Origin of the sequence: Methylosinus sp. LW3 (genome assembly GCF_000527115.1) — a bacterium.
GTDB lineage: Bacteria > Pseudomonadota > Alphaproteobacteria > Rhizobiales > Beijerinckiaceae > Methylosinus.
The window spans coordinates 3,768,894-3,823,099 of sequence record NZ_AZUO01000001.1; the positions used below are offsets into that span (position 1 = coordinate 3,768,894).

Here is a 54,206-nt window from a genome sequence, read left to right on the forward strand (position 1 = left end):
TTCGCCGACAGCCGCGGCCCATTTGCCGCCTGCTGATCGCCCTTCAATCGAACTGTAACGAGTTTGCGTAACGCGTAAGGAGCTTCTCATGATCACCGTGTCGCAATGCGCGGCCCAGGCGGGCCTGGCCTCCAACGAGCTGGTTCTCGGCGCCATCCCCTCTTGCGAGCATGACGCGCTGCTCGAGAGCTATCTCCTCAACGGCCATCGTGGGCTCGAGGCAGTGCGCGAGATGATTGTCGCCGATCTGCGCGGCTTTCTCGATCTCGGCGTGACGGGCCGCGCCGCCGATCTGCTGATCGTGCTGCGCCTGCTGCTCACCGCCCATCCACAGGCGGGCCGCGCCCAACGTCCGCATCACGCCGAGAGCGAGGCGGCTTTCGAGACCGCGCTGCTCGGCCATTATTTCGACGCCCGCCGCGGTGGGGCCAAGGGCGCGCCTCTGCGCGAGCCGGGCGTGGTGCTGTCCTTCTTTCGCGAGGGGCGCCGGACCGAGCGGCGCGCCGCGCGCGGCGAGCCGCCGGAGTCCCATTGTGGCGGCGATCCGATCATCGCGCGCTTCGGCGCGCGGGCGTCCTATCTGCGCGGCGAACGTTAGAGTTTTTTCGCGCCGAGCGGGAGCCGGCTCGCGCAGCGCAGAGCAATAGCGTCCAGAGTCCTTCCCATTCGAACGAGCCGGAAGGACTCTGGAACGGCGCCGAAGCGGAACGCCTCATTCGCCGGAGGTCACGTGGGCGTCACGCGGGCTATTGCCAATCGACGCGCAGCATAGGATCATCCCGGCCCGACGCGCCTGTCGAGGCGCAAAACGCTCGGGTGGTCGGACCCGCTTCTCTATGCAATCGGTAGACTATTTCGATTTCGGCTTTTCTGACGAGCACGCCCTGGAGCCTCGGCTCGGCGGAGCGCTCGAATGAGCGCCCTCGCCCATACTCCGGTCGTTCATGTCATCGACGATGACGCCGCCGTCCGCGACTCGCTGAGGCTCCTCCTGAAGATGGAGGCTTTCGACGTTCGCGCCCATGCCTCGGCGCGCGAGTTTTTCGCCAGCCTCGGCCCCGGCGACGGCGGCTGCGTCGTCACCGATGTGCGCATGCCGGGCGAGAGCGGCCTGGAGCTGCTCGCCGAGATCAAAGCGCGCGGGCTCGATTTGCCGGTGATCGTCATCACCGCCCATGCCGATGTGTCGCTCGCGGTTCAAGCGATGAAATCCGGCGCCGTCGATCTTCTCGAAAAGCCCTTCGGCGAGGAGACGCTGCTCCGCTCTGTCCGCCAGGCGCTCGGTCTTCGCGGCGCGGGCGATGGCCATAGCTCGGAGGCGGCGATAGCGCGCGACCGTCTGGCCAGCCTCACGGCGCGAGAGCGCGAGGTGCTGGTCGGCGTGCTCGAAGGACGCCCCAACAAGATCATCGCCCATGAGCTCGGCATCAGCGTCCGCACAGTGGAGGCGCATCGCGCCCGGCTGATGGTGAAGATGCAGGTCAAGAGCCTGTCCGAGCTGGTGCGCATATCCGTGCTCGTCCCGCGCGCCGCATCCTTCTGAGCCATTGCGCCGCTCGCCCGCCGATATGGAAGAGGCGCGGCGCATCCTGCGCACGCGCTTCGGGCATGAGGATTTTCTGCCGGGACAGGCGGCCGTGGTCGCGGCTCTGCTCGAGGGGCGCGACGCGCTCGCGGTGATGCCCACCGGGGCCGGCAAATCCCTGCTCTACCAATTGCCCGCCGCCATGGGCGTCGCGCCGGTGGTGGTCGTCTCGCCGCTCATTTCGCTGATGCGCGATCAATTGCGCGGCCTCGCGCGCTCGGGCGTCGCCGCCGTCGCGCTCCATTCGGGCCAGAGCGAAGAGGAGCATGGCGCGGCGCTCGCCGCCATAGCGGACCGGCGCGCGAAGCTCGTCTATCTCGCGCCGGAACGCCTCGCCGGAGACGGAACCATCGCGCTATTGCGCGCCGCCGGCGTGGCGCTGCTCGCCGTGGACGAGGCGCATTGCGTCTCCCATTGGGGGCATGAGTTTCGCCCGGATTACGCCCGGCTGGGGGAGATCGCCGCGCGGCTCGGCGCGCCGGTGCTGGCGGTGACGGCGACGGCCGGCCCGCGCACGCGCGCCGACATCATCGCCAGCCTGTTCACGCGCGCGCCGGAGGTTTTCGTCTCCTCCTTCGCGCGGCCCAATCTGCGCCTTTCTTTCCGTCCCCGCGGCGATGCGGCGGGGCGGCTGACGCGCTTCCTGCGCCGGCGGGAGGGAGAGAGCGGCGTCGTCTATGTGAATTCGCGCCGTAAGGCCGACGCTATGGCGGCCACGCTGCGCGGGCTCGGCTTCGACGCGCTCGCCTATCACGCCGGCCTCGATGCGGCGACGCGCGCGGCCCATCAGGACGCTTTCTTCGAACGCGCCGGCGTGGCGATGATCGCGACCATCGCCTTCGGCATGGGCGTCGACAAAAAGGACGTGCGCTTCGTCGTCCACGCCGATCCGCCCGATTCGATCGAGGCCTATTATCAGGAGATCGGCCGCGCCGGCCGCGACGGACTGCCGGCCGATGCGCTCGCCCTCTTCGATCCGCGCGAGCTCGCCGGCCGCTTCGGCTTCGCGCCGCCGGCGGACGATCCGGTCGCGCTCGGCGAGACGGAGCGGCGACGCGCCATGGCGCGCCTCTGCCTCACCCCCGCCTGCCGCTTCCAGACGCTGCTCGCCGCTTTCGGCGAGGAGAGCGGCCGCTGCGGGCGCTGCGACAATTGCCGCGGCGGCCTGATGGCGCTGCCGCGCCGCGCGGGCCTCGTCGCGCTCGGCTGGCGCGTGGCCGTTCTCGCCCGCTTCGCCGGCGCCGGCGCCGAGAGGCTCGACGAGCCGGAGGAGACGCCGACACCAGCGGCGGCGGCGAGCGTTTCATTGGAGCCGAGCGTTTCATTGGAGCCGAAGGAGGAGCCGCTCAGCGTCGCCGAAGAGCGGCTCTATCGGCGTTTGCTGCTTTTGCGGCTGGATATTGCGAAACGCCGCCGTCTCCCTCCGCGCGCGGTGGCGAGCGACGCCGCGCTGCGGCGCCTCGCCGTCACAAGGGCGCTCGATGGCGAGAGCGTCATCGCCGCCGAAGCGTTTTTGCGCGCGGTCGCGGAAGCCTGAAACGGCTCGCCTAACCTTCCCCCTCGGCTTCCGCCTCCGGCGCCGGCCGCGCGCGCCTTTTCTTCAGCTCGCGCAACCGCGTCGAGGCGCGCGCGGCGCGTTGGCGCGCCGCCTCGCCGGTCGGCTGCAGCAGCTTGCGATATTCGTCGCGCTTCTCATGGATGGAAGCGATCACATAGCCCATGGGCACGCCGACATCGACGAGCACCGTCTCGGCGAGCTGCAGGCTCGACTCGATCGTCTCTGGTATCGCGTCGCTGGCGCCGAGCTCGTAGAGATGCGTGGCGTGCCAGGCGTCGCGGGCGCGCGCGACAATGGTCATATCGGCGCGCTGCTGATGCGCGAGGCGCACGATCTCCTGCGCCGCTTGCGGATTCTCCACCGTCACCACCAGCGCGCGCGCCTGGGCGACGCCGAGGCGCATCAAAAACTCGCGCCGCATGCAATTGCCCCAATAAATATCGACGCCCTTGTCACGCGTCTGCGCGACGAGCTTCACGTCATTGTCGACGGCGACGAAGGGAATCTCGTGACGGCTCAGCATGTCGCCGATGAGCGCGCCGACGCGCCCATAGCCGACGATGACGACGCGGCCGGCGGCGATCTCGCCTTCCGGCGCGAGATGGCCGAACTCGGCCTCGTCGTCCTGCAACCGGCGGCCTGGGTTGACCCATTCGCCCAGCCGCGCCAGCGCCGGCAGCGCGAACAGGCCGAGCGTCACCGCCAGCATGGCGTCGGCGCCGAGATTTTTCGGCAGCACGCCGGAGGCGATGGCGGCGCCGACGAGAATGAAGGCGAACTCGCCGCCGGGCGCGAGCAGCAGCGCCACTTCCGCCGCTATGCGCGGACGCAGGCGAAAGGTGCGGCCGAGCAGGAAGACGATGAGGGTCTTGGTCACGATGAGGCCGATGGCGATGACCAGCACCTGACGCAGATCCTCGATCACGCGGTCGAAATCGAGCCCGGCGCCCACCGACACGAAGAAGAGGCCGAGCAGCAGGCCCTTGAACGGCTCGATCGTCACCTCGATCTCGCGGCGAAATTCGGTCTCGGCGAGCAGCAGGCCGGCGATGAAGGCGCCGAGCCCCATGGAAAATCCCGCCGCCGCGCTGGCGACCCCGGCGCCGATAATGACCAGCAGGCTCGCCGCGGTGAACAGCTCGATCGATTGCGCCGCCGCCACCAGATGGAACAGCGGCCGCAGCAGCAGCCGGCCGGCGATGATCAGCGCGCCCATGGCGGCGAGCGCCGGCAGAAAGGCGAGCAGCGCTTTCAGCCCTTCGCTCTCCACTTGCGGATCGGAGAGGAAGGAGATGAGGAAGAGCAGCGGCGCCACCATCAGATCCTGCAGCAGCAGCACCGAGAAGGCGGCGCGGCCGGCGGCGCGATTGAGGCGCCGGCGCTCGGCGAGCAGCGGAATGACGATCGCCGTGGAGGACATTGCGAGCGCCGCGCCGAGCAGCGCCGCCGGCGCGGGGCCGAGCCCGGCCCAGAACACGCCCGCCGCCGTCAGCGCCCCGCCGCAGAGCAGAACCTGCGAGAGGCCGAGCCCGAAGACGAGCGTGCGCATGCGCGCGAGGCGCTCCCAGGAGAGCTCGAGGCCGATCATGAACAAGAGGAAGACGAGGCCGAATTCGGCGATCTTGGCGACGCCCTCGAGATCGCTCAGCGCGATCGCCGAGAGAAGCGCATGGCGTTCGGCGAGCTTGCCGAGGCCGAAAGGGCCGAGCGCCGCGCCGGCGAGCAGAAAGCCGAGAATGGGGCTGATGCGCAGCCGATGAAACAAAGGCGCGACGACTCCCGCCGTGCCCAGAAACAGCAGCGCCTCACGATACTCGCCCCACTGAAACGCCGCAGCCCCCGACATCGCCGTCCTTTCCCGTCACCGATTCGGGCTTCAGCATAAGGGAGCGGGCAGCCGGTCACGAAGCCGTTTCTGGGGTTCCGCCTTCTCCTGCCGGCGGAGAAGGCGACGCGCCCGTCTCACATTCCCTTGCGCGGATCGTAGGGCTTGGCCGTGCGGCATTTTTGAGCGAAGGCCTCGAGCTCGGCGTCGGCGCCTTCGGGCAACAGCACGCGCAGCGTCACATAGAGATCGCCAGCCGGCTTGCCCTCCGCGGCGGGCAGTCCCTTGCCGCGCAGGCGCAGCACGCGGCCGCCGTTGGAGCCGGCGGGGATGGTCAGCTCCACCTTGCCGGAGAGCGTCGGCGCCGCGACCTTGGCGCCCAGAACCGCCTCGTAGAAGGCGATCGGCAGATCGAGCTTCAGATCGCGGCCGGAGATGGCGAACAGCGGGTCCGGCGCGACATGGATGGTGACGATGGCGTCGCCGGGCTCGCCGCCGGGTGGGGCGGCGTGGCCCTGGCCGCGCAGGCGGATCTGCTTGCCGTCCTCTATGCCGATCGGAATATTCACATCGAGCGTGCGGCCGGTGGGCAGAAAGACGCGCGTGCTGCCGCCCGTCACCGCCTCGGCCAGCGAGATGGTCACTTGCAGCGCCACATCCTCGCCGCGGCGCGGCGCGCGGGCTCCGCGGCGTCCGCCCGCCCCGGCGCCGAAGAGATCGGCGAAAAGATCAGAAGGGTCGAAGCCGGCGCGGCCGCCGCCGCCCGGAGCGTCGCCGCCGAAATGGAACTCGAAATGCTCGGCACCGCCAGGGCCGCGCTGTCCGCGATAGCCGCCGCCCGGTCCCGCGCCGAATCCCTCGAAGCCGGTGAAGCGCGGCTTGCCCTCGGCGTCGATCTCGCCGCGGTCGAATTGCGCCTTTTTCTTCTCGTCGCCGAGAATCTCATAGGCGGAATTGGCCTCGGCGAATTTCTCCTTGGCCTTGGGGTCGTTCTTGTTCTGATCCGGGTGGTATTTTTTCGCGAGATTGCGAAACGCCTTCTTGATCTCGGCGGCGCTCGCCGTCTTGGCGACGCCCAGGACATCATATGGATCGCGCATTTTCTTCAAAAGCCCATAGTGGCGCCCGCCTCATGCGGCGCGGACGCTCATGTCTGACATGTCTATTTGGGAGAAGAGGCGGCCGCGCGCAAGGATGCGGCGAAGGTCGGAGGACGAGACCGCTGATTTTTCAGGCCGGATTTCTCAGGCCTTGCGCCAGGGCCGCACATCGATCAGCGCCCAATCGGCGGATTTGTCGCGGCAGGCCGTGCCCTGCAATTGCTCGTGGCTCTCTTTCGTCCCGACTTCCGCCAGAAAGGCGCGGCAGACCTTGCCCTCCGAAGGATAGGGCTGGCCGACCGGCGTGAAGGAGCCGCGCGCATGGCTTTCGGGATTGTCCCAATTGACCGTCGCGCCGGCGCCCTGAGGATCGAGCGCGACGCCGAGGGCCGCATTGGCGCGCCGCCAGTCCTCCTGGTCGAGCGAGTGGGAGAGCGTCGGCGTGGTCTTATGCGGAATGGAGCCGGTCACATCGTCGCTGACATTTTTCCAGGCCGGGGCCGGCTCGCCGCCGGGAATGGCGAAAGAGCAGCCGCCGAGCGCCGCCGCCGCGAGGGCGGCCGCGAGCAGACGTGCGGCGGCGAGACCGATTTGAGAAGCGGCCACGGCGGCGTTATGTGTGTCTCGCAGGTCGTGCAATGCGCTGCCTTACCACCAGGACCACCGCCATCGCTTCGGCGGCAGCTGAGGATTTTCCCGTGAAGGGGTTAAAACAGAGTGACTTCTGCGAGGCCTCCGAACCTTACGCATTATTCGGCGAGTGGTTCGAGGAGGCGAGGACGAGCGAGCCCGACGTTCCCGAAGCGATGGCGCTCTCCACCGTGGACGAAACCGGCTTGCCGGATTCCCGCATGGTTTTGATGAAGGATTGGGGCGAATCCGGCTTCACCTTCTATACCAACGCCGAGAGCGCCAAGGGCCGCGAGCTCGCGGCCACGATGAAGGCGGCGGCGCTTTTCCACTGGAAATCGCTGCGCCGCCAGGTGCGGCTGCGCGGTCCGGTGGAGCCCGTATCGGACGCCGAGGCCGACGCTTATTTCGCCAGCCGCCCGCGCGACAGCCGCATCGGCGCCTGGGCGAGCCGCCAGTCGCAACCGCTGGAGAGCCGATTCGCGCTCGAGAAAGCGGTCGCTTATCAGGCCGCGCGCTTCGGGCTCGGCGAGGTGCCGCGGCCGCCGCATTGGCGCGGCTATCGGATCCTTCCGGTCGCGATCGAGTTCTGGGCGGATCGGCCCTTCCGCCTGCATGATCGCGTGCAATTTTCCCGCGAGGGCGCGGGCTGGACCAAGGCGCGGCTCTATCCTTGACGCGTTCGCGAGGCGTCGGCGCCTTCTCCCCACATGCGGGGAGAAGGCGCCGATGAGGGGCTCGGGGCGTTTCCCGTCTGTGGCCAACGCCCCGAGCCCCTCACCCCGACCCTCTCCCCGCGCGCGGGGAGAGGGAGATACGTCGAAGCTCGAAAGAAAGCGGCGAAGCGATGCCATTCTCGTCAAACAGAACAATCGCGACGAAGAGCGAGCCTGAAGGCTCGCGGTCCTGGCCGCGCTCTGGACCGCGAGCCATCGGGCTCGCCGGCGCCCTCGCGCTTTCTTGCGCCTTGTTCGCGCAGCCGGCGCGCGCGCAGGATTTTCTGCAGAATCTGTTCGGCTGGGGCCAGCAGCATTCGGCGCCGCGCGTGATCGAGCGGGCGCCGCAGCAGGGCAAGGCCAAGCCGAAGAAGAAGAACGCCGCGAAAACGCCGCCGGGAGGCAAGCAGCAGGCGCAGCCCAACGGCGCCGCGCAGCAGCCCGCCGCCGAAGGGCCGCCGCCGCCCTATGAGCCGCAATTGCTCCGACTCTCCGAGATACTCGGCGCGCTCTCCTATCTGCGCGATCTCTGCGGCTCCGAGGATGGCGAGGATTGGCGCGCCAAAATGAGCTCGCTGCTGGAGGCGGAGGCCAAGACGGGCCAGCGCCGGCTGAAGCTGACGGGCGCATTCAACCGCGGCTTTCGCGGCTATGAGACCACCTATCGCTCCTGCACGCCCAATGCGCGCCTGGCCATCTCGCGCTATCTCGACGAAGGCGGCCGCATCGCGCACGACATCGCGTATCGTTACGGGAATTCCTGACGTCGCAAACGCGGATGTGCGTTAACCCTCCGGCAAGGACCCGTCTCGCGCGGCGCGCCGCCGTTGATTAGAGTGATCGCATGACGGGCTTTCCTTCCTCCACATTGGACGACGCCGCCGGCTCCGAGCAGCGGCGAGTCGCGCTCGCTTATCTCGCCGAGGCTTTCGCGGAAGCCGCGCTCGCTGGAATCGAAGGGGATTCCTTCGCCCATGTCGCGCTCTCGGCGGCGCTGCACGAGCTCGTCGCCACTTATGGCGAGGAGGAGGTCGCGGCTTTCGTGGAGCGTCTGCCGCGGCGCTTGCGCGACGGCGAATTCTCGAGCGGCCTGCGCCATTGAGCGCGCTTTTCCGCTTACGCGCGTGAAAAAGCCGATAAAACCAGCGGTCGAGACGATCTCCGAGCCGCTGCGCGATCTCGCCGCTCTGCCTGCGCCGGTGCGCGCGCTGCGCGAGAAGATCCTCGCCGCTTGCGAGACGGGCGACATAGAAGCGCTGCGCATTCCGATCGACTGGAACGAGGTGCGCCCCTTGTTCGAGCGCGGCGCGCGGCGACCGGCGGGCGCCGATCCGATCGAGACCTTGAAATCGCTCTCATTCGATCGCGCGGGACGCGAGATGCTCTCGCTCGCGCGCGCCGTTTTGTCGCAGCCCTTCCTGCGCATCACGCGCGGGCCGTTCGAGAGCTATGAATGGCCGGCTTTCGCGCGACGTCCCGCGCCGCCGGCGAGCGAGGAAGAGACGCGCGCGCTCTGGGCCTGCATGCGCTTCGCCGATCTCGCCGCATCCAATGCCGACGGCCGCCCGAAAGTGATGCGGATCGGCGTCGGCGCGGATGGCGTCTGGCACTATTTCTGGAACGCGGAGTAAGCTCGCCGTAATGATCTCGGGACGCTCGGCGCCCGAGACGAACGCGTCTCAGGCGAGACGCGCGGCGGAGCGAAGCTGATCGCGCGCGCGGCGACGATCCTGCACAGGCTGATAGGCGATCTGCGAATGATAGCCGCAATAAGGGCTGCCGCCGCCGCCCGGCGAGCGCGCGCCGCAGAAGCGAAACTCGGCCGATGTCGGATCGCCGATCGGCCAACGGCACATCGACTCTCTGAGCTCCATCAGCGTGACGCGTTCGGACATTGGAATGACGACTTCCTCTTGCGGGCGGGCGTCCGGCATCACCAGCGCGCGCGGCGCGAATGCCAACGCGACATTGCCGACGACAGCGGGCGCATGTCCGTGATGCACGCGCGGCGCAGCGGCCTGCGGGCGTTGTGGTTTCGCGACGCGCGGACGCGCCGCTATGGGCGTCTTGGCGCGCTGTGCGAGTCCGAGACGATGAATCTTACCAATAACGGCGTTGCGCGTGATGCCTGCGCCGATCTCGGCAGCCACCTGACTGGCGCTGAGGCCGTCGTTCCAGAGCTTGCGTAGCATCTCGACGCGCTCGTCGGTCCAGGACATTAAGGTCCTCCTCGATTAAGCCGGCTTCAGCCGAGAGAATCGGCGAACGCTCGCGCAACCGGCGACGCCGGAGTCGACAAGACGCGCACACACTCGAATGAAGGCGCCACACGAGATGTCGTGGGCGATGACGCGAACGCTACCCTACCAGTTGAATCACGCGCAAGAGTCCCTGGCAAGCGAAACAGCGTTCCCCACAAGGTAATGCCGCTCATTCCCCGCAGGTGTTGCGCGAAAGACTCACTATGGGCGTCGAAACGCATGGGATTTCACGCATGGCGGCGCATCTGGCGGCGCATTTCGCCGCGCGCGAACGTCTCTATATGCGTCATCGGCGCGCGGCGGCTTTGTCGCGCGGTCGATCGCGACGGCGCCGGCGCCGTCGTTTCGCCGCAGTCCCGGCGCCGCGTCGCCATGGAGAATGAGGCGGGGAATGGGATTTGACCGACGCAAGGGGAGGACCTAGAATGTTTCCACGAGAAAGATGCCGCCCCAGAAGGGCGGCACTTTGATTTTCAGACCCTCGCTGCATGGCGGCCGCTGCATGGCGGCGCGACCCGACGGGCGCCAGCGAGCTAAGGTCTCTCCGAAGGAGTCGCCAAGTGGTTTCGGCGCTGTTTCCGACCTATGCGCGGGCCGATCTCGCCTTCGAGCGGGGCGAGGGCGCCTGGCTCACCGCCAGCGATGGCGAGCGCTATCTCGACTTCGGCGCCGGCGTCGCGGTCAATTCGCTCGGCCATGGCCATCCGCATCTCGTCGGCGCGCTGACGGCCGCCGCGGCGAAGCCCTGGCACGTCTCCAATCTCTTTCAGATTCCAGAGGCCGAGCGCCTCGCCCGCCGGCTCGTGCAGGCGACATTCGCGGATCTGGTCTTCTTCACCAATTCGGGCGCCGAGGCGGTCGAATGCGCGATCAAGACCGCGCGCAAGTTCCATGCAGTGGAAGGTCGGCCGGAGCGCTATCGGCTCATCACTTTCGAGGGCGCCTTCCACGGCCGCACGCTGGCGACCATCGCCGCCGGCGGCAATCCCAAATATCTCGACGGCTTCGGCCCGCCGACCGACGGCTTCGACCAGGCTCCCTATGGCGATCTCGAGGCCGTGCGCGCGCTCGTCGGCCCGCAGACGGCCGGCGTGCTGCTGGAGCCTATTCAAGGCGAAGGCGGCGTGCGTGCGGCCCCGCCGCGCTTCCTGGCCGGCCTGCGCGAGCTCTGCGACGCGCATGGGCTGCTGCTCATCGTCGACGAGGTGCAGACGGGCATTGGCCGCACCGGGCGTTTCCTCGCGGTCGAGCATTCCGGCGTGACGCCGGACATCGCCGCTCTGGCCAAAGGCATAGGCGGCGGCTTTCCGCTCGGCGCCTGTCTCGCCACGGCGGAGGCCGGCAAGGGCATGACCGTCGGCGCGCATGGCTCCACCTATGGCGGCAATCCGCTCGCCACCGCTGTGGGCAACGCCGTGCTCGATGTGGTGCTGGAGCCCGGCTTCGTGGAGCGCGTCGCCGGCCTCGGCGTGCTGTTCCGCCAAAAGCTCGCCGAGCTCGAGGATCGTCATTCGTCGATCATCGAGAGCGTGCGCGGCGAGGGCCTGATGTTCGGCCTGAAGACGCGCGTGCCCAATGGCGACTTCGCCGCCGCGGCGCGCGAGGCCAAGCTGCTGACCATTCCCGCGAGCGACAATGTGGTGCGGCTGCTGCCGCCGCTCATCGTCGGCGAGAATGAGCTGGCCGAAGCCGCGCGACGGCTCGACGCCGCCTGTGTGAAGCTGGAGAGCGCCGGAGCCGCGCGATGACCGCCCATACGCCGCCGACGGGCGTCCGTCATTTCCTCGATATTTCCGAGCTTCCGCCGACGGAGCTGCGACGCATTCTCGATATCGCCACGGCGATAAAGGCCGCGCGCGTGCGCGGCGCGCGCTCGAGCTACCAGCCTCTGGCCGGCAAGACGCTGGCGATGATCTTCGACAAGCCGTCGACCCGCACGCGCGTCTCCTTCGATCTCGGCATGCGCGAGCTCGGCGGCGAGACGATCATGCTGACGGGCCATGAGATGCAGCTCGGCCGCGGCGAGACGATTGCGGACACAGCCCGCGTGCTGTCGCGCTTCGTCGACGCCATCGTCATCCGCATTCTCTCGCATGACGATCTCACCGAGCTCGCTCGCTACGCCAGCGTGCCTGTGGTGAACGGACTCACCAAGCTCTCGCATCCCTGCCAGGTGATGGCGGACGTGCTCACCTTCGAGGAGCATCGCGGCCCGATAAAGGGCCGCACCGTGGCCTGGACCGGCGACGCCAATAATGTGCTGGCGAGCTGGGTCCATGCGGCGAAGCCCTTCGACTTCACGATCAATGTCGCGACGCCGCCGGAGCTCGCGCCCGGCGACGAGCTGGTCGAATGGGCGCGCGCCAATGGCGTGCGGCTCAATCTCACCGCCGATCCTTTCGCGGCCGTCGCCGGCGCCGACGCCGTCATCTCCGACTGCTGGGTGTCCATGGGCGACGAGCAGGAGGAGGCGCGCCGCCATGCGCTGCTCTCGCCCTTCCAGGTGAACGCCAAGCTGATGGCCGCGGCCAATAAGGACGCGATCTTCATGCATTGCCTGCCGGCGCATCGCGGCGAGGAAGTGACCGACGAGGTGATCGACGGCCCGCAATCGGTGGTGTTCGACGAGGCGGAGAACCGCCTTCACGCGCAAAAGGGCGTGCTCGCCTGGGTTTTCGGAGCGAACGGGCCATGACGCGACAGGCGCGCAAATGACGCGACGGGCGGATGAGGCCATCGCCCGGCCGGCGTCGCCCTTCGCCGAGGACGACAGCCTGCTCCCCTTCGCGGTCGAGCCGCTCGATCTGCGCGGACGTTTGACGCGGCTCGGGCCGGCGGCGCATTCCATCCTCACCCATTACGATTATCCGCCGGCCGTCGCGCGCCTGCTCGGCGAGGCGGCCGCGCTGACGACGCTGCTCGGCTCGCTGATCGAGTCGCATGGGCGCTTTCAATTGCAGACGCGCAGCGACGGGCCGGTCGATATGATCGTCGTCGATTTCGACGCGCCCGGAAAGCTGCGCGGCTTCGCGCGCTATGACGAGAGCCGCATCGTCGCCGGCATGGCTCCGGGCGATCTGCTCGGCCGCGGCCATCTGGCGCTGACGATGGAGCACGACCGCGACGCCGCGCGCTATCAGGGCGTGGTGCCGCTGGAGGGCGACGGCTTCGCCGAGGCGGCGCATCGCTATTTCCGCCAGTCCGAGCAGATTCCGAGCTATGTGCGCCTCGCCGTGGCCGAGAGCGTGACGCCCGCCGGGCGCAGCTGGCGCGTCGGCGGCCTGCTGCTGCAATATCTGCCGGGGACGCCCCTGCGCCCGCGCGATCTCGATCCCGGCGACGCGCCCGCCAGCTCCGCTCTTTCGAACGATAGCGAAGAGGACGCCTGGGTCGAAGGCCTGTCGCTGGCGGCGACGACACAGGATCACGAGCTGGTCGATCCGGGGCTCTCGGGCGAGCGGCTGCTCTATTCGCTGTTCCACGAGCGCGGCGTCACCGTCTATCCGACGCGCAGAATCGTCGAATCCTGCCGCTGCTCGACGGAGCGCATCGCCAATCTCCTGCGCAGCTTCGCGCCGCAGGACCGCAGCGACATGATCGGCGACAATGGCCGCATCGGCGTGACCTGCGAATTCTGCCGCACGCTGCGCGAGTTCGACCCGGCGGATTTCGAGTAGCGCGGGCGCTGCTTCCATCGATGGGGCGTGGGTGTTAAATCTAGCGAACATTGCAAACTTACTCGGCGATGGCTTAATTTTCAGCGTCGAGCGTCTTCCATCGAGCCGCCTATGAACGTTCAGCGTCCGCGCGGGCATCTGCTAAAATATGCCCCTAATACTTTTCGCAACCCAAAGTGCTATCTCAACCCTTTAGGTGGCTGCTGCGAAAAGATGACCAATGAACATCTTATGTCTCGTAATATAACGAACAAAGACCCACACAAGCGATACGACCCTACCGGAGTAGAAATACACAACCCGTTCCCGCTTGCATTCACATCGAAAGTTCTATGCAAGAATCACAACTCTTTGCTCAGCGAATTCGACGACGCTGGAACGAATCTATACAAGTCGATTGCTCTTATAAATACTGGAGAAATTCAAGCTCGTGTCGACATCAATGGAAATGACCTTGAGCGATTCATGATGCAGCGCCTCTGCGCTCATTCCTATGCAGGTGTGCTGAGCCGTAACGGGCGAAAAGTGACGAGAGTTCCTGACATCGCAATCATGCGGCGGTTCTTTACAACAGCTTCGATGCCCGCTCCGCTGGGCCTATATCTAACCTACCCACCGAAACACGTCCAAAGGCCTGGTATGCCCTCCGAGCTAGCCCCTTTACTCCACTCACAACACGACCGCCCCATCGGATGCCGTATCTCCTTCGGCCCGGTGGCGCTGCTGTTCGCGTGCGAAGCAGTCGACCTTTCAACTATTATATATGGGAACTATCGAACAGAGGGGTTGAGGTTCCATCGCGGGGGTAAGCGGATTGCAGAGATCCGCTTTCATTGGGAAAACGGGGCGCAGTCCCCCCCGCTTGATTTCGATTACGACCCAATCCTGTATGGAGAGGCTAGCTAAGCGAGACAAATCCGATAAGCACATTGCTGCCTCCATCGTTGATTGCGTTACCATTAGCCGCACAAGCCTCCCCCCTGAAGGGGAGGGTGAGGGCTGCAGTTTCATTCATTGAATTTTCGATAGCCGGCGGAGAGACGTCATGACGAAGACAATGGAGAAAATCCCGAACGTCCCGCACGACGCCGCGCTCACCGCCGGAACGCGGCTCCTCTCCGTCGATCGCCTGCGCGGGCTCGTCATCATCGTCATGGCGCTGGACCATGTACGCGATTTCTTCGACGCCGATGCGCTGCGCTTCGATCCGACCGATCTCGAACGCACCTATCCCGCTTTGTTCCTCACGCGCTTCGTCACCCATTTCTGCGCGCCGACCTTCACCTTTCTCGCAGGCGTCTCGGCCTATCTGCACGGGCTCTCGCTCGAGGATCGCGGCGCGCTCTCTCGCTTCCTGTGGACGCGCGGGCTGTGGCTGATCCTGCTCGACATTTTCATCATCAGCCCGGTGTGGACGGTGGGCTCGGGCGCGATCGAGCTGGGGACGCTCTGGGCGATCGGCTGCGGCATGATCGCGCTTTCGGCGCTCATCCATCTGCCGACGCGCGTCGTGCTGGCGATCGGCGCGGCGATCTTGCTTTCGCACAATCTCTTCGACGGCGTTCACGCGGCGCAATTGGGCGGCTTCGCGCCCTTGTGGAATGTGCTGCACGAGAAAGGGCCGCTGCCCTTCGGCCTGCGCGGCCAGGTCTATTATCCCGTGCTGCCCTGGATCGGCGTCATCGCGCTCGGCTATGGGCTCGCGCCGATCTTCCTATGGCCGCATGAACGTCGGATGCGGGCGCTCGTCACGCTCGGCCTCGCCTTTCTCGCGGGATTTGTCGTGTTGCGCTTCGCTGGCGTCTATGGCGACGTGCGGCTCTGGCTGACTTATCCGGAAGGCGTCAGAACGGCGCTGTCCTTCCTCAACGTCACCAAATATCCGCCCTCGCTGCATTACGCGCTGGTCACGCTCGGCGTCGGGCTTCTGCTGCTGCCGGCGCTGGAGCGGGCGGGCGGCGCCGTGGGGCGCGTGCTGGCCACATTCGGCCGGGTTCCGCTCTTCGCCTATGTGCTGCATCTCTACGCCATTCTGGCGGCGGCCGTGCTCGTCGCCATAGCGAAGGGCGTCGATATCAAAGGCCTCGAGAGCGGCGGGCCGCCGCCAGAGAATTACGGGCTCGGCCTCGCCGGCGCCTATGTCATTTGGATTTTGGTCATGGCGGCGATCTATCCCGCCTGCGTCTGGTTCGCGGGCGTCAAGCGCCGCCGCCGCGACTGGTGGCTGAGCTATTTGTAAAGGAACGGCGGCGTTATCCGCCGCCGTCCGTCATGCATCTCAATTGGCGTTGAGCCAGCGCAGCCCGCGGCACGCGGAGTCATGGCCATAGAGGCCTTTGACCAGACATTTCGCCGCATCGGGGTCGGTTTTCAGCGCCCACAGCGAGCGCGCCGTCACCGCCGTATCGGCGAAGTCGCTGAACAATCCATCGACGCCGAGCTTGTAGAAGGTCAGATATTCATTGACCGGAACGCCTTTGTAATCGCTGGCGAGACGGCGCTGCTCATTGCGGAACGTATAGGGATGCACGAGCAGGCCGGCCGCATGGGCGTCGGCGACGACGGAGGTCGGCGCCAGCAGCTTGCGATCCGCCTCATCGACAGAGCCGTCGCCATTGGCGTCGGCGCAGGCGTTGTTGACGATCTTTATGCAGGCGGAACTGATGAGATAGGTCTTCCACGGCCCGACGCCATCGGCATAGGTGCGGACCTCGGCGAGGCCGGCGGGCTTCAAGAGATCGGCGAATTTGCCCTGGCGGCCGGCGACGGTCCAATCATAAGGACGATCATAGGGCGGCGTGAAATCCAGCGAGCCGTCGGGATTGACGTCATTGGCGTCGATGAGCTGGATGAGCCGCACCGTCGTCTTCTTGCGCAGATATTTCAGATTGGCCTGCTCGAAGCTCTGGATGAAGACCGGAGCGCTATGATGGTTCCAGCCATGGCGCGTCAGCACGGCGAGCAGGCGATCCTCGAGCGGGAGGTTGATCATTTGATGATAGGTCGGATGCTTGGTCTCGGGATAGACGCCGATGACGCGGCCCTCTTCGCGGCCCTTGCGCTTGGCGAGCTCGATGATCTCGTCGAAGCTCGGAATGTGGAAGCGGCCGTTGAAGTCCGGGTCGCGCTCGGCGAAGGCCTGCACGGCGCCGATCTGCTTGATCTCGCTCCAGGTGAAGTCGCTGACGAAATAGCCTTCCTGCTCGACGCCGTCGACGACGGCCTTGCGCTTGCGGTTGGCGAATTGCGGCAGGCTCTTCACATTTGTGGTGGCGATGATGTTCGGCTCGTGACGGGCGATCAGCACGCCGTCCTTGGTGGAGACGAGATCGGGCTCGATGAAATCGGCGCCGAGCTCGATCGCGAGAGCGTAGGATTCGAGCGTATGCTCGGGGACATAGCCGCCGGCGCCGCGATGGCCGATGACGATGGGACGTTGGGGACCTTCTTCGGAGGCGACGGCGGACAGCGGCGCGAGAAGAGCGGCGCAAATCAGCGCGCGTGATGCGCGGGACAGAAGCTCGATCATGAAATAACCTCGAAACGATGTGCTTTTGACATCGCTCCGATAGATGGTCAGTCTCTCGAGCGCATGACGGCGGCGCGACATTCGCGCTGCCGCCGCCCTTGTTCCGCGCAGAAACGAGAGGTTTCGCAGTGAGCGCATTTTTGTTTCCGCCGCCGGAACCGGCCGCGCTCGCCATTGCCGGCGAGACCCGGCGCTTTCCCGTGCGGCGCATCTTCTGCGTCGGGCAGAATTACGCCGCCCATGCGCGCGAGATGGGCAAGGACCCGAGCCGCGAGCAGCCCTGCTTCTTCTCCAAGCCCGCCGACGCCGTGGTCGCCAGCGGCGCGACCATCCCCTACCCGCCCCGCACCACGGACCTGCACCACGAGATCGAGCTGGTGGCGGCGATCGGAAGCGGCGGAGCGGATATCGCCCGCGCCGACGCGCTCGCGCATGTGTTCGGCTATGGCGCCGGGATCGACCTCACCCGCCGCGACCTGCAGAGCGAGGCGCGCAAGGCCGGGCGGCCTTGGGACCTCTCCAAGGGCTTCGACAATTCCGCGCCGCTGGGGGCGCTGGCGCCGGCGACGCGCGTCGGCCATCCGGGCAAGGGACGCATCAGCCTCGCCGTCAATGGCGCGATACGGCAGGACGCCGATCTCTCCGACATGATCTGGAGCGTCGCGGAGATCGTGGCGATCCTGTCGCAATTCGTGCGGCTGGAGGCGGGCGATCTCATCTTCACCGGCACGCCGGCCGGCGTCGGGCCGATCGTTTCCGGGGACCATGTGACGGGCGAGATCGAGGGCGTGGGCGGCGTCGCGCTGACGGTTGGGTAGCGATTCGCGCGACGGCGGAAAGACCGCTCTTTCCGCCGATTCCCCGCGGGCCGAAAATGCTCTATGGTCCGCCGGTTCCGCGACCCTATGGAGCGTCCATGCCCAGCTTCGACCTTCGATTTTCCCGTCGCGCCGCGCTCGCCGCGGCGGCTTTCGCCGTCTTTGGCCTCGCCGCGCCCGCCCTCGCCCAGAAGGCGCCGAGCGGCAAGATCCCGGTCGAGGAGCTGATGGGGCCAAACGCCCTGCCGGATATCGTCGAGGGCAAGGCCGACGCGCCGATCACCATCGTCGAATACGCCTCCATGACCTGCAGCCATTGCGCGGCCTTCCACAAGGACGTCTATCCGACGCTGAAGAAGAATTTCATCGACACCGGCAGGGTGAAGTTCATCCTGCGCGAGTTCCCGCTCGATCCGCTGGCCACGGCGGCCTTCATGCTGGCGCGCAACGCTGGCGACAAGCGCGACGCGGTGGTCGATCTGCTCTTCGCCCAGCAGAAGAACTGGGCCTTCGTCGACAAGCCGCTGGACGGCCTCGCCGGCGTGCTGAAGCAGACCGGGCTCGGCCAGGAGAAATTCGAGGCGACGCTGAAGGATCAGCAGCTCTTCGAGAATGTGAGCAAGGTGCGCGACCGCGCGGCGGAGAAATTCGGCATTAATTCGACGCCGACCTTCTTCATCAATGGCGACAAATACAGCGGCGAGATTTCCGAGGCCGACCTCGAGAGGATTCTGACCGAGAAGACGAAGTCGTAAAGCGCATCGGCGCGAGGCTTCACGAGGCGAGCCTGAAGGCTCGCGGTCCGATCCCGCCCTTGGACCGCGAGCCTTCAGGCTCGCATCTTCTCACACCGCCCCCTCGCCGCCGACCAGGCCGGCGCCGATGGCGAGCCAGACGAGATGCGCATCCGTGCGGGCGCCCATCTTGGATTTGATCTGATAGTGGTAATTCTGCACCGTCTTGGCGCTGAGGTTGAGCGCCCCGGCGATCTCCTCCGTCGTGCGGCCGGAGGCGACGAGGCGGAGAATCTCCGTCTCGCGCGGCCCGAGATCGTCGAGCGGGGAACGCCCCTCGGCGAGGCGCTCCGCCGCGATCTCCCGCGCTATGTCGTCGCCGAGCGCGCGGCCGCCATGGGCGACCGTCTCCACCGCGCGGACCAGTTCCGCCGCCTCGCCGCCCTTTGTGACGAAGCCGCTGGCGCCGGCCTCGAACGCCTTCAACGCATAGGCCGCGGCGTCATGCATGGTGACGACGAGAATGCGCGCCCTTTTGTCCCATTGCCTTATATGGCGCACCGCCTCCAGCCCGCCGGCGCCGCCGGTGAGCTGGAGATCCATCACCACCACATCGGGCGAGAATTTGCGATAGGCCTGATAGGCCGCGGCGGCGCTGTCCGCCTCGCCGACGACGCGAAAGCCCGGCTGGCGCTCGAGCAGGCGGCGATAGCCCTCCCGCACAATCGGATGATCGTCGACGAGCAGCACCGAGACGCCGCTCACGCCGCCCGCCCGAATGCGCCGGCGGCGTTGGAATTGGCCGGCGCCAGCGGAATGCGCGCCGCGACGCAGACGCCGCGCGCGGCGCGATCGATGGAGAGGCTGCCGCCGAAGGCGGAAACGCGCTCGCGCATGCCGAGCAGGCCATGGCCGGCGGAAAAGTCGATGCGCGTCGGATCGCCCTCGCCATCGTCCTCCACAGTGAGCGCGACGAAACCATCATTGGAGGCGAGCCGCTCCACGCGCAGAAAAACCTCGCTCGGCCGGCCGTGGCGCATGGCGTTGGTGAGGCACTCCTGCGCGATGCGGAAGACGCTGGTGGAGACCGCGGGCGGCACGCCGGCGAGATCGCCCATCAGATCGAGATGCACGACTGCACGAGGCGCCGTCTGCGCGTTCCAGCCGGCGACGAGCTGAACGAGGCAGGCCTCGAGGCCCAGCTCGTCGAGATCCTGCGAGCGCAGCCGCGCCAGCGCCTCGCGCAGGGTCATCGTCATGCGCCGCGCCACCTTGCCGATGGAGCGCGCGTCGGCCGCGAGATCGGGCCGGTCGGACGCCCCCGCCTCTATCGCCGCAGCGAAGGCGCTGGTCGCCGTCAGGCATTGGCCGAACTCGTCATGGAGATCGCGCGCCAGAGCGCGGCGCTCCTCCTCCTGCACCTCGAACAGCCGCTTGGTCAGCGCGACCCGCTCCGCCGTCGTTTGCGCCAATCGCTCGGCGAGGTCGTTGACGGCGCGGGCGATGAGGCCGAACTCGCCGCTGGTGAAGGATTTGATGCGATGGCGGTAATTGCCATTCTCGAGCCGGCGCAGCCCATCGACGATGATCTGCGTCGGCGCCAGCGCGTGGAAGATGGCGAGCGCCGCCAGCAGGCAGACGCCGACCGCCATGGAGGCGGCGACGCCGGCGACGATGGAGATTTCGCGCCAGGCCTGTCGCACCGCGGCGCCCTGATCGGCGCGCGCCACCACGGCGCCCGTCTCCGGCTGGCGCACGGTGAGCGGCCGCGACACCGGCGCCGGCGCGCCGAACAGAAGATCGAAAGCGCGGGTGAACCATTGCGGCGCCTCGACGCCGACGCCATCCATCTGGCTGCACAGAACGCGCGGCTCCTCCGTCCCCGGCGCGAAAGTGATGCAGACGCCGGGGGAGACCAGCTTCAAAGTCGCCAGCGATTCCCAATTGGGAATGGGCAATATGTTGTCGCGCCGCATGGAGCCGCGCCAGAGAATCTCGCGCCAGAAGAGATGCTCGAGCTCATGGGCGACGCGCTCGGCAGAGCCTCGCGTTTCCGCGCGAATGGAGCGATTGGCGTCGTCCATCACCCAGCCGATGGCGAGCGCCAGGCAAAAGCCCACAATGGCGACGAGTCGCATGATGAGGCGAATGATCAATTGCATCGGGCTTCGCTCCGGCTTTCTCCCAGCATCGCCGAGTAAAGCAGGAATCGCCTTGACCGCCAATGCGATCCGGCCGCCGCTCTGCTTTACCTCGGGAAGATCGGGCAAAATGCCCGGGCGACGCGGGTCCGGGCGCCCTAGGACGAGAGGCGGCGAGCAGGCAGGATCGCCCCTCTCCCCTGTCGGGGTTTTCGGAGATTTACGATGAGACAGCGATCGATCGCGGCGCGCCTGCCGTCGCGCAACGCCTTTCTGCTCGCCTTTGCGACGCTGCTGCTGGGCATGGCGCTCGCCATCGCCTGGATCTTGGGCGTCACTCTGTTCTACCCGGACAGCGCGCTCGCCCAGGCCATTCCCCGGCGCGACGATCTCATCCGCGCCCATATCGATTATCTGATGATGGCGCAGTTCGTCTTTGTCTTCGCGCTGCTGTTCCGCCAATACGCCATACGGCCGCCGATCTGGATGATCGTCTCTATCTGCTTCGGAACCTTCAACAATCCGCTGTCCTTCGCGCTGCGCGCGCTGACGCCGAAGATCGATCCGGCGACGCTGCCGCCGGTCGAGCCGCATTTTCCCCTGATTGCGGGCGTGAGCTTCACTCTGACGACGGTGGGATTTCTGACGGCGGCCTTCCTCGCGGCGCGCGCGGCTTGGCGCGCCGGCGAAGCCGCGGCGCCGACGATCGCTCGGAGCCTCGAGCGAGCGGAGTAACTCCGAGCGCGAGCGAGCCTGACGGCTCGCGGTCCAGGATGCGCTTTGGACCGCGAGCCTTCAGGCTCGCTCGCGCCTATGCTTTGTCAGACCAGCCGGCTCTGCGCCTTCGCCGCCTCGATGAAGCTGGCGAAGAGCGGATGCGGCTCGAAGGGGCGCGACTTCAACTCCGGGTGATATTGCACCCCGATGAACCAGGGATGGTCGGGAATTTCGACCGTCTCCGGCAGCACGCCATCCGGCGAGGAGCCGGCGAAGGAGAGGCCATGCGCCTCCAGCCGCTCGCGATAGGCGTCGTTCACCTCATAGCGGTGGCGATGGCGCTCCGATATATCGCAGCGGCCGTAGATGGCGGCGATGCGCGAGCCGGGCTTCAGATGGGCGGGATAGGCGCCGAGGCGCATCGTGCCGCCGAGATCGCCGCTCGCGGAGCGCTGCTCCAGCGCATTGCCGCGCAGCCACTCGGTCATCAGGCCGACGACGGGCTCCTCGCAGGGGCCGAATTCGGTCGAATTGGCCTTGTCTATGCCGGCGAGGGCGCGCGCCGCCTCTATGACCGCCATCTGCATGCCGAAGCAAATGCCGAAATAGGGAACGCCGCGCTCGCGGGCGAAGCGGGCCGCGAGAATCTTGCCCTCCGCGCCGCGCTGGCCGAAGCCGCCCGGCACGAGAATGCCGTTCACATGCTCGAGATGGGCGGCCGGATCGGAGCTCTCGAACACCTCCGATTCGATCCAGTCGAGATTGACCTTCACGCGATTGGCGATGCCGCCATGCGCCAGAGCCTCGATGAGGCTCTTATAGGCGTCCTTCATGCCGGTATATTTGCCGACGACGGCGATCGTGACCTCGCCTTCCGGATTGTTGACGCGCTGCGTCACCGCATTCCAGCGGCTCATATCCGGCTTGGGCGCGGGGTCTATGCCGAAGGCGGCGAGCACCTGCGCGTCGAGCCCTGCCGCGTGATAGGCGCGCGGCACGTCATAGATGTGGGCGGCGTCGCGCGCCTCGATCACCGCATTCTCGCGGACATTGCAGAAGAGGCCGAGCTTGCGGCGCTCCTCGCGCGGGATCTCGCGATCGGTGCGGCAGAGCAGAATATCCGGCTGAATGCCGATGGACCGCAGCTCCTTCACCGAATGCTGCGTCGGCTTGGTCTTCAGCTCGCCGGCGCTGGGGATGAAGGGCAGCAGCGTCAGATGGATATAGACGCAATGCTTCTCCGGCAGCTCATTGCCGAGCTGGCGGATCGCCTCGAAGAAGGGCTGGCCCTCTATGTCGCCCACCGTGCCGCCGATCTCGATCAGGACGAAATCGACGTGGTCATTGCCCTCGAGGGCAAATTCCTTAATGGCGTTGGTGACATGAGGAATCACCTGGATCGTCGCGCCGAGATAGTCGCCGCGCCGCTCCTTGGCGATAATGTCCTGATAGATGCGCCCGGTCGTCACATTGTCTTGGCGACAAGCGGGACGTCCGGTGAAACGCTCATAGTGGCCGAGATCGAGATCGGTCTCGGCGCCGTCGTCGGTCACGAAGACCTCGCCGTGCTGGTACGGACTCATCGTGCCAGGATCGACGTTGAGATAGGGATCGAGCTTGCGCAGCCTCACGGTGTAGCCGCGCGCCTGAAGCAATGCTCCGAGCACCGCCGACGCCAAGCCCTTGCCGAGTGAGGAGACCACGCCGCCGGTGATGAAGATGTACCGCGCCATGGGGCCTTACGCTTATCGCCTCTGGATCGATTCGGAAAAGACTTTTTTCGTCGGCCGGCGGAATTCCACCGGCCGTTCGCTGGCCGAAGCTGCGAAGGGCGGCCCTCGCGAGCCGCCCGCGCCTCACTTCTGCTCGGCCGGAGCCTTGTCTGCGTCTGCGCCCTCGGGGGCTTTCGCCTCGGGCTCCTTCGCGCCTTCCGTCGCCGGAGCGGCGGCAGCAGGCGGCTCGGCCGCCGGCGGCGTCGCGCCCTGGCGCTGCTGCTGGACGCGCTGCAGCTGGTCGAAGATGCTTTCTTTCTTGTCCGCCGGAGCCGGCGTCGAGGCGCCCGTCGCCGGCGCGCCGGCCGGCGGGATCTCCTTGAGCTCCAGCTTGCCGGGATCGACCCCCTCGCTACCGCGCTCCCAGGCCGGGAGAACAGTGAGCGCGATGCTCGTCAGAAAGAAGATGGCGCCGAGAATGCCGGTGGCGCGGGTGACGGCGTTGGCCTGGCCGCGGCCCGTGAACAGGCCGCCGCCGCCGCCGATGCCGAGCGCGCCGCCCTCCGACTTCTGATAGAGAATCAGAACGACGAGAGCGACCACCACCATCAGGTGGATGACGATGATAACCTGCTGCATGAACCGCTGTCTCCCGACGCCCGGTTTCCGCCCGCCCCGCGGCCCGCGCATGTTCTTGTCGCGGGCCTTCTACACCAATTGCGCGGACCTAGGGAAGGGGCGGCGCCGATCGCCCGATCAATAGGACTTGCCGTCCTGGCCCTTCCAGCCGCTCGGGGCTTGATCGAAGCGCGTCTCGTCCTTGAATTCGATCGTGGCGCCCGGCTCGATATATTGCCGGCCCTTGATCTCCTGATTGGAGACAGTCGTCGAATAATATTTGCTGGCCGAGCAGCCCTCCTTCACGGCCCCGGCCTCGTCCGGCTTGCAATCGAGATTGGCGCCCTTGGGGAACTCCGCCGTGCCGGTGAAGTAGAATTCGACGGCCTTATGGCCCGCGCCCTCGACATCCAGCTGCCAGAAACGCGACACCTCGAATTTGACCACCTTGACGTCCGGATCGAACTTCTGCTTCAGCCGATTCTCGAAAACCGAGCGGGCGTTGTCGGCGGTCGGATCGCAGGAGAACAGGCAGAAGGCCTCGGCGCGGCCGGCGGTGAGCGCGGTCGCGAGCAGGGCGGCCGCCACGATCTTCGATTTCGACATGAAACGCGTCTCCTCTTTTCGTTTTTATCCTTCACGCCCGCCAAATGGGACGGGCGCGAAGCGGGGCTCCTTATGGGGCTCGGAACGCAGGCTGCACGGCCGTCGCGATCCCGGCAAGCCGGCCGCCGCGGACAGATTGTCGCATCACGATGGATTTCTCCGCGATGTTGCCTTGCGGCAGCGCGCGCCTTATTGACGGCGCAACCCCGAGAACCAGAGATAGAGAGGATTTCATGGCCGCCTACAAGCTCCTTCTCCTGCCGGGCGACGGCATCGGCCCGGAAATCATGGCCGAGGCCGAAAAGCTCATCGCCTTTCTGAGCGCCTCCGGCGTCGCCTCTTTCGAGACGGAGAAGGGCCTCGTCGGCGGCTCCGCCTATGACGCCCACGGTCAGGCGATCAGCGAATCCGACATGGCCATGGCCCAGAGCGCCGACGCCGTGCTGCTGGCCGCCGTCGGCGGGCCGAAATGGGACGGCGTTCCCTATGACGTGCGCCCCGAGGCCGGCCTGTTGCGGCTGCGCAAGGATCTCGGCCTCTTCGCCAATCTGCGCCCCGCCATCTGCTATCCGGCGCTGGTGGACGCCTCCTCGCTGAAGCCCGATCTCGTCGACGGCCTCGACATTATGATCGTGCGCGAATTGACCGGCGGCGTCTATTTCGGCGAGCCCAAGGAAATCACCGATCTCGGCAATGGCCAGAAGCGCGGCGTCGATACGCAGGTCTATGAGACCTATGAGATCGAGCGCATCGCCCGCATCGCCTTCGAGCTCGCCCGCAAGCGCACCAACAAGGTCACATCGTCCGAGAAGGCCAATGTGATGAAGTCCGGCCTTTTGTGGCGCGAGGTGGTGACGGCCCTGCACGCCCGCGAATATGCCGATGTGCAGCTCGAGCATATGCTCGCCGATGCGCTGGGCATGCAGCTGGTGCGCCGGCCCAAGCAGTTCGACGTCATCGTCACCGACAATCTCTTCGGCGATCTTTTGTCGGACGTCGCCTCCATGCTGACCGGCTCGCTCGGCATGCTGCCCTCCGCCTCGCTCGGCGGGGAAGACGCCGCCACCGGCAAGCGCAAGGCGCTCTATGAGCCCTGCCACGGCTCCGCGCCGGATATCGCCGGCAAGGCGCTCGCCAATCCGATCGCCATGATCGGCTCTTTGGTGATGGCGCTGCGCTATTCCTTCGGCCTGACTCCGGTCGCCGATGCGATCGACAAGGCGATCGCCGATGTGCTGGCCGCCGGCCTGCGCACGGCCGATATCGCCGGGCCGAACGACAAGCCGGTCTCGACGAGCCAGATGGGCGACGCGATTCTGGCGGAGCTGAAGAAGACGCTGGGGTGAGGCCATCCGGCCCGGCGGCTCCGTTCGCGGAGCCGTCGGGCGTCGGCCGCGCCGCTCCTCGTCTCGCTCGCCTCGTCCCGCATGGCAATATGAATGAAATGCGCTATGATTGCTCGTCTATGAGAACGAGCGTCGCATGAAACCCTATATCGCCATCATCCACCAGGAAGGCGACAGCGCCTATGGCGTGAGCTTTCCCGACGCGCCCGGCTGCTTCTCGGCCGCCGACGAGCTCGACGATCTGTTCGCCATGGCGACGGAGGCGTTGGAAGGCTGGACCGAGGGGATGATCGAGGAAGGTCTTCCGATCCTGCCGACCCGCGATTTGTCCGAGATAATGGGCGACCCGGAATGGGCGGAGAGCTTCGCCGACGCCGTTCTCGTCATAGCCCTGCCGCCGCCGCGCGCCCGATCGACGCAACAGGCGGCCTGATTACTCCTTTGCCCAGCCAGCCTGCTTGTAGATATTCCGCGCCGTGCCGAGCGGAATATCGGACCTAGGATGCGGAACCGTCACGAGATTGCGTCGGCCGTCTTTCGCAAAGTGATGATGCGATCCATTGATGCGCACGAGTCGCCAGCCTTCACGCTCCAGGCGGCGGATAATATCGCGACTGTTGGTGAGCATGAGGCGCCTTCAGGATTCGGTGACGCCTATCTATCTACACGGCTACGGAGAAACGCGCCCATCCGTCGATGCGTTGGCGGCGCCGATATTCTTCATATCCCCAATATCCCCGTATTTCTTCCTCGCTATTGTGATCGTTAAAGCGAGTCGCGGGTCGCCCCTCGACCACATGCTGGAAAAAGCGCGCGGACGGGCGGCGCAGCTATCAACCGCCACTCGTCGCGGAATGCGAGCCTGAAGGCTCCGCGTTCGGCGCGGTCCCTGGACCGCGAGCCTTCAGGCTCGCCTCCACCTCCGCGCGGATCGGCTCCAGCTCCTCCTCTGTGAACGTCTCCTTATCGAGCAGCCGCTTCGCCGTCTCCTCGTGAATGCTCGCGCAGGCTTTCAAAATCCCAGTAGCGCGGATGAAAGCGTCGTTCACCAGCTCCCGCACGGCGCGGTCGATGCGCGCGCTCGTCTCCTCGCTCGCCTGCGAGCGCTGGCCGAGATCGGCTATGTCGAGATAGCGCGGCCGCTCGGCGATATAGGACGCCTGACCGACCGCGGGCTCCATGCCGTAGCGCGTCGCCATGGAGCGGGCCATTTCGGTCGCGCGTTGCAGATCGTCGGCGGCGCCGGTCGTCGCCTCGTGGAACACATTCATCTCCGCCGCGCGGCCGCCGAGCAGAACCGTCATGCGATTCATCAGCTCGGTGCGCGTCATCAGATAGCGGTCCTCGGTCGGCATTTGCATCGTATAGCCGAGCGCGCCCATGCCGCGCGGAATGATCGAGACCTTCTTGATCGGATCCATATCCGGCAGCGCCATGGCGACGATCGCATGGCCCATCTCGTGATAGGCGACGATGCGCCGCTCGCGCGGATGCAGCAGGCGATTGCGCTTCTCCGGCCCGGCGATCACACGCTCGATCGCGGAAGTGAAATCATCCAACGTCACCGAGACCGCGCGCCGGCGCGTCGCCAATGTCGCGGCCTCATTGACGAGATTGGCGAGATCGGCGCCGGTGAAGCCCGGCGTCATCGCCGCAATCTGCGCGGGATCGATATCGGCGCCGAGCTTGATCTTGCGCAAATGCACCTGGAGAATCGCGGCGCGGCCGATCTTGTCCGGCCGATCGACCGAAATCTGCCGATCGAAGCGCCCGGCGCGCAGCAGCGCCGGATCGAGCACCTCGGGCCGATTGGTGGCGGCGAGCAGCACGACGCCGGCGCTCGGATCGAATCCGTCCAATTCGGCGAGCAATTGATTGAGCGTCTGCTCCTTCTCGTCATGGCCGCCGGAAAGGCCCGAGATTCCGCGCGCGCGGCCGAGCGCATCCAATTCGTCGATGAAGATGATACAGGGCGCCGAGGCGCGCGCCTGCGTGAACAGATCGCGCACGCGCGCGGCGCCGACGCCGACGAACATCTCCACGAACTCCGAGCCGGTGATGGAGAAGAAGGGCACGCCCGCCTCGCCCGCCACCGCGCGGGCGAGCAGAGTCTTGCCGGTGCCGGGCGGGCCGACGAGAAGAATGCCTTTGGGAACGCGCGCGCCGAGGCGCCCATAGGTCTTGGGGTCCTTCAGAAAGGCGACGATCTCCTGCAATTCCTCTTTGGCCTCGTCGACTCCGGCGACATCGGCGAAGCCGACCTTCACATCCGTCTCGACGAAAATCTTGGCGCGGCTCTGTCCGATCTGCATGACCGAGCCCAAGCCCTGCGTCATGCGGCGCGACAAAAAGCTCCAGACGAGGAAGAACAGGGCGATCGGCACGACCCAGGAGAGCAGCGTCGAGACCCAGGTGTTTTCGACGATTCCGGAATATTTGACCTTGGCCGCCTCGAGCTCGGCGGCGACATCGGTCGGCACGCGCACTGCGACGAGCTGCTTGCGCCCATCCTTCATCGGCTCCTTGAGCGTCGCGCGCATCACATCGGCGCCGACCTCGACCGAGGCGATCTTGTTGTCGCGCAGGAGGTTCTGAAACTCGCTATAGGGAACGACCTCGGTCTGACGATAGACCGTCCACATCTGCTGCAGTATGAGCACGCCGATCAGCGCCAGCAGAAAATAGGCGAGATGAAAAGACCAGGCCTTGTCCTTCGGGGGCTGCTCCATGAGTCGCGCCTCATCGTCGCTAGAGTGATTCCGGTTCAGATCGAACCGGAATGACCCTCGATCTCCTTGTTCTGCCGGTTTTCTTCACGCGAACCGGTTCCCACTTCGCTCGAAAACACTCTAATGGTAAGCCGAGCGTCCGCGCGCACTCGAGAGACGAGTCGCGCTGGTGGAATATAGGCGCCGCCGCGAGCTTATCCATCGGCGCGCATGTCGCAGGCCGATGGGCCGGCGCGGCTCGCTCGCGGCTACTTGCGCTCGGCGGGGCGTTTTCGCGCCGCTCTTGCCGCCGTCTTTTTTTTGGGGCGAGCTTCGGCTCGGCGCGCTTCGAGCGCCGGCGGGACGCTCACTGTCTCCGCCACGCCTTCCGCGACTGCGCCTTCTGGCGCGAGGCAGGCGGCGAGCAGGCGCTCGATCAGAGGACGCATCGTCGCTTCATTGGCGTCCTGGAGCGTCTCCACGCCGAGGACTTGGCGCAATATCGAGATTCCGAAGAGGCAGGCGTTGAAGAGAGTGGCCCGCTCCAGCGCCGCCGGCCCCTCGAGCGTCGCGGCGATAGGGCCGATGAATTCCGGGACGCTGCGCATACGCAACAGCTCGCGCGCTTGCGGATTGGTCATGGAGCGCACGACGATCTGCAACGTCTCATTCTCGCGCTCGCCGAACAGGCCCTCGGCATATTGCGCGCTGAGGCTGCGCCCTTCCGAGACGACCGGCCGCTCCTTCGCCCGCGAGGCCGTCAGCGCCGCCGCATAGAGCTGCTCCTTGGAGCCGAAAGCGCGGTGGACGAGCGCGACATCCACGCCGACATCCGCCGCTATGTCGCGAAGCTTGACGTCCTCATAGGAGGCCGAGCCGAAACGCGCGAGCGCCGCCGCGAGAATACGCCCGCGCGTTTTCTCGCCGCCGCGGCTTTCTTTCGGCTTCGCCTGCATCTCGATATCCCGTCCCCCGCCTGAGCGCGGGCAAGATATGCGCCCGCCGGCGGCGGTCAATCCGACATGCGGCCGACCAACTCAACATCGTTGACTTTTTCTGAGTCTCACGTATTTTCTACCGTAGGCGCTGCTGCTGGAACGAGCGCGAAGCCATTTCGATAGGCCGTCATTTCCGAAAGCCGTCATTGCAGCACGCCAGATGAGGGCGCAACCGGTTCCGCGAGGCTTCGGCGCCGTCCCTATCGTCTGGACCATCGATCTTTCTGTCGAGCATCGATACGAAGAAGAAGGATGAGATGAAAGGACGCATTCACCTTCTGGACCCCGATCGACCGGACGAGGCGCTCGAGGTCGACGTCATCGCCCATGACGAATCTGTGCTTTCGGTCGGCGTGCCGAACACCTACGTCAGCTTCGATCTCACGCGCTACGACACGAGCGCGCCCTATCGCGGCGTGCTCGGCGGACGCAGCTTCGTTTTCACTCCCCCTCCCGCGCGTCGCCGTTCGCCGGCGCAGCCGCGCGAAGCGCCGACAGGCGTCGTCGCCAAAAAGCGAACGCTCCAGAAGATTTGAGCCGGCGAAATCGGCTGTAGCCGGCGCGGTCCTTCAACCGCCGCGCACGGCCGTCTCGAGAAAATCCTCGAGCGCGCGAATATAATCCATATCCTCGAAGGCTCTGCGCTTCTCGGCGGCGACGCGGGCGGCGAGCCCGGCGCGAGAGGCGCGGTCGCGCCCGAGGCGCACGGCGATCTCGACATAATGATCGAGCGAGGAGGCGATCGTCTCCTCGCAGCCGATGCGGCGCAGAATCGCGGCCGTATGGCGCCCGCGCATGAATGCGCCGGGCAATGTCACGATCGGGCGATCGGCGCCGAGCAGATCGAGCGTCGAGCGGCCCCCGGACCAGCCTGGCGTATCGAGAATGACATCCGACGCGGCCGCGGTGGCGATGAACAGCTCTTGCGGCATTTGCGGTAAAATCACGCAATGATCTTCCGCGGAGAGTCCCGCGGCGGCGAAGACGCGCTGCATCCGCGCGCGGAAGACCGCAGTCACCTCCTCGCTCTTGGCGAAGGCGATGAAGAGGAATTTGCACGGCCCGATCGCCGCGGCGATGCGCGGAAAAACGGAATCATAGCAGGGCAGATATTTGTAGAGCGCTTGTCCCGAGAAGAAGATCGGCGCGTGCGGCTCGGCGTCGAAGAGCGAGCGATCGAGCTTTTGCAGCGCGAGCGTCTCCGCTGTGTAATGCAGGCCGAGATTGGGCAGAAGCGCGAGACGCTCGGTATAGAAGCGCTCGGCGCCTTCGGGCTCCATCAGCTCGCTCGACAGAAAATGGTCGATCGTCGGCATGCCGCTCGTCTCTGGCTGGCCCCAGGCCATGCATTGCACGGGCGCGAGACGCTGCGCCGCGAGCCAGCCGGACACGGGATCCATGCCGATCTCTGGATAGAGCAGAACATGCGGCGCCGCGGCGACAATGGCCTCGCGCCAACCTTCCGGCGTCGAAGGCTCGCGCGGAAATTGGTCGCAGGCCTGCGCGGCGCGAATCGTCTCGGCGTCCTCGATCTTGCCCGTATGGAAGCCGATGATCTCGAAACGCGCGCGATCGAGCTTCTCGATCCAGCTCTCGAGAAAAAGACGGAACACGGTATGGCGGCAGAAGAAGCCGCTGACGATTCCAACGCGTATGCGCTCGCTCGCCGCCGGCGGCGGCGCGAGCGGCGCGGCGGGATGCGCCTGCGCGAGAGTGCGGCAGGCGAATTCGCCATAAAGCGTCTGCAATTGGCGATCGTCCTCGCCCTGATAGGGAAGGAAGAAGGGCTGCGTCGCGGAGATCGCCGGCGCGAGCGCGGCGGCGATCTCCGCATCCTGCGCGGAAGCGGCGAGCGCTGCGAGCGCCTGCGCATAGCGCGCGCGGCGAATGGCGATCTCCTCCTGCGTGTCATAGAGGATCGGCAGCTCCGCCATGCAGAGCGCGATGCGCGCGCCGCCCTGGCCGGGATCGGCCGCGATGGCCGCGCGATGGCGCGCCACCGCGTCATCGGTGCGTCCCTCGAGATGCAGCAGGCAGCCGAGATTATAATGCGCGTCGGAGAGATCGGGCTTCAGCGCCAGCGCGCTCTCATAGCAGACGATCGCCTCGGCGTGGCGGCCGAGCTCTTGCAGCACGACGGCGAGATTGTTCCAATAATTGGCGTCGCCGGGCGCGAGACGCACGGCGATGGTGAGACGCGCGGCGGCCTCGCTCCAGCGGCCGCGCCGCATCAGCCAGCGGCCGAAATTGCCCTGCGCCTCGACGAGCCGCGGCTCGAGCTCTATGGCGCGCAGAAAGGCCGCCTCCGCCTGTGCGGCGGGGCCGATCTCGGCCAGCGCATTGGCGAGATTGTACCAGATCGCCGGCTGATCCGGCGCGCATTGCGCGGCCTCGGCGTAATGGGCGGCGGCGGCGGCGCCATGGCCGAGATCCATCAGCGCGCTGGCGAGATTGCAATGCAGCGCGCCGGAGCCGGGCCGCAGCGCGACGGCGGCGCGATAATCCTCGACCGCCTCCTCGAGCCGCCCCAGCGCGCGCAGAGCGAGCGCGCGGCTGTTGTGATGGATCGCCTGTCCGGGCGCGATGGCCATCGCCTTGGCGATCAGCGCGAGGCCCGTCTCCGGCGCGCCGCGCTCCGCCTCGAGCAGGCCGAGAAGATGCAGGCTGTCGGCATGCTCCGGCCAGCAATCGAGAACGCCGCGATAGAGCGCCGCGGCCTCGTCGATCTCTCCCGCCTCATGGCGCGCGCGCGCCTGTCGAAAAGCCGAATCCGGCGTGATGTCGTTCATGCTTCGCGAGTGATCCACGAATCGGGCCGAGCCACAACTGTGCTCTATCTCGGACGCCGATGTTGCGCCATCTTATTCGCCGTGTTTCTGAACGGCGAACGATCGCGCCATCCTCTCCGGCCGCCGCCGCGCTAAATGTCGTGTCGATGCGTCTTTCGTCACGACGCCGATTGCAAGCCTCGGTAGGCTGCATGCCAGCGGCGCTCGCCGTGAGAGTGAGAGGTCCCATGGACGCGCTCCAGCCGAATGCGACGCCACGTTGGGAATGGCGCATCTTCGGCGCCGATCTCGCGGCGCTGGAGGCCAAGCTCGGCTCGCCAACGAGCCTGCCGCGCCGCAGCGACGAGATCTATCTGCTGAACGCGCTGACGCCGCACTCCGCGAAGATCCGCGACGAAGCGCTGGAGGTGAAGCGTCTGCTGCGCGTCGATGATGGGCTGGAATTATGGGAGCCCGCCTTTCGGGCGCCCTTTCCGGTGACGGCGGAGCGTCTCGCCGCCGCCGCCGCGGCCCTGGCGCTGCCGCTGAGCCGGCTCGATCGCGCCGCCTATGACGAGGCGCGTTTTCTTGCGGAGATCGTCGCGCCCTGCCCCGCGCTGCGCGGCGTCGCGGTGCGAAAGTCGCGGCTGCGCTTCTCCTTTCGCGGCTGCGCGGCGGAATTCGTTCGGCTGCAGATCGGCCCCGCGCCAATGGAGAGCGTCGCTCTGGAGAGCGAGGACGAGCGCCGCCTCGCCGAGGCGCTCGACGCGCTCGACGCCGATCCGCGGCTCAATGTTAATTTTCCCAAAGGCGTCGAGCGCGCCGCCGCTCTGGCGATCTGAGCAGGAGGAGGAAGGAATGGGCGTGGAGATCGAGCGGAAGTTTCTGGTCACGCGTGAGCTGTGGCGGCCGCGCAACGACGGCGTGGCCTTTCGCCAGGGCTATCTCTCGCGCGCCGAGGATCGCGTGGTGCGCGTGCGCATCGCCGGCGGCGCCGCCTTTCTGACGATCAAGGGCCGAACCTCCAACGTCACCCGCTCGGAGTTCGAATATCCCATTCCCGTCGAGGATGCGCAGATCATGCTCGATCGCCTGTGCGAGCGGCCGCTGATCGAGAAGACGCGCTATGAGGAGGTGTTCGGCGGCCATTTCTGGACCGTCGACGTGTTCCTGGGCGAGAATGACGGGCTGATTATCGCCGAGATCGAGCTCGGCTCCGAGGAGGAGAGCTTCGACCGTCCGGGCTGGCTCGGCCGCGAGGTCTCGGGCGATCCGCGCTATTTCAACTCTGAATTGTCGAAGCGGCCCTTCGGCTATTGGAACACGCCATAGCGGTTCCGAGCCCCGCTTCGACAAAGCCCCCGGAAATCGGCTAAAGATCGCTCTCCCTCGAGAAAGCGAATCAAAAGCCCATGACCATCCGCCTGCATACGGGCGACCTGCCGGACGGCGCCGATCTCGGCCCCGTCGTCGCCATCGACACGGAAACGCTCGGCCTCAATCCGCATCGCGACCGGCTCTGCCTCGTCCAGCTCTCCGGCGGCAATGGCGACGCCGATCTCGTGCGCATCGCGCCGGGCCAGACCGCGGCGCCCAATCTGACGCGCATGCTCGCCGATCCGAAGGTGCTGAAGCTCTTCCATTTCGCGCGCTTCGACATCGCCATTCTGGCGAAGACCTTCGGCGTGATGGCGGAGCCCGTCTATTGCACCAAGATCGCCTCCAAGCTCATCCGCACCTACACGGATCGCCATGGGCTGAAGGATCTCGTGCGCGAATTGCTCGGCGTGGAAATCTCCAAGCAGCAGCAATCCTCCGACTGGGGCGCGGCGACACTCTCGGACGCGCAGCTCGCCTATGCGGCCTCGGACGTGCTCTATCTCCACGCGCTGCGCGAGAAGCTCGACGCCATGCTGGCGCGCGAGGGCCGCGCCGATCTCGCGGCTCCCTGCTTCGAGTTTCTGCCGACGCGCGCGCGGCTCGATCTCGCTGGCTGGCCGGAGACCGATATTTTCTCGCATGAATGACGCCTCGAATTCGCCATGCGGCCGGCGTTATCTCGCGGCGGCGCTAGAGTGTTTTCGAGCGAAATGGGAACCGGTTCGCGTGAAGAAAACACGACCGAACAAGGTGATCTAGATTCGCTCCGGCTCGATCTGAACCGGAATGACGCTAGAACAAGGATGACGAGCAGAATTGGCGGGCAGAATCAGAATGAACGACGCCTCGCCGCCGAGCGACAGACGCGATCGGCTCGCCTCCATCGTCGCGCCGCGCCGCGACGCCATTCCGCAGGCGCGGCGCCATTCCCAGCGCGTCGCCCGGCTGCGACGCTGGCTGCTGTGGGGCAGCGGCGCGATCGTCGCCGCCGTGGCCGTGGGCGTGGCGCTTCATTCGCTGCGCTTTCTGCCGGCGGATCTGCGCTTCTCCCGCATCGCCATGCAGGGCACGCGCATCACCATAGAGAGCCCCAAGCTCGTCGGCTATCGCAAGGATGGCCGCCCCTATGAGCTACGCGCCCGCACCGGCATTCAGGATATCGCCAAGCCCGATGTGTTCGAGCTGGAGCAGCTCGAGGTGCATATTCAGAGCGACAATGAATCGAATGTCGTGCTGACGGCGGAACATGGCCTCTATGACGCCAAGAACGACCGCGCCGATCTCTCCCGCGGCGCCCGCGTCTTCGACGGCAAGCATTATGATTTGCGCACCGAAGCGGCCATCATCGATTTTCGCGGCAATATCGTCACCTCCGACCATCCGACCAGGCTGACGCTGGACAGATCGGTGGTGACGTCGCAATCGGTCGAATTCTCGCAGAACGAGCGCCGCGCGACATTCTCCGGCGCAGTGCATACGACGCTGCCCGGCGACGACGACGACGCTGGCGCGGCGGAAGGATCGTCTCCATGAAAATGATCACGATGAAAATGATCTCGACGAAAATCATTGCTTTCCTGACCATTCCCGTCTTCACGGCCGCGCTTATGACCGCCGCGCCGCTCGCCGCCAAAGGCCGCTCCAGCGGCATTCTCCCCGGCGCCAGCGCCAAGGACCCGGTCGACATAGACGCGGGCAAGCTCGACTATTTCGACAAGGAGCAGAAGCTCGTCTATTCGGGCGGCGTCATCGTCGTGAACGGCCCCTCCACGCTGAAGGCCTCGCGCCTCATCATCTTCCTCGACAAGGCGCAGCCGGGCCAGGAGAGCAACGGCGGCAGCGACCGCGTTCGCCACATAGACGCGGAAGGCCCGGTGACGCTCGTTTCCAAGGATCAGATCGGCACCGGCGATCACGGCAGCTATGAGCGCGGCGAGAACAAGGTCTATCTCATCGGCAATGTGACCCTGACCAAAGACAATGGAGTCGTGAGGGGAGAGAAGCTTACCTACGACACGGCGACGGGCCAAGCGACCGTGATCGAGAAGCCCGGCCAGCGCGTGCGCAGCATTTTCACGCCCGGCGAGGTCAAGGGAGACAATAAGGAGAAGAAGGAGCCCGCTCCCGCCGCGGAACGCCGCGCCGACTGAGGGCGCTCAGCGCTGATAGACGCCGACCAGCGCCGTCTCCTCGAGCAGGACCTCATTGGCGGCGCGCTCCACCTCGAGACAGCTCGGCTCCTTGCGCGCCACGGCGAGCGAGGCTGTGGAAAGCGCCATCAGCCGGAAACGATAGCGATGCGCGCCATGGCGCGGCGGCGGACATGGCCCGCCATAGCCGGAGCCCTCGAAATCATTGATCCCCTGCGAGAAGCCGCGCTGCGGCCCCGGACGCCCGGCGCCTTCCGGCAATCCCGTGGCGTCGCGCGATAGATCATAGACCGCCCAATGGCGCCAGACGCCGGCCGGCGCGTCTGGATCGTCGCAGAGCAGCACGAAGCTCTTCGTCTGCGCAGGCGCGTCGCTCCAGCGCAGCGGCGGCGAGACATTGGCGCCGTCGCATGTGTATTTGCGCGGTATCTCCTCCCCATGGGCGAAGGCCGACGATAGCAGCCGCATATTACGCTCCTGTCGTGAATTTCTCCGCCGCCGCGACAGCGAGACCGAGCGCCGCGGCGACGGCTGCGTTGACGATCTCGCCGCGGGCCACTGAGAGGCCGGCGGAAAGATGCGGATCCTCACGCAAGGCGCCGAGCCCTTTGTCGGCGAGCGCCAGCACGAAAGGCAAGGTCGCGCTGGCGAGCGCGAATGTGGAGGTGCGCGGCACGGCGCCCGGCATGTTGGTGACGCAATAATGCACGACGCCATCGACGACATAGGTGGGATCGGAATGAGTCGTCGGCCGCGAGGTCTCGCAGCAGCCGCCTTGATCGATCGCGACATCGACGATGACCGCGCCCGCCTTCATGCCCGCGACCATGCCGCGGCTGACGAGCTTGGGCGCCGCCGCGCCCGGAACCAGCGCCGCGCCTATGACGAGATCGGCGCGCCGCACCAGCTCCGCTATCGCCGTCGGCGTCGAGAAAATGGTGCGCGGCGCATTGCCGAAGCGCGCGGAGAGGCGCCGCAGCGGCTCGGCGCCGCGATCGGCGACGATGACGCTCGCGCCCATGCCGAGCGCGATCATCGTCGCCTGCGTTCCGACTGTCCCGGCGCCGAGAATCATCACCTCGGCCGGCGGCGCCCCCGGCGCGCCAGCGAGCAGAACGCCGCGCCCGCCCATGGATTTCTCGAGACAGCGCGCGCCCGCCTGCGGCGCGAGCCGCCCAGCGATCTCCGACATGGGCGTCAGCAGCGGCAGACCGCCGAAGGGCGAAGTCACGGTCTCGTAAGCGATGCAGATCGCGCCGGAGCGCATGAGATCGAGCGCCAGCGCACGATCGGCGGCGAGATGCAGATAGGCGAACAGCAGCTGCCCCGGCCGCAATCGCGCGCGCTCCTGCGCGAGCGGCTCCTTCACCTTCACGATGAGATCGGCGGAGGCGAAGATCGCTTCCGGCCCTTCCACCAGCGCGGCGCCCGCCGTCTGAAAATCGCCGTCCGAAATCCCCGCGCCGACGCCGGCGCCGCTCTCCACCATGACGAAATGCCCGCGCTGCACGAGCTCGTAGACTCCGGCCGGCGTCAGCGCGACGCGAAACTCATTGTCCTTGATTTCCTTGGGCGCGCCGACGCGCATCATGCTCTCCGATCACGCGAGCGGCGAGAAGCGATCGAGAATCTCGATCACCTCCGCATCCTCGATCTGGCGAAAATTCTCGTAGAAGAAGCCGATCGCGCCGAAGCTCCGATAATCCTCGAGGCAGACGATCTCATCGGCCTCGTGGCGAAGCGCTGCGAGCGCATCGGTGGGCGCGACGGGAATAGCGAGAATGAGCTTGCGCGGATGCAGCGCACGAACCGCGCGCAGCGCCGCGCGCGTCGTCGCGCCGGTCGCGACGCCGTCATCGACGACGACAGCGAGCTTGCCGCCGACATCGGGCCGCGTCCTGCCGCGCAGATAGGCCCCGCGTCGTCTCTCTAGCTCCGCCCGCTCGCGCGCACAGACGGAATCGAAAACGGACTCCGTCACCTCCGCCGCATCGATCACATCCTCATTGCGCACAATGATCGGCGCGCCGCCATTGGCGATCGCGCCCATGGCCAGCTCCGGCTGATAGGGAACGCCGATCTTGCGCACCAGCACGAGATCGAGAGGCGCCTTCAGCCTCTCGGCGATATGCGCGGCGACGGGAACGCCGCCGCGCGGCAATGCATAGACGACACAAGCTTGGCCGGCATGCGCGGCGAGCGCATCGGCGAGGCGGCGACCTGCGTCGTCACGGTCTCGAAACGGCATGGCGATCCAGCTCCGGCGCGGATGCGCGACGCCATCGATATAGTCGGGAGCCGCCGCGATGCGAGAGGCCGCTCACGAAGGCGCCCGCTCGCCGAGCGGCCGCACCGCGCTGGCCTGCGGGCCATCCTCGGCGTCTTCAGGCACATAGCGCACACGATCGCCGCGCTCGAGCGCATCGAAACCCGCGCCTTCGACGCTATTACGGTGAAAATAGAGTTCCTGCCCATCCTCGCCTTCTAGGAATCCATAGCCGTCCTCGCGCATCAGCCGGCGCACGACGCCGAGCGCGGGCTCGGCATGCTGCTTCACATGACCCTCGAGGCGACGCACCTGATCCTGCAGCCGGCGGCGCGCGCGTTTGAAAGCGTCGTTCAGCGCGAAATCGAAATCCTGATAGCGCTCGTCCTGCGGCGGCGTGCGCTCGACGATCGCCTCGCGCCCATCCGGCAGAGCGAGCCGTATGTTGATCTCATATTGCCCGCCCGTGTGATGACGCGCGCTCGGCGCCTTGACCACGATGCGGCAAGCGGTGACGCGGCCGAAGCGAGTCTCGAGCTCGTCGATCTGACGCGCGATGCGCGCCTGCGCCTGCGGCGAAGCCTCCATGCCTTGAAAATCGATTTCCGGCGTCGTCTGCATGGCCGAGCCTCCGTTTTCGTGACGCGAATTTCGCCGCCGCTCGTGCGAGCAGCGCGATAGATAGATAGGGCGTGCGGAGGAAGTCGCGCCGCCGGCGGAAGGATGCGCATCATGATGACGACGCCGATCGCCGAGTTCGAGGTTGCCGTCGGGCCGCGCCGGCTCGGCGGCTCGCTCGCAGTTCCAGAAGATGCGCAGAGCTCGATAATCTTCGCGCATGGCTCGGGCTCGTCGCGCTTCAGCCCACGCAATCGCTTCGTCGCGGCCGCGCTGCGCGAGAGGCACCTCGCGACATTGCTGATGGATCTGCTGAGCGAGGAAGAAGCCGAGGACCGCCGCAATGTCTTCGACATTCCCTTGCTGGCCAGCCGCGTCGTCGAGGCGATCGACTGGGCCGCGATCGAGCCTCTGCTCCGCAATCTGCCGATCGGCCTCTTCGGCGCCAGCACGGGCGCGGCCGCAGCTCTCGTCGCGGCGGTGGAACGGCCGCAAAAGGTGAAAGCGATCGTCTCGCGCGGCGGACGCCCCGATCTCGCGGGCCACGCGCTAGAGCATGTGCGCGCGCCGACTCTGCTCATCGTCGGCGGACTCGATTTCGAAGTTCTTAATCTCAATCGCATTGCGGCGAGACGCTTGCCCGACGCACGGCTCGACGTCGTGCCAGGCGCGACACATTTGTTCGAGGAGACTGGAACTCTGGAGCAGGCGGCCACGCTCGCGGCGGAATGGCTGGCCGAGAAATTGGCGCGGCGCGATCGAAGCGAGAGATTCGCATGACCACGCTGGCCCAGACGCAACCTTATCTGAAACGTCTCTTCGAGCGCATCGATCTCGCGCCGCGGCCGATCGGCGTCGAGACGAGCCGCGCGCTCGAGCATTGGCGCGCCTCACGCCGCGGCGTTGCGCCGACTTTCGCCGATGTCGTGGCCGATCTGCGTCATGGCGGCTTCGCCTTTCGCGCCGTGCCGGAAGCGCGCGATTATGAGATCGTCATCGGCGCCAAAGCGGTGGCGCCGCTGCTCGGCGCCGTCGCGGAAGGCGCGCGCTTGAGCGAGGCGCCCAACCGCCGCGGCGCCGTGCGCCTGCGCCGCCTCTTCGATGAAGCCTTGCGCGCCGGCGAGCCTGCGCTCGTCGAGTTCACCCTGGTCGAGAAAGGCCGCGACCGCGCCGGCGTCGAGCTGCTCGCTGCTCCGCTCGCGCTCGCCGATGGCGCGCTCGGCGCCGTGCTCGGCGCGCTGAACATTCAGCGCTATGAGGCGCCGGCGCCGGCGCATGAGCCGGCGCCGGCGACGGACGAGCCGATCGCGCTGTTCGCGCTCGGCTCCAGCCGCGCGCTCGGCGAGCGCGTCGCGCGCGAGCTCGCGATCACGCTTTCGCCGCATGAGGAGCGCCGCTTCGAGGATGAGGAGCGCAAGACGCGGCCGCTCGTCGGCGTGCGCGACAAGGATGTCTATGTCCTCGCGAGCCTCGAGGGCGAGACGGGCGACAGCGGCGCCGACAAGCTTTTGCGCCTTCTCTTCTTCATCGGCGCGCTGCGCGACGCCGGCGCCGCGCGCGTCACCGCCGTCACGCCCTATCTCTGCTACGCGCGCAAGGATCGCCGCACCAAGCCGCTGGACCCTGTGGCCACGCGCTATGTCGCGCAATTGCTGGAGGCGATCGGCGCCGATCGCATCGTCGCCATAGACGCGCATAATATCGCGGCCTTCGAGAACGCCTTTCGTATAGAGGCCGTCGCGCTCGACGCGCAGGCGCTGTTCGCGCGCTATTTCGCGCATCGGCTCGGCGCCGAGCCTGCAGCGATCGTCTCTCCCGATCTCGGCGGCGAGAAGCGCGCCGAGCTGTTCCGCCAGCGCCTCGAGACCATCCTCGCGCATCCGGTGGCGAAGGGCTTCATGGACAAGCATCGCAGCATGGGCGAGATCGCCGGCGAGATTTTCGCCGGCGATGTGGCTGGCCGCGCGGTCGTCATTCTCGACGATCTCATCAGCAGCGGCGGCACGATGGCGCGCGCCGCGCGCGCCTGCCGCGCCAATGGCGCGACGCGCATCTTCCTCGCCGCGACGCATGGACTCTTCGCGCGCGACGCCGACAGCGCGCTGCGCGAGGCGCCGATCGAGGAGATCGTCGTCACCGACACGGTCGCGCTGAGCGAAGCCGTCGCGCAACGCTTGCGCGGGCGCCTGGTGACGCTCGGCGTCGCGCCGCTGCTCGCCGAGGCGATCGCGCGCCTCCACAGCGGCGGCTCCATCGACGAATTGCTCGACACTGGTCCGAAAGGCGCCCCATGACCGCAAATGCTCTCTTCGTCGATCTCTATGAGATCGCCATGCTCCGCGCCTATTTCGAGCTCGGCATGGCGGAGCGCCGCGCCACATTCGGCCTCTTCGTGCGGCGTCTGCCGCCAGCGCGCAATTTCCTGCTCGCCTGCGGCCTCGCCGATGTGCTGAGAGAGCTGCACGAGCTGTGCTTTTCGGAAGACGATTTGCGCTATCTCTCCTCGCTCGGCTTCGGGCGCGAGTTTCTCGACTGGCTCGCGCGATTTCGCTTCACCGGCGACATTCGCGCGCTGCCGGAGGGCACGCCCTTCTTCGCCAATGAGCCCATTCTCGAAGTGACGGCGCCGATCGGCGAGGCGCAGATCGTCGAGACGCTGATCCTCAATCAGATCGGCCTGCAGACCATGCTCGCCTCCAAGGCGGCGCGCATGGTCTTCGCCGCGCGCGGACGCGCCATCGTCGATTTCGGCGCACGCCGCGCGCAAGGCTTCGACGCCGCGCTGAAAGGCGCGCGCGCTTTTCATATCGCCGGCGTCGCCGCCACCTCCGATCTCGCCGCGGGCAGAGCGCATGACATCGCCGTCGCCGGAACCATGGCGCACAGCTTCATCGAGGCCTGCCCTTCGGAGGCCGCCGCCTTCGAGGCCTATGCGCGCATGTTTCCCGGCGCGACGCTGCTGGTCGACACCTATGATACGCTGGAAGGCGTGCGCAAGATCGTCGCGCTGGCGCAGGAGATGGGCGCCGATTTCGACGTGCATGCGATAAGGCTCGACTCCGGCGACCTCGATGCGCTGTCGCGGCAGGCGCGGCGCATATTGGACGAAGGCGGGCTCACGCGCGTCGAGATCGTCGCGAGCGGCGGGCTCGACGAAACGCTCATCGATCGCCTCGCCGCCTCGCATGCGCCGATCGACGCATTCGGCGTCGGCACGGAAATGGCGGCTTCCACCGATGCGCCGGCGCTCGATATCGCCTATAAGCTCGTGGAATTCGCTGGCGAGGGGCGCATGAAGCTGTCGCCCGGCAAGCGCAATCTACCGGGCCGCAAGCAGATCTTCCGCCAATTCCACGATGGCGTCGCGCTGCGCGACGTCATCGCGCGCGAGGACGAGCGCTACTCCGGCGTTCCATTGCTCGAGCCGGTGATGCGCGACGGCGAGCTGGTGAAGCCGCATCCGAGCCTGCCCGACATTCGCGAGCATGCGCGCGCGGCGATGGCGGCGCTGCCGCCCGACGCCCGCGGCCTTTCGCCTTGCGCCGGTCCCTATCCGGTGACGAGCAGCGTGAGCCTCGCCGAATATGAGCGCGAGGTGGAAGCGTCTCTCACGCGCAAGGCTCCGGGGACGCGACAGCCGCATCTCACCCGATGCGCGTGAGGCGCTCACGCGCGAGCGCGAGATAGCGGCGCGCGAGCGGCTCCCATTTGTCCTTGTGACGCGGCGCGGGATCGAGCAGATGAGCGAGCGAGAGACGCACACGCAGCAGCGCGCGACAAGCGCCATAGAGCGCAAAGAGCGCGGGCGGCGGCGGAGTTGGCAAACGCTGCGCCGTGGCCTCGACAATGGCCGCGCCGATTTGCGGCGCGCCGAGCAGAGCGCATTCGAGATCGAGAAAAGCGAGCTCGTCGAAAGGATCGACCTGCCGCAATTCATCATTGAACTCGAGACAATCGAAAATCGCCAGCGGCTCACAAAAGCAGATATGCTCGGGTCGCAAATCGCCATGTCCATCGACGATGCGCCCTTCGCGCACGCGCGCCTCCAGCGCCGGCGTCTGCGCTACCAGCAGGCGATCGACGCGATCGAGCAGAGCCACGGCGTCGTAATGATCGAGCGCGAAATCGCGCAGGGTGATGATGCGTCGATTTTCCGCCTGCTCGCGAAAAAAGCGCGCGACATATTCGGACGCGGAGATGGTGGAGCGATCGGCGCCCGCATAAAAGGCGGCAAGACGCATTGCGAGCGCCTCGATCCGGCGCGCGTCGACAGCGCCGCTCGCCAGCAGACGATCGAGCATCAGCTCGGCCGGCAAGCGCTTCATCTCGACGAGCCAATCGACGATCTCGCCCGCGCCGCCGATCGCCAATCGTCCATCGGCGAACGTGACCGGAACCACATCGAGATAGACATTCGGCGCGAGGCGACGATTGAGCCGAAGCTCTGCGCGGCAGTCGGCCTCACGCGCGCGCGGCGTCGAAAAATCCAGGAAAGGGAAGCGCACGGGCTTCTTCAATTTATAGACGCGATCTCCCACGAGGAACAGGCGAGACATATGTGTCTCGACGACATCGACGCCGACGGGCGCGCGCGCAAAGAGACGCTTCAGCTCCTCGGCGAGGCGATCGGATGGCGCTCGGTCTTGCGGCGAGGACATGAGGCGGCTTCATTGGAGGAGGTCGCGATGACGAGAAAGAAGATAGGGCTGCGCTCGACCGACGCTCTGCTGATCGTCGATCTTCAGCTCGACTTTTTTTCCGGCGGCAAGCTCGCTGTTCCAAAGGCCGAGGAGATTCTCCCGGTCGTCAATGAGGTCATCGACGAGGCGCGCCGCTCCGGAACTCAGATCATCGTCTCGCGCGACTGGCATCCGCCGGACCATGTGAGCTTTGCCGCGCAAGGCGGCGATTGGCCGCAGCATTGCGTGCGCGGCACCAGAGGCGCAGAATTTCACCCTGAGCTGCGCCTACCGCCGGGCGCATTGTTCGTCTCCAAGGCCAAGCGCGCGGAGCGCGAGCAATATTCCGATTTCGACGGCACCAGCCTCGCAGAGGAGCTGCGCCGGCGCGCCATAGATCGCATTTTCATCGTCGGTCTCGCCGAAGATTTCTGCGTGAAATGCAGCGCGATCGACGCCGCGCGTCTCGGCTTCGAGACGCATGTGCTGCGCGAAGCCACGCGCCCAGTGACACGCGAGGGCGGCGAGAAGGCGCGCGCGGAAATGCGCGCCGCCGGCGTGACGGTGATCGAGCCGTCCCGCGCCCCATATGACGTCGATCACATCTCGAGGACGTGAGCCATGCCGGAAATCAATACCGATAAAGTCTGCTTCGTCATCGTCAAGGCGCGCGAGCTCGAGGCCGAGGACGAAGGCATGCAGCCCGACGCCTCCAATCCTTCCGACGACAAATTCGTGAGCGTGCTGACGGAGGAAGGCTGGTCGCCAAATCGCCGCGAGCTCGTCGAGTTCATCGAGGCGATGGACGATGACGAGCAGGCGGAGCTGGTCGCGCTCGTCTGGGTCGGACGCGGCGATTTCACCGCCGATGATTGGGATTCCGCGGTCATTCAGGCGAAGGAGCGACGCAAAGGGCCGACCTCGAAATATCTGCTCGGCATTCCGCTGCTGGCGAGCTATCTGGAGGCGGGGCTCGACGAGTTCGACGAGAGCTGCGAAGGCTTCGAGGACGATCGGCAATAATTTCAAAGACGAAAACGCGCGACGAGCGGCGCGTGGAGTGAGCCGAGAATCGGATCTTGCGCCGTCGCCTCATCGGCGAGGCCCTCATTCGATATCACGACCTCCTCGCATCGCGACGCGAGAGCGGGCGACGCCAATATCTGGTCGATGAGCGTCTTGCGGCCGGCGTGAATCACGGTGAAGCGCGTGCGCTCCGCAATGCGCAGCGCGAGCGGGGCGAGACTGCGCGGCCCGGCCGCGGCCTCTTCCGCGCCCCAGAGAATGCGCGCGGGCGCATCATAGGCGTCGCAGTTGAGATCGCCGCAGACGGCGATGAGCGGCGCGGTCTCCACATCGAAAATGCGATCGACGAAGAGCCGCGCCTCCAGCGCCTGCGCTTCGCGCTTTTGCGCGGCGAGCCATTGGCCTTCCGCGAAGGCGCGGCTCGATTTGCGATCCGCCTCGCCCGGCAGCGGCACGGCGCGCGGCGCGCGTAAATGCAAGTTCAGCACATGTAGCGTTGCGCCATCGGGGAGCATGATGCGCGCATAGAGAATGGGCCGCTCGAATAGAATGTCGATCGGCTGCGGGGCGCTCGTTTCCGGCGGCGGAATCCAGCGCCAGGGCGCGATTATGTCGTGATAGAGCTGGCGGCGCTCGACGATCGGCCAGCGCGAGAGCAGCGCGAGATTGTGGATATCGGCGGGCGCGTCGGCGCCTGGACGCGAAGTCGTCGCGCGGAAGAAATTCGCATAGCCGCCGCCTTCGACGAGACGATCGAGCGCGATGAAGCGTCGCGGCGCATGCGCGGTCTCGCGCTGCGCATCGACCTCCTGAAGGCAGAGAATATCGGCGTCGATCGCCGCGAGCTGCGGACGCAGCACGGCGAGGCGCCGATCGAATTCGTCCTGCGCCGATGGCGACCAGTCCAAATTCTCTATGTTGAAGGTCGCGAGGCGAAAATGGCCCGCCATTCGTCGAAAATCCGTCTCGCGCCCTCTCCCGCGCGCGGCGGGAGAGGGAGATTGCCGTCGCCGCTCACGCTGCCTTTATATCGATATTCTTCTCGGATTTCTGCGCCTGCGCCGATTTGGGCAGATGCACGGTCAGCACGCCTTTGGCGAAGGTCGCGTCGATCTTGTCGGCCTCGACATTCTCCGGCACGCGAAAGGCGCGACGGAAGGAGCCATAGCGACGCTCGGAGAGGAAATAGCCCTTGTCCTTCTCCTCGCGCTGCTCCTTCTTCTCGCCGCAGATGATGAGCGAGCCGTTGGAGAGCTTCACCTCGACATTCTTCTCGTCTATGCCGGGAAGCTCCGCGGTGATCTGATATTCCTTGTCCTTCTCGACGAGATCGACCGCGGGCGTCGCCGCCCAGCCGATGCCGAAGCGTCCGAAAGGCTCGAGATCTGGCGTCGCGCCTTTTTGGAAGGGCGCATCCTCGAACAAGCGATCGATCTGCCGCCGCAGCGTCTCCAGAGGATGCCAGTCGAACAATCCAGAGTTCGGCAGCGTCTCCTTCGATTCTTTCACCGGAACTCTCGTCTGCGCTTCCGCCATTTCCGCCTCCTCTATCAAAATGGACGATCGGCGTGGCGCGCGCGTCGGCGCGCTCGCACGACGCCTGTGACGTAGGAGCGCCGCGCGAAAAGACAATCGGCGCATTGCGTCGGCGAAGGGCGGATAGGATGAGAAGCGATCGAAAGCGAAGGCTTTCGCTGCGGGGCGACGCCATAGGCAAAGTGTCGCGGCCGGTTATATTGCTCTTTAATGGAGCGCTGCGACATGTCCAACGAGCCGACGCTGACCGAGGACGACATCATGCGCGCGCTGGAGGCGCGGCTCGGACGACTGCATGCGCGCCAGAGGCTCGGCATAGAGCGCGACCATGAGGCGCAGATCTTCGGCCAGGGCCTCAATTTCTTTCACCCGGAGAATCTCGCCGCCTCGCCGCTGCTGATCCGCGCCGCGCTCACCGCCGTCGGACTCTACCGCCGCGGTCTCGCCAATGCGGAGAAGCTTCTGCTGCGCGAGAATGAGATCGTCAGCGCGCGGCTGCCGCGCGCCTTCGACGGCTTCGCCATTCTCCATTTGAGCGATCTGCACGTCGATATGTGTCCGCGCGCTATGGCGCGGCTGCGCGAGATGGTCGCCGATCTCGCCTATGATCTCTGCGTGCTCACCGGCGATTATCGTGGCGCGACGCATGGGTCCCACGCGGCGGCGCTGGACGGCATGGCGGAGCTGCGCGAGGCTTTGCGCGCGCCGATCCTCGCCGTGCTCGGCAATCACGACACGATATTGATGACGCCGGGCCTCGAGCAGATGGGGATGCGCGTTCTGCTCAATGAGTGCGAGACATTCGTCCGCGACGGCGCGCGCATTCATGTCGCCGGAGTCGATGACGCGCATTATTTTCGCGTCGACAACATCGCCAAGGCCGGCGAGGGAATTCCGCAAGGCGAATTCTCTCTGCTGCTCTCGCATACGCCGGAGATTTTCCGTCAGGCGGCGCATGCGGGCTTCGACGTTCTGCTCGCCGGTCATACGCATGGCGGGCAGATCTGCCTGCCGGGCGGCGTCGCGCTCACGCTCGACTCCGTGCTGCCGCGCGCCTATGGCGCCGGCGCTTGGCGATATCACGACATGCAAGGCTATACGTCGGTCGGCGCCGGCTCCTCCGTGCTGCCGGTGCGGTTCAATTGTCCGCCGGAGATCACCTTGCATCGGCTGCGGGCCGCCTGAGCGGCGAAATCGCCCGCGCATCTGGTCGAGCTTCGCGTCCGCCGCTAGAATATGACAGAGACGTGAAGGAAAGGGCGTGGGATGCAGGGCGGCTGGCGAATTGCGGGCGCGGGCCTTCGAGGCTTTCGGACGACGATCGGCGCGGCCCTGCTGCTCGCGGCCAGCGCCGCCGCGGCCTTGGCGGCGCTCTATCCGCGGGAGGCGCGGCGCTTCATGGCGGAGGAGGATTTTCGCCGCTATCCGGGCGCCGGCGTGCTGACGTGTCGCACGGAGGAGGGCGTGCCGGAGCGCGCGGCCGCCGCCTGGCTGATCGGCGACCGCGGCCTCGTCGTGCTCAACGCGCATAATTTCGTCGATCGCAAGCTGCGGCCGACGCATCCCATAGACGATTGCGCTTTCTCCATCGGCGAGAAGGAATACGCCTTCGACACGGACAGCCTGCGCTTCGGCTTCGCCCGCGACGCCAAATCGCTGAACATCACCGATGATTGGGCGCTGGTGCGCCTGCGCGATCCCGTGGACGCCGATATAACGCCGCAGCCGATCCCCGACGGGCCGGCGCTGCCGACCGGCGTCGAGAAGCTGCGCGTGGTGATGGTGTCGCCTGCCGGCCACTCCAATTTCCGCCGCGCGACCAGCATAGAAGAGTGCCAGATTCATCAGATCGACGCGCCGACGGAGGCGGGAATTCGCCGCGCTCGGCATGATTGCAACGACGGCTATGGCGGCTCGGGCTCGGGGATTTTCGGCGACGATGGACGGCTCATCGCCATGCACAGCGCCTCGCTGGACATGAATTCGCGCCGAGATTTCGACATGGAACGCCATTTCGGCATGGCGCTGCTGTTCGAGGGCGAATTGCTGGACGCTATTCGGGCCAATCTTCGGGCAGACGCGCGCTAGAGCGCTTCGGGAAAAGGCTCACGGCCCCGCGCGTGGCGGAATCGTGCGCAGCCAGAGGATGAGCGCATCGAGATCGCGTGGCGTCATCTTCGAGAAATGCGCCTTGGAGAGATTGGCCATGGTCGGCTTGAGCGGCTTGGCGTCGCGGCCGACGCCGGCGACAATGGCGGCCTTGATCTCCTCGTCGCTCCAGGCGCCGATCCCGGCCGTCGGATGCTGGGTGATATTGGCGCCGACCGCCGTTCCCGCCGGCGTGCGGAACAGCTTGCCGCCGGCGCCGAGCTTTTCCTTATGGTCGAGCGCGCCATTGGTCTCGCCGCTGTGGCATTCCATACAGCGCGCCAGGGTCGCGACATAAAAGCCGCGCCGCAGCGGATTGTCGAGCGCGCTCTCCTCGAATGGCGCCTCGGCGCCGGGAAAGGTGTCGGCCTTCTGCTCGCCGTCGCGGCGCTGCGCCGGCCGCGCGGACTCCACCGGCGCCGATGTGCGCAGAAAGGCGACGACCGCCTCGAGATCCCGCGCGGTCAATATGCGATAATATTCCGACGGCATGGCCGGCGCGAGACGCCCCTCCGGCCCGACGCCGGCGACGATCGCCGCCGTCAGCCGCTCATCGCTCCAGGACCCGATTCCGGTCGCGGCGTCCGATGAAATATTCGGGCCGCGCACGCTGTAAGTCTCGCCATTGAAAGTCTGCGAGCCGCCGGAAAAGCGCTTGTCGAGCCGATAGCCGTCGGGGCCGCGCGGCGTATGGCAATTGTCGCAGGCGGTCAGCGCCTCGACGAGATAACGGCCGCGATCGATATCCGCGGCGGCGGCCGGGGCGGCGAGGCAGAGCGGCAGCAAGGCGCGGCACGCCAGAGAACGCGCCCATGCGAGAGCAGAATTGGAGAGCACAGCCTATCCGATAGCTCGAGAATGTCTCGCCAACATAGGCGGCGCCGAGGCGCGCTTCATTTCAAAAAAGTCTCGATTGCGCGGGCGATTTGTCCCGTCGTCAGAACGGCCGCTCGCGGACGCGCAGATCGAACATGAGCCGCGAGAGCGCCTGCGAGCCTAAGAAGAACAGGCCGGTGACGATGACGATCTCCCCTGCTCCGAGGCGCGCCGGGGCGGCGATGGCGAGCAGCGGGAGCAGCGCCTCGGGAATTTGGTCGAGCCCCGGCGCGCGGCTGCTGGAGGGAAGGCCGAGCCGGCGCTTGACGAAGCTCGAGAAAAGATCGCCCGCCATGGCGAAAGCGCCGAGCAACGCGCCGAGATGAACGGGAAAGCCGACGAGCGGCGCGCAGCAAGCGGCGGCGAGCACGGCGAGAAGCAGCCCGCGCCAAGTCTTGGCGGGGCCGAGCAGCGGCCGTCCGTCGAAGAAGCGGGCGCCGCCGTCCACAGGGCGGGCGAAGAGGTCGCCGAGCAGCCTTTTGCCGAGCACCGGCGCGCCATTGGCGACGATCAGCAGAAGCAGCAAGCGGAGAATCAGGGCTCCATCCATCCCATCCTCACCATGTCGCATCCTCGCCATGTCCCTTCCTCGCCGAACACGCCAGGGCTCAGGGCTCCCTCGGCAATATAGCGGAGGCGGACGCGGCGTCATGCGACCCAATATTCGACTAATCTTGTTGACTTATGGACTTGCGCTCCTAGCATTCACGCTACAGGATTCGCTCAGAAGGCTCTCGAGGACGCCCATGCCGAGCAATGTCGATTTCGTCTTCGTCGATCAGATCGCCGTCGGGCTTTTGGTGACCGAGGGCGAATGCAAGAGATTTTGCGGCGCCTCATGGGCGCTGGCCGCGCTCGAGGGCGCCGTATTCGCTGATCTCGAGGAGGCCGAGAGGATCGTCGCGCGGCATTTGCGCAGCCGCGGCGAGCACGGCTGCGCCGGATAGGTTTCGCGGCGCATCCTTGTCGGAGCGGGCGCGCCTCTCTACATGAGCTGCGATATCCCGCCGCACGGGAGCCTGTATTCCTCGAGGCCGGTCATGGGCGAGGGCGCAGCAGCGGCCGATGGCCCCGATTTCTCGCTCGGCGTCAGCGTCGCCGATATGGCCGACGGCGCCATTCTCTCCGGTCGCGTCGGCGCCGAGCCGGCGCTGCTCATCCGCCGCGGCGACGAATTCTCCATCATCGGCTCCGCCTGCACCCATTATCAGGGTCCGCTCGGCGAGGGGCTGGTGGTCGCCGACACGATCCGCTGCCCCTGGCATCACGCCTGCTTCAGCGTGCGCGACGGACGAGCGCTGCGCGCCCCGGCGCTCGACCCCATTCCCTGCTGGCGCGCCGAAAAGCGCGGCGATCTCCTCTTCGCCATGGAGAAGATCGACCCCTCGACGCGCGAGCGCGCGCCCGCGCCGCCGACGCTCGGGCGCGTCGTCATCATCGGCGGCGGAGCGGCCGGGCTCGCCGCCGCCCATGAGCTGCGCGAGGAAGGCTATTCCGGCTCGCTGGTCATGGTCAGCGCCGACGCCGCCGCCCCCTATGACCGCCCCAATCTGTCGAAAGATTATCTCGCCGGCTCGGCGCCGGAAGACTGGCTGCCGCTGCGCCCGCGCGCTTATTACGAGGAGCGGCGCATCGAGCTGCTGCTGGCGACGCGCGTGCGCGCGATCGACCCCGGCGCGCGACTGGTCTCCCTCGAGCATGGCGAGCCGCTGCGCTATGACGCGCTGCTGCTGGCGACCGGCGCCGAGCCCGTGCGCCTGACAATTCCGGGCGCCGAGCTGCCGCATGTCCATTATCTGCGCAGCCTCGCCGACAGCCGCGCGCTCATCGCCGCGGCGGCGCGGGCCTCGCGCGTCGCGGTGATCGGCGCGAGCTTCATCGGCCTCGAGACCGCCGCCGCGCTGCGCGAGCGCGGGCTCGAGGTCCATGTCGTGGCGCCGGATTCGACGCCGATGCAGAAGACGCTGGGCGAGGACATAGGCCGGCTGGTGCGCGCGACGCATGAGGCGCATGGCGTCGTCTTTCATCTTTGCGAGAGCGTCGTCACCATCGGCGAGGATCATGTCGCTCTGGCGAGCGGCGCGCGCGTCGCCGCCGATCTCGTCGTCGTCGGCGTCGGCGTGCGCCCGCTCACGACGCTCGCCGAGGAGGCCGGCCTCTCCGTCGATCGCGGCGTCCTTGTCGATGAATATCTCGAAACCAGCGCTCAGAGCGTCTTCGCCGCCGGCGATATCGCGCGCTGGCCGGATCGCCGCAGCGGCGAGCGGATCAGGATCGAGCATTTCGTCACCGCCGAGCGCCAAGGGCAGACGGCGGCGCGCAATATACTCGGCGCGAAGGAGCCCTTCGAGGCGCCGCCCTTCTTCTGGAGCCGTCATTACGACATGACCATCGCCTATGTCGGACACGCCGGCGCCTGGGATCGCGTCGAGATCGCCGGCGACCTCGAGAAAAGGGATTGCATCGTCACCTATTTCTCCCGCGATCACAGAATGGCGACAGCCACGATCGGCCGCGATCTGGACAATCTACGCGTGGAAGCCGAGCTGGAAGCGTCGACCAGCGGTTGAACGAGCATAGTCTGCGCACGGATGACGCATTCGACTTCGATTCGAGATATGGGCTCGGCCCATTCTTCTAGCAGGCCATGGCCGGTTCTTTCGTGGACGCGCCCACAGCCTGGCCGAGCAAGTCAAACGGCGACGTCGACGGCCGCTCGATTTTCGAGCGTAGTTCTACGTAGCAGTCGCGACAAATATTTATGCCCAGATTTAGTGATGCTTGGTTAGGAATTAGTTGCGAGGGGTAGAGCATTGATGTATACCCGCAAATGTCTTTGCGGTCGAAACGGCGCTGACTTGCCCGCCCCGAGCTTGCCGGGCTTTGCCCCGTCGACCGCGCCGTGTCAGGACTTCCGGCGCCGAAACGAGAAAGTGAAGAGTGAAGAGATGACATCGACGAACAACATCGAACTCGCGGCCGACATCGTTTCCGCCTATGTGAGCAATAATTCGGTTCCGGCCGGCGATCTCCCGGGCCTCATCAACGAAGTCTATGGCGCGCTCATGCGGGTCGGCTCCGGCGTCGTCGTCGAGCCGGCGGAAGCGCCCAAGCCCGCCATTTCGGTGCGCAAGTCGGTGACCAACGACTTCATCATCTGCCTGGAAGACGGCAAGAAGTTCAAGTCTCTCAAGCGCCATCTGCGCACGCAATACGGTCTTTCGCCGGAAGAATACCGCGAGAAGTGGGGTCTCGCCGCCGATTATCCGATGGTCGCTCCGAATTACGCCAAGGCGCGCTCAACCCTCGCCAAGCAGATGGGCCTCGGCCAGCAGCGCCGCCGCCGCGGCAGCCGCTGATCCCGAACGACCGACGAAGGCGCGCCGCGAGCTCGGCGCGCCCATAGGTTGCAGGCCACGCCGCAGCCGCTTCGTCACATCGTATTTTTTTAAATTCTTTCCGCCCGCTTTCGCCTAGAGCGAGGGTGTGCGAGGAAACGACGCTGGACCCGCGTCCGGCTCGCAACACGGTCGCTTCGGCGGCCGTGGCCGCTCGATTGTTGTCACTTGAGGCGAATGGGGGAAGCTCATGCGGCGTATCGCAGTTGCTCTGTGCATTTCATTCATGGGTTGCTCGGCCGGGTCTGCGTACGAAACAGGGGGCTTGGCCGGATTGTTCGATTTGAGTCCGCGTGGACAGCAGCAGCCGGCCGACGGCCGGCCGCAGGCGACCGCAGTCGCCCGCGAGATCGTGTCCTATCCCGGCGGCTACTCGCCCGGCACCATCGTCGTCTCGACCAATGAGCGGCGGCTCTATTATGTTCTCGGCAATAATCAGGCGATCCGCTATGGCGTCGGCGTCGGCCGGCCGGGCTTCGAATGGACCGGCACGCGCGTCGTCTCCAGCAAGCGCGAATGGCCGGATTGGACGCCGCCCACGCAAATGCTGCGCCGCCGCCCCGATCTGCCGCGCCATATGCAGGGCGGGCTCACCAATCCGCTCGGCGCGCGGGCCATGTATCTCGGCGGCTCGCTCTACCGCATCCACGGCTCCAACGAGCCCGAGACCATCGGCCAGGCGGTTTCCTCCGGCTGCATCCGCATGACCAATGAGGATGTCGTCGACCTCTACGAGCGTGTGCGCGTCGGCGCGCGGGTCATCGTCAACCGCTGATCTCCAAATCCGTAAAATCGCGCGCCGAGCGCCCGAAAGGGTTCGGCGCGCTTTTTTTATCGCTCGCCCGGACGGTCCCGATCCAGGCCCTTTGCCGCGAGCTCCTGCTCGTAGGCGGCGAAATCCGCCGCGCCGCCCGCGCCGAGCTCATGGAGATAGCCCCAGGTGTAGATGCCGGTGTTGTGGAGATCGTCGAAATCCAACCGCACGGCGTAATGGCCGACCGGCGCGACGCCGATTATGGCGACATTGCGCTTGCCGCCCACGGTCTTGCGCTCCTCCGGCGAATGGCCCTGCACCTCGGCCGAGGGGCTGCGCACCCGCAAATGCTCGGCCGAAAGATCGAAGCTCGCCCCATTCTCGAAGCTCACTTTGAGCTTCCGCCCCTCTTCCATCAGGCGTATTTCGCTCGGCCAAATATCCGCGTCGGCCATGGTCTTCTCCCGATCGTCTGGTCGGCCGTCCGCCCCGGCGCACCCATTGCTTGGGGCTTCACGCGCGGCCATTCCGTCAATATATAGGAACCTCCTTTGGAGCCTATACGCAGGACGGGACGCCGCAAACGGTCGACTATATGAATCCGCATCCGAAAATCGCCTATGATCCCACGGCCCCCGCGCCGCTCGTCGACCCGTTCGGACGGGCCGTTTCCTACCTGCGCGTCTCGGTGACGGATCGTTGCGATTTCCGCTGCGTCTACTGCATGTCCGAGCACATGCAATTTTTGCCCCGCCGCGATCTGCTGACGCTGGAGGAGCTCGACCGGCTCTGCACGGCCTTCATCGAGCGGGGCACGCGCAAGCTGCGCATCACCGGCGGTGAGCCCTTGATGCGCCGCGATATTCTCTCGCTGTTCGAGCGTCTCTCGCGTCATCTGATTTCCGGCCGGCTAGAGGAGCTGACGCTCACCACAAACGGCTCTCGGCTCGAGCGCTTCGCGCAGGCGCTGGTCGATTGCGGCGTCAAGCGCGTCAATGTCTCGCTCGACACGCTGGATCGGGAGCGTTTCCGACAATTGACGCGCACCGGCGACCATGAGCGCGTTCTCGCCGGCGTCGACGCGGCGCTACGCGCCGGCCTCGAGGTGAAGCTCAACGCCGTGGCGCTGAAAGGCGTCAATGAGGACGAGTTCGTCGCGCTGACGCGCTTCGCCCATGAGCGCGGCATGGATATGACCTTCATCGAGGTGATGCCGCTCGGCGAGATCGACGGCGGCGAGCGCGTCGATCAATACATCCCGCTGACTTTGGTCCGCGAGCGTCTTGCCGAGCGCTTCACGCTGGAGGAGATCGACTATCGCAGCGGCG

58 protein-coding genes (1 of these 58 only partly in view) are annotated in these 54,206 nt (G+C 66.4%); 34 read left to right on the top strand and 24 right to left on the bottom strand.

The annotated features are described in order from the left end of the window. Positions 1-88 precede the first annotated feature (88 nt). The 3 genes from METLW3_RS28875 (at position 89) to METLW3_RS0118900 (ending at position 3,122) form a co-directional block, all read left to right on the top strand. Positions 89-598, top strand: a complete 510-nt coding sequence (locus METLW3_RS28875) for a hypothetical protein (RefSeq protein ID WP_024881381.1) — start codon at positions 89-91, stop codon at positions 596-598. A gap of 315 nt (positions 599-913) precedes the next feature. Then, positions 914-1,543, top strand: coding sequence for a response regulator (locus METLW3_RS0118895; RefSeq protein ID WP_024881382.1), 630 nt, complete (start codon positions 914-916; stop codon positions 1,541-1,543). A gap of 4 nt (positions 1,544-1,547) precedes the next feature. Continuing rightward, positions 1,548-3,122, top strand: coding sequence for an ATP-dependent DNA helicase RecQ (locus METLW3_RS0118900; protein ID WP_051465460.1), 1,575 nt, complete (start codon positions 1,548-1,550; stop codon positions 3,120-3,122). 10 nt (positions 3,123-3,132) lie between these two features. Here the strand turns inward: METLW3_RS0118900 and METLW3_RS0118905 are convergent, their stop codons facing one another. The 3 genes from METLW3_RS0118905 to METLW3_RS0118915 all read right to left on the bottom strand — a co-directional run bounded on the left by METLW3_RS0118905 (position 3,133) and on the right by METLW3_RS0118915 (position 6,707). Beyond that, positions 3,133-4,989 (bottom strand): cation:proton antiporter, encoded by a 1,857-nt coding sequence (locus tag METLW3_RS0118905; RefSeq protein ID WP_024881384.1) that lies wholly within the window; start codon positions 4,987-4,989, stop codon positions 3,133-3,135. A gap of 116 nt (positions 4,990-5,105) precedes the next feature. Beyond that, positions 5,106-6,068, bottom strand: coding sequence for a J domain-containing protein (locus tag METLW3_RS0118910; protein WP_024881385.1), 963 nt, complete (start codon positions 6,066-6,068; stop codon positions 5,106-5,108). A 144-nt stretch (positions 6,069-6,212) separates the two neighbouring features. After that, positions 6,213-6,707 carry an RT0821/Lpp0805 family surface protein gene (locus METLW3_RS0118915; RefSeq protein WP_245267416.1) on the bottom strand — a complete coding sequence of 165 codons (495 nt, stop codon included), beginning with the start codon at positions 6,705-6,707 and terminating at the stop codon, positions 6,213-6,215. 59 nt (positions 6,708-6,766) lie between these two features. Between METLW3_RS0118915 and pdxH the strand changes: the two genes are divergently transcribed. From pdxH to METLW3_RS0118935, 4 genes are all read left to right on the top strand, one after another. Beyond that, a complete protein-coding gene (gene pdxH, locus METLW3_RS0118920; RefSeq protein WP_024881387.1) occupies positions 6,767-7,375 on the top strand; it encodes a pyridoxamine 5'-phosphate oxidase in 609 nt (202 codons plus the stop codon). 290 nt (positions 7,376-7,665) lie between these two features. Then, positions 7,666-8,178, top strand: coding sequence for a TIGR02301 family protein (locus METLW3_RS0118925; protein ID WP_036309794.1), 513 nt, complete (start codon positions 7,666-7,668; stop codon positions 8,176-8,178). An 80-nt stretch (positions 8,179-8,258) separates the two neighbouring features. Then, positions 8,259-8,516 (top strand): hypothetical protein, encoded by a 258-nt coding sequence (locus METLW3_RS0118930; protein ID WP_024881389.1) that lies wholly within the window; start codon positions 8,259-8,261, stop codon positions 8,514-8,516. Between the two features lie 22 nt (positions 8,517-8,538). Beyond that, positions 8,539-9,045, top strand: coding sequence for a hypothetical protein (locus tag METLW3_RS0118935; protein WP_024881390.1), 507 nt, complete (start codon positions 8,539-8,541; stop codon positions 9,043-9,045). 48 nt (positions 9,046-9,093) lie between these two features. Here the strand turns inward: METLW3_RS0118935 and METLW3_RS0118940 are convergent, their stop codons facing one another. Then, entirely contained in the window at positions 9,094-9,633 is a 540-nt protein-coding gene (locus tag METLW3_RS0118940) for a GcrA family cell cycle regulator (protein WP_024881391.1), read from the bottom strand. A gap of 602 nt (positions 9,634-10,235) precedes the next feature. Here METLW3_RS0118940 and METLW3_RS0118955 point away from each other — a divergent pair. From METLW3_RS0118955 to METLW3_RS0118975, 4 genes are all read left to right on the top strand, one after another. After that, positions 10,236-11,423, top strand: coding sequence for an aspartate aminotransferase family protein (locus METLW3_RS0118955; protein ID WP_024881393.1), 1,188 nt, complete (start codon positions 10,236-10,238; stop codon positions 11,421-11,423). Next, positions 11,420-12,370, top strand: coding sequence for an ornithine carbamoyltransferase (argF, locus tag METLW3_RS0118960; protein ID WP_024881394.1), 951 nt, complete (start codon positions 11,420-11,422; stop codon positions 12,368-12,370). Before METLW3_RS0118955 ends, argF begins: the two co-directional genes overlap by 4 nt. A gap of 16 nt (positions 12,371-12,386) precedes the next feature. Further along, positions 12,387-13,352, top strand: coding sequence for an Hsp33 family molecular chaperone (locus tag METLW3_RS0118965; RefSeq protein ID WP_024881395.1), 966 nt, complete (start codon positions 12,387-12,389; stop codon positions 13,350-13,352). A gap of 1,045 nt (positions 13,353-14,397) precedes the next feature. Next, on the top strand, positions 14,398-15,591 hold the full coding sequence (locus tag METLW3_RS0118975; protein ID WP_024881396.1) for a heparan-alpha-glucosaminide N-acetyltransferase domain-containing protein: 1,194 nt from the start codon (positions 14,398-14,400) through the stop codon (positions 15,589-15,591). A gap of 39 nt (positions 15,592-15,630) precedes the next feature. Here the strand turns inward: METLW3_RS0118975 and METLW3_RS0118980 are convergent, their stop codons facing one another. Beyond that, entirely contained in the window at positions 15,631-16,881 is a 1,251-nt protein-coding gene (locus tag METLW3_RS0118980) for a glycerophosphodiester phosphodiesterase (protein WP_083967181.1), read from the bottom strand. A gap of 128 nt (positions 16,882-17,009) precedes the next feature. Between METLW3_RS0118980 and METLW3_RS0118985 the strand changes: the two genes are divergently transcribed. Continuing rightward, the gene (locus METLW3_RS0118985) at positions 17,010-17,699 is read left to right on the top strand and encodes a fumarylacetoacetate hydrolase family protein (protein ID WP_024881398.1); all 690 of its coding nucleotides are present in this window, start codon (positions 17,010-17,012) and stop codon (positions 17,697-17,699) included. 98 nt (positions 17,700-17,797) lie between these two features. Beyond that, on the top strand, positions 17,798-18,454 hold the full coding sequence (locus METLW3_RS0118990; protein ID WP_024881399.1) for a DsbA family protein: 657 nt from the start codon (positions 17,798-17,800) through the stop codon (positions 18,452-18,454). A gap of 90 nt (positions 18,455-18,544) precedes the next feature. Here METLW3_RS0118990 and METLW3_RS0118995 read toward each other — a convergent pair whose 3' ends face one another. Together METLW3_RS0118995 and METLW3_RS0119000 are read right to left on the bottom strand one after the other, a co-directional pair. After that, positions 18,545-19,198, bottom strand: coding sequence for a response regulator transcription factor (locus METLW3_RS0118995; RefSeq protein ID WP_024881400.1), 654 nt, complete (start codon positions 19,196-19,198; stop codon positions 18,545-18,547). Further along, entirely contained in the window at positions 19,195-20,595 is a 1,401-nt protein-coding gene (locus METLW3_RS0119000) for an ATP-binding protein (protein WP_024881401.1), read from the bottom strand. The genes METLW3_RS0118995 and METLW3_RS0119000 overlap by 4 nt, the downstream gene beginning before the upstream one ends. Positions 20,596-20,799: 204 nt before the next feature. On the opposite strand from METLW3_RS0119000, the gene METLW3_RS0119005 reads away from it, so the two are divergent. Beyond that, positions 20,800-21,309, top strand: a complete 510-nt coding sequence (locus tag METLW3_RS0119005; RefSeq protein WP_024881402.1) for a hypothetical protein — start codon at positions 20,800-20,802, stop codon at positions 21,307-21,309. Between the two features lie 86 nt (positions 21,310-21,395). Here METLW3_RS0119005 and METLW3_RS0119010 read toward each other — a convergent pair whose 3' ends face one another. The 3 genes from METLW3_RS0119010 to METLW3_RS0119020 all read right to left on the bottom strand — a co-directional run bounded on the left by METLW3_RS0119010 (position 21,396) and on the right by METLW3_RS0119020 (position 24,227). Beyond that, positions 21,396-23,024 (bottom strand): CTP synthase, encoded by a 1,629-nt coding sequence (locus tag METLW3_RS0119010; RefSeq protein ID WP_024881403.1) that lies wholly within the window; start codon positions 23,022-23,024, stop codon positions 21,396-21,398. Between the two features lie 123 nt (positions 23,025-23,147). After that, positions 23,148-23,642: a preprotein translocase subunit SecG gene (gene secG, locus METLW3_RS0119015; protein ID WP_024881404.1), complete on the bottom strand. Its 495-nt coding sequence runs from the start codon at positions 23,640-23,642 to the stop codon at positions 23,148-23,150. Positions 23,643-23,759: 117 nt separating this feature from the next. Further along, entirely contained in the window at positions 23,760-24,227 is a 468-nt protein-coding gene (locus METLW3_RS0119020) for a hypothetical protein (protein ID WP_024881405.1), read from the bottom strand. Between the two features lie 233 nt (positions 24,228-24,460). Here METLW3_RS0119020 and leuB point away from each other — a divergent pair, with 233 nt between their 5' ends. Further along, positions 24,461-25,573 (top strand): 3-isopropylmalate dehydrogenase, encoded by a 1,113-nt coding sequence (gene leuB, locus METLW3_RS0119030; protein WP_024881407.1) that lies wholly within the window; start codon positions 24,461-24,463, stop codon positions 25,571-25,573. A gap of 136 nt (positions 25,574-25,709) precedes the next feature. Next, the gene (locus METLW3_RS0119035; RefSeq protein ID WP_024881408.1) at positions 25,710-26,006 is read left to right on the top strand and encodes a type II toxin-antitoxin system HicB family antitoxin; all 297 of its coding nucleotides are present in this window, start codon (positions 25,710-25,712) and stop codon (positions 26,004-26,006) included. Here the strand turns inward: METLW3_RS0119035 and METLW3_RS0119040 are convergent, their stop codons facing one another. From METLW3_RS0119040 to METLW3_RS27025, 3 genes are all read right to left on the bottom strand, one after another. Further along, positions 26,007-26,201, bottom strand: a complete 195-nt coding sequence (locus tag METLW3_RS0119040) for a type II toxin-antitoxin system HicA family toxin (protein WP_024881409.1) — start codon at positions 26,199-26,201, stop codon at positions 26,007-26,009. Between the two features lie 205 nt (positions 26,202-26,406). Beyond that, positions 26,407-28,302 carry an ATP-dependent zinc metalloprotease FtsH gene (gene ftsH, locus METLW3_RS0119045; protein ID WP_024881410.1) on the bottom strand — a complete coding sequence of 632 codons (1,896 nt, stop codon included), beginning with the start codon at positions 28,300-28,302 and terminating at the stop codon, positions 26,407-26,409. A 248-nt stretch (positions 28,303-28,550) separates the two neighbouring features. Next, positions 28,551-29,237: a TetR/AcrR family transcriptional regulator gene (locus METLW3_RS27025; protein WP_024881411.1), complete on the bottom strand. Its 687-nt coding sequence runs from the start codon at positions 29,235-29,237 to the stop codon at positions 28,551-28,553. A 299-nt stretch (positions 29,238-29,536) separates the two neighbouring features. On the opposite strand from METLW3_RS27025, the gene METLW3_RS25895 reads away from it, so the two are divergent. Beyond that, positions 29,537-29,815, top strand: coding sequence for a hypothetical protein (locus tag METLW3_RS25895; RefSeq protein WP_024881412.1), 279 nt, complete (start codon positions 29,537-29,539; stop codon positions 29,813-29,815). 33 nt (positions 29,816-29,848) lie between these two features. Here METLW3_RS25895 and METLW3_RS0119060 read toward each other — a convergent pair whose 3' ends face one another. Beyond that, positions 29,849-32,068: a tetratricopeptide repeat protein gene (locus tag METLW3_RS0119060; protein WP_024881413.1), complete on the bottom strand. Its 2,220-nt coding sequence runs from the start codon at positions 32,066-32,068 to the stop codon at positions 29,849-29,851. 227 nt (positions 32,069-32,295) lie between these two features. Here METLW3_RS0119060 and METLW3_RS0119065 point away from each other — a divergent pair, with 227 nt between their 5' ends. From METLW3_RS0119065 to METLW3_RS25900, 5 genes are all read left to right on the top strand, one after another. Beyond that, positions 32,296-32,889, top strand: a complete 594-nt coding sequence (locus METLW3_RS0119065) for a hypothetical protein (RefSeq protein WP_024881414.1) — start codon at positions 32,296-32,298, stop codon at positions 32,887-32,889. Between the two features lie 16 nt (positions 32,890-32,905). Then, positions 32,906-33,379: a CYTH domain-containing protein gene (locus METLW3_RS0119070; RefSeq protein ID WP_024881415.1), complete on the top strand. Its 474-nt coding sequence runs from the start codon at positions 32,906-32,908 to the stop codon at positions 33,377-33,379. An 80-nt stretch (positions 33,380-33,459) separates the two neighbouring features. Then, complete coding sequence (locus tag METLW3_RS0119075) at positions 33,460-34,074, top strand: ribonuclease D (RefSeq protein WP_024881416.1); 615 nt, start codon at positions 33,460-33,462, stop codon at positions 34,072-34,074. 187 nt (positions 34,075-34,261) lie between these two features. Beyond that, the gene (lptC, locus tag METLW3_RS0119080) at positions 34,262-34,960 is read left to right on the top strand and encodes an LPS export ABC transporter periplasmic protein LptC (protein WP_024881417.1); all 699 of its coding nucleotides are present in this window, start codon (positions 34,262-34,264) and stop codon (positions 34,958-34,960) included. Then, complete coding sequence (locus METLW3_RS25900; RefSeq protein WP_024881418.1) at positions 34,957-35,577, top strand: LptA/OstA family protein; 621 nt, start codon at positions 34,957-34,959, stop codon at positions 35,575-35,577. Before lptC ends, METLW3_RS25900 begins: the two co-directional genes overlap by 4 nt. Before the next feature lie 6 nt (positions 35,578-35,583). On the opposite strand, the gene METLW3_RS0119090 is transcribed toward METLW3_RS25900, so the two are convergent. The 4 genes from METLW3_RS0119090 to METLW3_RS0119105 form a co-directional block, all read right to left on the bottom strand. Further along, a complete protein-coding gene (locus tag METLW3_RS0119090; RefSeq protein ID WP_024881419.1) occupies positions 35,584-36,045 on the bottom strand; it encodes a YbhB/YbcL family Raf kinase inhibitor-like protein in 462 nt (153 codons plus the stop codon). A gap of 1 nt (position 36,046) precedes the next feature. After that, entirely contained in the window at positions 36,047-37,165 is a 1,119-nt protein-coding gene (gene ald, locus METLW3_RS0119095; RefSeq protein WP_024881420.1) for an alanine dehydrogenase, read from the bottom strand. A 12-nt stretch (positions 37,166-37,177) separates the two neighbouring features. After that, the gene (locus METLW3_RS0119100) at positions 37,178-37,825 is read right to left on the bottom strand and encodes a phosphoribosyltransferase family protein (protein WP_024881421.1); all 648 of its coding nucleotides are present in this window, start codon (positions 37,823-37,825) and stop codon (positions 37,178-37,180) included. Positions 37,826-37,897: 72 nt separating this feature from the next. Then, on the bottom strand, positions 37,898-38,464 hold the full coding sequence (locus METLW3_RS0119105) for a cold shock domain-containing protein (protein WP_024881422.1): 567 nt from the start codon (positions 38,462-38,464) through the stop codon (positions 37,898-37,900). 111 nt (positions 38,465-38,575) lie between these two features. Between METLW3_RS0119105 and METLW3_RS0119110 the strand changes: the two genes are divergently transcribed. The 3 genes from METLW3_RS0119110 to METLW3_RS0119120 are packed head-to-tail and all read left to right on the top strand — an operon-like array spanning position 38,576 to position 42,122. Beyond that, positions 38,576-39,241 (top strand): alpha/beta hydrolase, encoded by a 666-nt coding sequence (locus METLW3_RS0119110; protein ID WP_348625821.1) that lies wholly within the window; start codon positions 38,576-38,578, stop codon positions 39,239-39,241. Next, positions 39,238-40,755 carry a ribose-phosphate diphosphokinase gene (gene prs, locus METLW3_RS25905; RefSeq protein ID WP_024881424.1) on the top strand — a complete coding sequence of 506 codons (1,518 nt, stop codon included), beginning with the start codon at positions 39,238-39,240 and terminating at the stop codon, positions 40,753-40,755. The genes METLW3_RS0119110 and prs overlap by 4 nt, the downstream gene beginning before the upstream one ends. Beyond that, a complete protein-coding gene (locus tag METLW3_RS0119120; RefSeq protein WP_024881425.1) occupies positions 40,752-42,122 on the top strand; it encodes a nicotinate phosphoribosyltransferase in 1,371 nt (456 codons plus the stop codon). Before prs ends, METLW3_RS0119120 begins: the two co-directional genes overlap by 4 nt. Here METLW3_RS0119120 and METLW3_RS0119125 read toward each other — a convergent pair. After that, positions 42,106-43,119, bottom strand: a complete 1,014-nt coding sequence (locus tag METLW3_RS0119125; protein WP_024881426.1) for a hypothetical protein — start codon at positions 43,117-43,119, stop codon at positions 42,106-42,108. The two genes, METLW3_RS0119120 and METLW3_RS0119125, sit on opposite strands and share 17 nt — an antisense overlap. 27 nt (positions 43,120-43,146) lie before the next feature. On the opposite strand from METLW3_RS0119125, the gene METLW3_RS0119130 reads away from it, so the two are divergent. Both METLW3_RS0119130 and METLW3_RS0119135 read left to right on the top strand, forming a co-directional pair. Continuing rightward, entirely contained in the window at positions 43,147-43,758 is a 612-nt protein-coding gene (locus METLW3_RS0119130) for a nicotinamidase (protein ID WP_024881427.1), read from the top strand. Positions 43,759-43,761: 3 nt separating this feature from the next. Then, on the top strand, positions 43,762-44,163 hold the full coding sequence (locus METLW3_RS0119135; RefSeq protein ID WP_024881428.1) for a DUF3775 domain-containing protein: 402 nt from the start codon (positions 43,762-43,764) through the stop codon (positions 44,161-44,163). Between the two features lie 2 nt (positions 44,164-44,165). Here METLW3_RS0119135 and METLW3_RS0119140 read toward each other — a convergent pair whose 3' ends face one another. Both METLW3_RS0119140 and METLW3_RS0119145 read right to left on the bottom strand, forming a co-directional pair. Beyond that, on the bottom strand, positions 44,166-45,116 hold the full coding sequence (locus tag METLW3_RS0119140; protein ID WP_024881429.1) for an endonuclease/exonuclease/phosphatase family protein: 951 nt from the start codon (positions 45,114-45,116) through the stop codon (positions 44,166-44,168). A gap of 64 nt (positions 45,117-45,180) precedes the next feature. Continuing rightward, positions 45,181-45,702: an Hsp20/alpha crystallin family protein gene (locus METLW3_RS0119145; protein ID WP_024881430.1), complete on the bottom strand. Its 522-nt coding sequence runs from the start codon at positions 45,700-45,702 to the stop codon at positions 45,181-45,183. Between the two features lie 225 nt (positions 45,703-45,927). Between METLW3_RS0119145 and METLW3_RS0119150 the strand changes: the two genes are divergently transcribed. Both METLW3_RS0119150 and METLW3_RS0119155 read left to right on the top strand, forming a co-directional pair. Continuing rightward, complete coding sequence (locus METLW3_RS0119150; RefSeq protein ID WP_036309044.1) at positions 45,928-46,887, top strand: metallophosphoesterase; 960 nt, start codon at positions 45,928-45,930, stop codon at positions 46,885-46,887. A gap of 81 nt (positions 46,888-46,968) precedes the next feature. Further along, positions 46,969-47,790 carry a serine protease gene (locus METLW3_RS0119155; protein WP_024881432.1) on the top strand — a complete coding sequence of 274 codons (822 nt, stop codon included), beginning with the start codon at positions 46,969-46,971 and terminating at the stop codon, positions 47,788-47,790. Positions 47,791-47,808: 18 nt separating this feature from the next. On the opposite strand, the gene METLW3_RS0119160 is transcribed toward METLW3_RS0119155, so the two are convergent. Next, positions 47,809-48,687 (bottom strand): c-type cytochrome, encoded by an 879-nt coding sequence (locus METLW3_RS0119160; RefSeq protein ID WP_245267417.1) that lies wholly within the window; start codon positions 48,685-48,687, stop codon positions 47,809-47,811. Between the two features lie 100 nt (positions 48,688-48,787). After that, entirely contained in the window at positions 48,788-49,276 is a 489-nt protein-coding gene (locus tag METLW3_RS0119165; RefSeq protein ID WP_024881434.1) for a CDP-archaeol synthase, read from the bottom strand. Between the two features lie 196 nt (positions 49,277-49,472). Between METLW3_RS0119165 and METLW3_RS0119170 the strand changes: the two genes are divergently transcribed. From METLW3_RS0119170 to METLW3_RS0119185, 4 genes are all read left to right on the top strand, one after another. Continuing rightward, positions 49,473-49,673, top strand: coding sequence for a hypothetical protein (locus tag METLW3_RS0119170; protein WP_024881435.1), 201 nt, complete (start codon positions 49,473-49,475; stop codon positions 49,671-49,673). 93 nt (positions 49,674-49,766) lie between these two features. Continuing rightward, positions 49,767-51,296 carry an FAD-dependent oxidoreductase gene (locus METLW3_RS0119175; RefSeq protein ID WP_024881436.1) on the top strand — a complete coding sequence of 510 codons (1,530 nt, stop codon included), beginning with the start codon at positions 49,767-49,769 and terminating at the stop codon, positions 51,294-51,296. Positions 51,297-51,674: 378 nt separating this feature from the next. Then, positions 51,675-52,085, top strand: a complete 411-nt coding sequence (locus METLW3_RS0119180) for a MucR family transcriptional regulator (protein ID WP_024881437.1) — start codon at positions 51,675-51,677, stop codon at positions 52,083-52,085. 229 nt (positions 52,086-52,314) lie between these two features. Beyond that, positions 52,315-52,899, top strand: coding sequence for a L,D-transpeptidase (locus METLW3_RS0119185; RefSeq protein ID WP_024881438.1), 585 nt, complete (start codon positions 52,315-52,317; stop codon positions 52,897-52,899). Between the two features lie 56 nt (positions 52,900-52,955). Here METLW3_RS0119185 and METLW3_RS0119190 read toward each other — a convergent pair whose 3' ends face one another. Continuing rightward, the gene (locus METLW3_RS0119190) at positions 52,956-53,333 is read right to left on the bottom strand and encodes a DUF971 domain-containing protein (RefSeq protein ID WP_024881439.1); all 378 of its coding nucleotides are present in this window, start codon (positions 53,331-53,333) and stop codon (positions 52,956-52,958) included. A 140-nt stretch (positions 53,334-53,473) separates the two neighbouring features. On the opposite strand from METLW3_RS0119190, the gene moaA reads away from it, so the two are divergent. After that, on the top strand, positions 53,474-54,206 hold the 5' portion of the coding sequence (gene moaA, locus METLW3_RS0119195; protein WP_024881440.1) for a GTP 3',8-cyclase MoaA. It continues 308 nt past the right edge of the window; only the first 733 of its 1,041 coding nucleotides appear in the window; it begins with the start codon at positions 53,474-53,476; the stop codon falls past the right edge of the window.

Excerpts from the sequence above, each read along its gene's own strand:
- METLW3_RS0119105 (WP_024881422.1), bottom strand. The coding sequence starts at position 38,464 with ATGCAGACGACGCCGGAAATCGATTTTCAAGGCATGGAGGCTTCGCCG.
- METLW3_RS0118940 (WP_024881391.1), bottom strand. The coding sequence starts at position 9,633 with ATGTCCTGGACCGACGAGCGCGTCGAGATGCTACGCAAGCTCTGGAAC.
- METLW3_RS28875 (WP_024881381.1), top strand. The coding sequence starts at position 89 with ATGATCACCGTGTCGCAATGCGCGGCCCAGGCGGGCCTGGCCTCCAAC.
- METLW3_RS0119130 (WP_024881427.1), top strand. The coding sequence starts at position 43,147 with ATGACGAGAAAGAAGATAGGGCTGCGCTCGACCGACGCTCTGCTGATC.
- METLW3_RS0118910 (WP_024881385.1), bottom strand. The coding sequence starts at position 6,068 with ATGCGCGATCCATATGATGTCCTGGGCGTCGCCAAGACGGCGAGCGCC.
- METLW3_RS0119155 (WP_024881432.1), top strand. The coding sequence starts at position 46,969 with ATGCAGGGCGGCTGGCGAATTGCGGGCGCGGGCCTTCGAGGCTTTCGG.
- METLW3_RS0119175 (WP_024881436.1), top strand. The coding sequence starts at position 49,767 with ATGGGCGAGGGCGCAGCAGCGGCCGATGGCCCCGATTTCTCGCTCGGC.
- METLW3_RS0118980 (WP_083967181.1), bottom strand. The coding sequence starts at position 16,881 with ATGATCGAGCTTCTGTCCCGCGCATCACGCGCGCTGATTTGCGCCGCT.
- ftsH (WP_024881410.1), bottom strand. The coding sequence starts at position 28,302 with ATGGAGCAGCCCCCGAAGGACAAGGCCTGGTCTTTTCATCTCGCCTAT.
- METLW3_RS0119090 (WP_024881419.1), bottom strand. The coding sequence starts at position 36,045 with ATGCGGCTGCTATCGTCGGCCTTCGCCCATGGGGAGGAGATACCGCGC.
- METLW3_RS0118965 (WP_024881395.1), top strand. The coding sequence starts at position 12,387 with ATGACGCGACGGGCGGATGAGGCCATCGCCCGGCCGGCGTCGCCCTTC.
- METLW3_RS0119150 (WP_036309044.1), top strand. The coding sequence starts at position 45,928 with ATGTCCAACGAGCCGACGCTGACCGAGGACGACATCATGCGCGCGCTG.
- prs (WP_024881424.1), top strand. The coding sequence starts at position 39,238 with ATGACCACGCTGGCCCAGACGCAACCTTATCTGAAACGTCTCTTCGAG.
- METLW3_RS25900 (WP_024881418.1), top strand. The coding sequence starts at position 34,957 with ATGAAAATGATCACGATGAAAATGATCTCGACGAAAATCATTGCTTTC.
- METLW3_RS27025 (WP_024881411.1), bottom strand. The coding sequence starts at position 29,237 with ATGCAGGCGAAGCCGAAAGAAAGCCGCGGCGGCGAGAAAACGCGCGGG.
- METLW3_RS0119065 (WP_024881414.1), top strand. The coding sequence starts at position 32,296 with ATGGACGCGCTCCAGCCGAATGCGACGCCACGTTGGGAATGGCGCATC.
- METLW3_RS0119190 (WP_024881439.1), bottom strand. The coding sequence starts at position 53,333 with ATGGCCGACGCGGATATTTGGCCGAGCGAAATACGCCTGATGGAAGAG.
- METLW3_RS0119145 (WP_024881430.1), bottom strand. The coding sequence starts at position 45,702 with ATGGCGGAAGCGCAGACGAGAGTTCCGGTGAAAGAATCGAAGGAGACG.
- METLW3_RS0119170 (WP_024881435.1), top strand. The coding sequence starts at position 49,473 with ATGCCGAGCAATGTCGATTTCGTCTTCGTCGATCAGATCGCCGTCGGG.
- METLW3_RS0119075 (WP_024881416.1), top strand. The coding sequence starts at position 33,460 with ATGACCATCCGCCTGCATACGGGCGACCTGCCGGACGGCGCCGATCTC.
- METLW3_RS0119140 (WP_024881429.1), bottom strand. The coding sequence starts at position 45,116 with ATGGCGGGCCATTTTCGCCTCGCGACCTTCAACATAGAGAATTTGGAC.
- METLW3_RS0119120 (WP_024881425.1), top strand. The coding sequence starts at position 40,752 with ATGACCGCAAATGCTCTCTTCGTCGATCTCTATGAGATCGCCATGCTC.
- METLW3_RS0119135 (WP_024881428.1), top strand. The coding sequence starts at position 43,762 with ATGCCGGAAATCAATACCGATAAAGTCTGCTTCGTCATCGTCAAGGCG.
- METLW3_RS0118930 (WP_024881389.1), top strand. The coding sequence starts at position 8,259 with ATGACGGGCTTTCCTTCCTCCACATTGGACGACGCCGCCGGCTCCGAG.
- METLW3_RS0119165 (WP_024881434.1), bottom strand. The coding sequence starts at position 49,276 with ATGGATGGAGCCCTGATTCTCCGCTTGCTGCTTCTGCTGATCGTCGCC.
- METLW3_RS0119010 (WP_024881403.1), bottom strand. The coding sequence starts at position 23,024 with ATGGCGCGGTACATCTTCATCACCGGCGGCGTGGTCTCCTCACTCGGC.
- METLW3_RS0119000 (WP_024881401.1), bottom strand. The coding sequence starts at position 20,595 with ATGCAATTGATCATTCGCCTCATCATGCGACTCGTCGCCATTGTGGGC.
- METLW3_RS0119110 (WP_348625821.1), top strand. The coding sequence starts at position 38,576 with ATGATGACGACGCCGATCGCCGAGTTCGAGGTTGCCGTCGGGCCGCGC.
- METLW3_RS0118990 (WP_024881399.1), top strand. The coding sequence starts at position 17,798 with ATGCCCAGCTTCGACCTTCGATTTTCCCGTCGCGCCGCGCTCGCCGCG.
- METLW3_RS0119180 (WP_024881437.1), top strand. The coding sequence starts at position 51,675 with ATGACATCGACGAACAACATCGAACTCGCGGCCGACATCGTTTCCGCC.
- METLW3_RS0119060 (WP_024881413.1), bottom strand. The coding sequence starts at position 32,068 with ATGAACGACATCACGCCGGATTCGGCTTTTCGACAGGCGCGCGCGCGC.
- METLW3_RS0119035 (WP_024881408.1), top strand. The coding sequence starts at position 25,710 with ATGAAACCCTATATCGCCATCATCCACCAGGAAGGCGACAGCGCCTAT.
- METLW3_RS0118895 (WP_024881382.1), top strand. The coding sequence starts at position 914 with ATGAGCGCCCTCGCCCATACTCCGGTCGTTCATGTCATCGACGATGAC.
- METLW3_RS0118905 (WP_024881384.1), bottom strand. The coding sequence starts at position 4,989 with ATGTCGGGGGCTGCGGCGTTTCAGTGGGGCGAGTATCGTGAGGCGCTG.
- METLW3_RS0119185 (WP_024881438.1), top strand. The coding sequence starts at position 52,315 with ATGCGGCGTATCGCAGTTGCTCTGTGCATTTCATTCATGGGTTGCTCG.
- METLW3_RS0119125 (WP_024881426.1), bottom strand. The coding sequence starts at position 43,119 with ATGTCCTCGCCGCAAGACCGAGCGCCATCCGATCGCCTCGCCGAGGAG.
- argF (WP_024881394.1), top strand. The coding sequence starts at position 11,420 with ATGACCGCCCATACGCCGCCGACGGGCGTCCGTCATTTCCTCGATATT.
- ald (WP_024881420.1), bottom strand. The coding sequence starts at position 37,165 with ATGCGCGTCGGCGCGCCCAAGGAAATCAAGGACAATGAGTTTCGCGTC.
- leuB (WP_024881407.1), top strand. The coding sequence starts at position 24,461 with ATGGCCGCCTACAAGCTCCTTCTCCTGCCGGGCGACGGCATCGGCCCG.
- METLW3_RS0118975 (WP_024881396.1), top strand. The coding sequence starts at position 14,398 with ATGACGAAGACAATGGAGAAAATCCCGAACGTCCCGCACGACGCCGCG.
- METLW3_RS0119100 (WP_024881421.1), bottom strand. The coding sequence starts at position 37,825 with ATGCCGTTTCGAGACCGTGACGACGCAGGTCGCCGCCTCGCCGATGCG.
- lptC (WP_024881417.1), top strand. The coding sequence starts at position 34,262 with ATGAACGACGCCTCGCCGCCGAGCGACAGACGCGATCGGCTCGCCTCC.
- METLW3_RS0119020 (WP_024881405.1), bottom strand. The coding sequence starts at position 24,227 with ATGTCGAAATCGAAGATCGTGGCGGCCGCCCTGCTCGCGACCGCGCTC.
- METLW3_RS25895 (WP_024881412.1), top strand. The coding sequence starts at position 29,537 with ATGAAAGGACGCATTCACCTTCTGGACCCCGATCGACCGGACGAGGCG.
- METLW3_RS0119070 (WP_024881415.1), top strand. The coding sequence starts at position 32,906 with ATGGGCGTGGAGATCGAGCGGAAGTTTCTGGTCACGCGTGAGCTGTGG.
- METLW3_RS0119005 (WP_024881402.1), top strand. The coding sequence starts at position 20,800 with ATGAGACAGCGATCGATCGCGGCGCGCCTGCCGTCGCGCAACGCCTTT.
- METLW3_RS0119040 (WP_024881409.1), bottom strand. The coding sequence starts at position 26,201 with ATGCTCACCAACAGTCGCGATATTATCCGCCGCCTGGAGCGTGAAGGC.
- secG (WP_024881404.1), bottom strand. The coding sequence starts at position 23,642 with ATGCAGCAGGTTATCATCGTCATCCACCTGATGGTGGTGGTCGCTCTC.